Raw genomic sequence first — 57,671 nt, forward strand, 5'->3', positions numbered from 1 at the left:
ACCGACCGCGACAGCAAAGCCATTGCGGAGATGATTATTTCGATGGCCAGACAGCTTGGACTGAAGATCATCGCGGAAGGTGTCGAAACGAGCGAGCAGGCGGCACTGCTGCAGGAGCTTCAATGTTACAACGTGCAGGGATTTTACTACAGCCGGCCGCTGTCTCCCGAACAGGTCGGCCAAACCCGGGTTTCCTGAACGAGCGCCCGGCAGCCGACAAGACTCCCCTTACCCGATCGATTGGGATAAGGGGAGTTTTTTTGACGAAAATAATTAAAAATAAAATAATATAGTGAAAAATTCATAATAGAATATCCGGATAAAAAACGGAAAAATCGTGTAAAATAAAAACGACACAGCCGGCATCGAAGCCGGACCATGGAAACGAAGGAGAGAACAACATGTCCGAATTTCGATTGAAACCGGGAGATACCGTCGCCTTTATCGCATGTTCCGACGGCCTGGCACCGGCAGACTGCAGCCGGATCGGGGAGCTGGCGGCAAGACTGCGCGCATTCGGTCTTGAAGTCGAAGAAGCCCGAACCTTGATGCGCAGCGCCGGGCCTTTCAGCGGAACGCCAAGCGAGCGTGCCGGGGAGCTGAACCGTCTCTTTGCCGATCCGCGGATCGCCGCCATTTTCGATCTCTCGGGCGGCGACTCGGCCAACCAGATTCTGCCGCTGCTCGATTATGAGAGTATTCGACGCTCGAACAAACCACTATTCGGTCTCAGCGATTTGTCGACCGTACTGAATGCGATCGCTTGGAAAAGCGGAATTCGGACGTATCATTACCGGTTGTGGAATTTGATCGGCGCTTACGGAGAGCGGCAGCGCGAAGAGTTTTATCGGACTTTTTTCGAAGGACTGCCGGATCTGTACAATTTCGATTTCGAATTTCTGCACGGGGAAGATCTGAACGGCGATGTGGCGGGAGGCAATCTGCGCTGTCTGCTCAAATTGGCGGGAACGCCGTATTGGCCGGACTTTACGGGTAAAGTGCTGCTGTTGGAATCGCTGGGCGGAGAAGCGAACCGGATCGCTTCACTGCTCGCCCAGCTGTCCCAAACCGGGGCGTTGGAACGCTGCTCGGGTCTGCTGCTCGGAACGTTTACGGAATTGGAAAGCCGGGGCGAATTCGGGATCGTTCGCGATTATGTTGGGGAACTGACCCGGAGCCGGCCGATTCCGATTGTGCAATCAACCCGGATCGGACATGGAGAAGACGCGAAATGCATCGTGATTGGTTAGAAGAAAGGAAGGCGATGAAGCGGTGAACATCCGGGGCAGCTGGCTGGACAACAAAAGAACAAGAAAATCCGCGAAAAAGGATACGGTACGCTCGGTGTCTGCGGTCTCGTCGGAAGCGCCGGCAGAACCCGTATTCGAGCAGGCGACCTTCGCCGGCGGATGCTTCTGGTGTATGGTATCGCCGTTCGACGAACTGCCGGGCATCGTGTCGGTCGTCTCGGGTTATACCGGAGGCCATACCGAGAATCCTACCTACGAGGAAGTGGGACGAGAGACGACAGGCCATACGGAAGCCGTCCAGATTACGTTTGATCCCCGGATCTTCCCGTATTCGAGGCTGCTTGAACTTTTCTGGCAGCAGATCGATCCCACCGACGCGGGCGGACAATTTCAAGATCGCGGTTTTTCGTATCGCGCCGCTATCTTCGCACATAACGAAGAGCAGAAGCGAGAAGCGGAAGCTTCCCGAAAAGCGCTTGCCAAAAGCGGCCGTTTCTCAAGCAAAATCGTGACCGAGATTGCCGAAGCCGGTCCGTTCTATCCGGCCGAGGAGGAGCATCAGGATTATTACAAACACCGCTTCGGCCATTACCGGCTGTATCGCCAGCATTCGGGGCGGGACGAATTCCTGCGCAGTCATTGGCATACGGACCGGGACCGGGAGCGCCTGCGGGGCGAGCTGAACGAAGTGGAATACGAAGTGATCGTACTTGGGGAAATGGAGCCGGCTTATGACAATGCCTATTGGAACGAGAGCCGCCGTGGAATCTACGTCGACCGTTTAAGCGGTGATCCGCTGTTCGAATCGGCGGATAAATACGAGTCCGGCGACGGTTGGCCCGCTTTTTCCAAAACGGGCAGCAGCCATCTGGTACGCCGCGAAGCCGATTTGCGAAACGGCCAGGTTCGGACCGCCCTCGTCAGCCGGCTGACCGGAGCGAGGTTGGGGTATTTGCTGTACGACGGACCCGGAGAAGAACGGATGCATTACCGGATCAATTCCGCCGCGCTGCGCTTTATTCCGCAAGATTGAACAGGGAGCCGGGTGAAATCCGGCTTCAATTCGAGTTTGGGGGTTACGGATTGGGCTGCGGGAGCGTTATAATTATGGAATAATCTGATAATCGCTGGAGGAATTCGATGAAAAAAGGAAGAATGTTCTATAAAACGTTTGTTCCGATTTTCCTGCTTGGCGTCGGCCTGGCCGTCAGCTTCGGGATCTACACGTATTTCCAAACCGTGCGTTCGGTGATCGACAGCGTGGCCGAAGAAAAAAGAACCTCCATCACGCAGACCAAAAATAACCTCGAACAAAAAATACGAACTATTGAATACGCTTTCAATACATACAGCACGACGAGTTCGTTCGGCGAAGTCGTCGACAATCCGATTACCCAGAAAGATTTCGCGGCTTACCGCGAAGTCAATTCCCAGTTGAATTATATCGCTACCATGGGGCTGGAAGGAGCGGAATACACCCTGATCAGCCTCAACCGCAACTGGAAAATTTCGAACGGAACGCTCTCCTATTTGACTACGGAAGAGAAAGACCGGCTGTATGCGCAGTATATCGACAATCGGGAGAAAGGGCTGTTCTGGATCAAGACCGGCTCGGGGATCCGGTTTGTCAATACGCTGCCGGCTTTCTCTACCCGCAAAGAAGCGATTGCCCTGTCGGATATCTCGCTCGGCACGCTGAACCGGACGATGCGCTCCGAAGACGGAGCCCGGATTTTTATATTGAACAAACAGGGCGATTTGATGTACGACACGGAGCAGGACGGTCCGATGCCGGGAGGTCCGCAGAGAGCCAAATTGGCCGAGGCGGCAGGCGCCGGCGAAGGCAGCGGAGGGATGATCGATTGGGAACCGGAAGGGACCGGCAAATCGCAGCTGATCTATTCGCGTTCTTCGTATAACAACTGGACGTATTTTACCGTGCTCGATCAGCGGGAGATTGCCGGGGCGCTCCAGACGACGCGCTACGGCCTAATCGCTATGGAGCTTGCGCTTATTCTGCTGATTGCGGTAGCGGCCTACGTCATCGCGGGCTATTTTACAAAACCGATTCGCCAGATTACGCACAGCCTGCCCCAGCATGCTTCCTTGACACCCAAGAACGAGATCGACTGGATCTTGTCTTCGATCAACCGCCTGCTCAGCGAGAAGCAGAGTCTGGAAAGTCTGATGGAAGCGGAGCAGCCGCAGCTCGAAACGCAGTTCGTATTGAATTTGTTCCGCAGCCGGATTACCGCGGACGAACTGGATCATCAATTGAAGCGCTGGGGCTATGACGGGGGAGAAGCCAGACAGTATGTCACCATGCTCGTCCAGCTCGATAATGTGGGCAAGCGGGAAACGCCCGATCGCGACGTTCTTCTGCTCGCCGTGAACAAAATTGCCGAGGAGATCGTCCCCGCGCACGGTCGGATGCTGCCCGTTCTTCTGAACGACAATACGCAGGCTACCATTCTGATGTTTGACGGTCTGGACGAAGCGGAGATTCGCCGGCATATGCTCGATTATGCCAAACGAATCGTGCGTGCGGTCAAAGATTATCTCAAGTTGTCCGTCAGTGTGGGGATCAGCCGGGCCTATCCGAAACTGCTCAAAAGCCGGGAAGCGTGCGAAATGAGCAAACAGGCGCTGCACCAGCGGCTGAATCTCGGCAAAGAGTCGATCATTTTCTACGCGGATATCGAGAGTGTCGTTCCGGGACCGGTCCTGCTGCATTATCCGTCCGAACTGGAATCGAAGCTGTTCGATGCGATCCGGATCGGGGACGAGCAGCAGGTATCGGCCGCACTCTATCCGCTGTTGGCGGAATTCATGAAGAAAAGCCGTAATTCCATGAATCTGGAAGTCATGCTGATCCGGCTGGTAAACAATTTGATTCAGCTGGAGCAGCTGCTTGGGATCGAAGTGCTGCTGACAGCCGACAATCATGCGCTGTACCATCGTCTGCTTGAAATCCGCAACCCGGAAGAAGTCGAACGCGTCCTTGTCGAGCAGGTCATTTTCCCGATGGTGCGCAGTATGGAGAAAAAGACGGCCGAGCAGTTCCGCTGTCTGTCGGAGAAGATCGCCGCCATCGTGCGCGAGGAGTACGACCGGGAACTTTCGCTGGAACTGATCGGGGAGCGCCTGCATTACAATCCGAATTACCTCAGCAGCATTTTCAAAAAAGAATTCGGCACGACGTTCAGCGATTATCTGATGGGATATCGGCTCGACATGGCCAAGAAGTGGCTGACCGAAACCGATCAAACGGTGAAAGAAATCGCCGAGCGGCTGCAGTATCATAATCCGCAGAACTTTATCCGCTCTTTCCGCAAAAAAGAACAGGTCACTCCCGGCGTGTACCGCAAGCTGAGACAGAATATGTAGCGGTCCGGCTGGGGCTTCAGTTCGGTTGCACTCCCTGGTGAATCAAGAAAGGCCCCGTGCTCCTGTGGGTTCACAGAAGTACGGGGCCTGCTTGCGAAACGGCGGGAATCAGCCTTTGACGGCTCCGAGCAGAGCGCCTTTGGTGAAGTGTTTCTGCACAAACGGATAGGCGATCAGCATCGGCAGCGTCGCGACCACGATTACGGCCATTTTGATCGTCTGAGCCGGAGGAATGACATCGACGGACGTTCCTTCCGCCTGCATGCCGCTCGACACGATCACAATCTGGCGCAGCAGCACCTGAATCGGCCATTTTACGGAATCGGTCAGGTAAAGAATAGCGGTCATGTACGTGTTCCAATACGTGACGGCGTAGAACAGCGAGATGGTTGCGATCGAAGGCAGGGCGAGAGGCAGCATGATTTTGAAAAAGATACCGAAATCGTTGCTGCCGTCGATTTTGGCGGATTCTTCCAGTTCATCGGGCAGCGCCTGGAAAAAATTACGCATGATGATCAGGTTGAACGCGTTGACGGCAACCGGCAGAATCAGGGCCCAATAGGAGTCGATCAGCCCGACACCCTTGACGACAAGAAACGTAGGAATCATGCCGCCGCTGAACAGCATCGAGAAGACGACAACGAAATTGATAAAGTTGCGTCCTTTGAGATAGCGGCGGGACAGTCCGTAAGCCATCAGCGCGGTCAGGGCCATACTGACGATCGTACCGATCACCGTGACGCCGATCGACACGCCCAATCCTTTGAAAATAGTCGGAGTAGAGAGGATATACCGGTAGGCATCAAGCGAAAACGTCGTCGGGAACAAAATGAACCTTTTGGATACGACTTCCTGGGTGGAAGCGAACGAACTGGCGATGACGTTAATGAAAGGAAGCAGACAAATCAGGGCGATCAGGATCAATATCGTATAATTCGCGATATCGAACAGCCGGCTGCCCAGTGTCTGCTTGTGTGTCGAGGATGAATGCTCCATCTTGTGAACCTCCTTGAGTGGACTGGAATACCTATCTCCACGATAACAGCGGCCCTGCGTTCCGTATATAATCCGGGGACGAGGTGATCGGGAGTGCAGAGGCCGGAACCCGGATAATCATTTTCTTGGCAGGGTATCATCAGCTGAGTTCCGGAAGACGGGAATGGCGCAGCGGCGCGATTTTGGAAGCGTTATCATTTGATGATTATATACGGAATACCGGCTGGGGCTTACGCTTGGGTAGCAAACGGAATTCAAAGCGAAAGCGAGGTTGGTGAGCGATGGCCAAGCCGGTGAACGTGTCCGATACGTCACTGCTGAAGCTGGATCGTCAAGCTGTGCGCAAAAGCCGTTTCGGGCTGCGCAAGCATATGCTGCTGTATTTGATGATCCTGCCCGGTTTTTTGTATTTTGTCATCTTCAAGTATTTTCCAATGGGAGGTCTGATCATTGCCTTCCAGGATTACCAGCCGTATCGGGGGATCCTCGGCAGCCCTTGGGTCGGCTTCAAGCATTTCATCCGGCTGTTTACCGAACCTACCTTCTTTATGCTGCTGCGCAATACGCTGGTGCTGTTCGCGATGAATATCGTCTTCTTTTTCCCGCTGCCGATTCTTATCGCACTGATGCTGAACGAAGTGCGGCACAAATTTTTCAAAGGCGCGATCCAGACGATCATCTATATCCCGCACTTTATGTCGTGGGTCATCATCGTCTCGATCAGCTACGTCTTCATGACGGTGGACGGCGGAGTGCTCAACGAACTGCTGGCTGCGGTCGGACTGCCGAAGATCAGTTTCCTGACCTCGCCCGAATGGCTGCGTACCGTATACATCGGACAGATCATCTGGAAAGAACTCGGCTGGTCGACCATCATCTATCTGGCCGCGATCACCGTGGTCGATACCCAGCTGTACGAGGCGGCGGAGATGGACGGAGCCGGACGGCTGCGCAAGACCTGGCATGTCACGCTTCCGGCGATCCGTCCCGTCATCATTACCCTGCTGATTCTCAAGATCGGAAGTACGCTTGATCTCGGCTTCGAGCATATGTATCTGCTGCTGAATTCCCTCAACCGCGAAGTGGCGGAAATTTTCGATACGTACATCTATACCGCGGGACTCAAGAACGGGCAGCTCAGCTACAGTACGACCGTAGGCTTGTTCAAGGGAGTGGTCGGTTTGGTGCTGGTCATGCTGTCCAACCGCCTCGCCAAAAAGATGGGGGAAGACGGCGTGTATTGATCGGACGGCCGAACAGATTCTATTTATTCCAAAGAGAAGGGGTAATCACATGAAAACAGCCGCAAAAAAAGTTCGTCAAACGGGTGCTCTGTTGTTGTGTACCACATTCCTGCTGCTCGCGGCCTGCGGAGGAGGCGGCAGCCAGGCCGCTACGGGAGAACCGTATGACGAGAACTCCAAAGCGACGATCAGCTGGCTCAATATTCTGCATACCGCTTCTCCGCCGACCGACACCATTTTAAACAAAATCGAAGAAAAAACGAATGCGGATATCCAGTTCTCCTGGATTCCGGATGCTTCCAAAGAAGAGCGGATCAATACCTCCCTCGCTTCGGATTCGCTTGCCGATGTCGTGACGCTTACGCTGCTCGACAATTCTTCGGTGCGCAACTCCCTCAAGTCGGGTCTGTTCTGGGAAGTCGAGCCGTATCTGAACGATTATCCGAATCTGGCCAAAATTTCCGAAGACACGCGCCGTTCCGCTTCGATCGGAGGCAAGCTGTACGGGGTCCCGTTCCAGAAAGATCTGGCGCGCAACGGAATCACGATCCGCAAAGACTGGCTGGACAAGCTTGGAATGAAAGTGCCGCATACGACCGATGAACTGATGGAAGTAGCGCGGGCTTTCACGGAAGACGATCCGGACGGCAACGGCAAAGACGATACGACGGGCTTTGTCGATCGCAGCGATCTGGTGTACGGGGCGTTCAAGACGCTGAGTTCGTATTTCGGGACGCCCAATATCTGGCAGGTGAGCGAAGACGGCAAGATGACGCCCGAGTTCATGACCGATTCGTACGTCAAGACGATGGATTACATGAAGACTCTCTATGAAAAAGGGTATATCAATCAGGACTTTGCCGTCACCGCCAAAACCGACCAGCAGCAGAAGTTTGCGCAGGGCCGTGCCGGTATCTATGTAGGGGCGATCTTCGACAGCAAGAATCTGCTCAATATGGCCAAAGGGCTTCAGGACGATATGGATCTCGTGCTGGTCAATGATATGACCTCAACCGGAAACGAAGCGGATCGCGCGATCTGGGCGGCCAATAACGGAATCGGCGGACTGCTGGCCTTCCCAAGGTCCGAAGTCAAAGACGAAGCCGAGCTGAAACGGATCCTGAAGTTCGTGAACGATCTGATGGACGAAGAAAGTTACGCATTGATGACCTACGGAATCGAAGGAACCCACTATACGGTCGACGACCAGGATGCGGTGACGATTACCGATACCGATCTGTGGCAGCAGGAAGTGCAGCCGTTTGCCGCCAGCCGTCCCAAAGAAAGCGGGTATGCGATTCACGATGCGGACCCGCTGAAACAGGAATCGGACAAACTGATTGCCGATAACGCCAAATACGCCGTGCTGAATCCGGCCTACTCGCTGGAATCGGAAACCTATAACACCCAGGGTTCCGAACTGCAAAAAATGATCATGGATGCCACGTACAAGTATATCTTGGGCGAACTGGATCGGGCGGGATTCGATGCGGCGGTGGAGAGCTGGAAGAATGCCGGAGGAGCAACCATCATTTCCGAATATGAAGCCGCTTACAAAGAGTCGCAATCGTAAATTGCATCTTACTGATCGAATCGCACGGAATCGAAGATCCGGACGGGGCGGGCTGCCGCTCCGGTCCGCAAGGAGGATGGCATGAACAATCTCGAGACACAATCGACAAGATGGAGTATCCGAACCGCGGAATCCATCATGGAACGGATGCCGCGGCTGCATGAGTGCAACGGTCTTAACGGCAAATGGTCGTACGATTACGGCGTTGTGCTGAAAGGGTTCGAAGCGCTCTGGCGGCATACCGGCGACAATCGGTATTTCCGTTATATCCAACAGCAGATGGACCATTTTGTGCAGGAAGACGGAAGTATTCGCGGATACACGGAAGACGAGTACAATATCGACCATATCAACAACGGCAAGCTGCTGTTCGCCTTGCACGCGGAGACCGGAGAACGCAAATACCGTCTGGCCGCCGGTCGGCTGCGCGGACAGTTGGAACGCCATCCCCGGACCTCGGAAGGCGCTTTCTGGCATAAAGAGATCTATCCGTATCAAATCTGGCTCGACGGCTTGTATATGGGGGCTCCGTTCTATCTTCAATATCAACTGGAATACGCGAACGGCGAAGGGCTGGACGACATCACCCGGCAGTTTATCCTGTGCGAACGGCATACGCGCGACCCCGAAACGGGTCTGCTGTTCCATGCCTGGGACGAGAAAAAGGTACAACCCTGGTGCGATCCGGATACAGGGCTGTCGCCTCATTTCTGGGGACGCTCGCTCGGCTGGTTCGTGATGGCGCTGGTGGACGTATTGGAACGACTGCCGGGCAGCCATACGGATGCTTCCGAACTGCGCCGGATTCTGGTCGATACGCTGACGGCGCTGCGCCGCTACCAGGAAGCCGATTCGGGTGTCTGGTATCAAATTGTCGACTGCGGTACGCGCAAAGGCAATTATCTCGAAGCGTCGGCTTCCATCATGATCGCTTACGCCGTCGCCAAAGGGATCCGGCTCGGCGTGCTGGATCAGACATGGCAGGAAACGCTGGACCGGGCATTCCGCGGGATATTGGGCGAATTTGTACTGGAGACCAAAGAAGGCTGGATCAATCTGAACAAGAACTGTCAGGTCGCCGGTCTCGGCGGCGCGGACAAGCGGGACGGCACCTTCGCCTACTACATCAGCGAGCCGATCGTGACCAACGATTTGAAAGGTCTAGGCGCTTTCTTGAAGTTCTGCGCGGAATACGAATGGACGCTGCCGGAAGCCAATCGCGCAAAAGGGGTGTCCGCGCGCCGGGAAGGAGCGGATTCCGTTGGGCATGTATAACGTTAACGATTACGGAGCTTTCCCCGGCGGGAAAGAGCGGTCGACCGCCGGCATTCAAGCGGCAATCGATGCCGCGGCGCTTGCCGGAGGAGGTACCGTGTTTATCCCTGCGGGGCAGTATTTCACCGGGTCGATCGCGCTGCGCAGCCGGATCGAACTTCGGTTCAGTCCGGGCGCGGTACTGAGCTTCAGTACCGATCCTGCGGATTATCCGGTGGTGGATTCCCGCTGGGAAGGGGTGCGCCGGCAGGTTTACGCTTCCTGCATCTACGGGTCCGGCCTCGAACAAGTCTCGATCACGGGAGGCGGCACGCTCGAAGGCTGCGGCCAGGTGTGGTGGGAACGGCACCGCGGCGCTGCGGAAGAACTGGCGTATCCGCGTCCGAAACTGATCGGACTCGATTCCTGCAGCCGGGTGACGCTGCGCGACTTGAATCTGCGCAATTCGCCGAGCTGGACGGTCAATCCCGTATTGTGTACGGATGTCACGATCGACAATCTGTCGATTCTTAATCCGGCGGATTCGCCCAACACCGACGGAATCAATCCGGAATCGTGCAGCGGCGTACGAATCGTCAACTGTCATATCGATGTCGGCGACGACTGTATCGCGATCAAGTCGGGCACCGAAGACACCGAAGACCGGGTGCCCTGCGAGAATATTTCCATCTCCAACTGCACGATGCTGCACGGACACGGGGCCGTTGTGCTGGGCAGCGAAATGAGTGGGGATATCCGCAATGTCGTGATCCAGAACTGTATATTCAAGCAGACCGACCGGGGAATCCGTTTCAAATCAAGACGCGGTCGGGGCGGAATCGTCGAAGATATTCGGATCAGCCATATCGTGATGGAAGAAGTGATCTGTCCCTTTATTCTCAACTTGTATTATTTCTGCGGACCGAGAGGCAAAGACCGTTATGCGTGGGATAAGAATCCGTATCCGGTGACCCGGGATACCCCGCAGTTCCGTCGTATCCATTTCGCCCATATCACGGCCCGTCAGGTCCACGCGGCGGCCGGATTCCTGTACGGACTGGCCGAGATGCCGGTGTCGGAAATCACGTTCGAAGACGTCGAGATTTCGATGGCCGAGCATGCCGTACCGGGGCTGCCGGCGATGATGGCCGACCTCGAGCCGATGCGTGCACGGGGCTTCTATCTGGGCAATGCCCAAGATATCGGCTTTTATCGGGTACGTATTTCGGGACACGAGGGTCCGGCTTTCCGGGTCGAAAACGGCGAAAATATCGAGATCGAGGCCTGCCGTTCGCGGGATCGTACAGGGTCCAAAGAACTTGTGATCGAACGGGCCTTTTCCGAAGCCACTTCTTGAGCCTATTCATTTTGCGAAGCGAGGAGGAATGACCGATGCGCGACGATCCGCTGTGGAAGTGCCTGGGCGACCTGCCGGCAAATCAGGACGTTCGGGCCCGCTCGATCCGGCGGGACACACAAGACGGCTACCGCCTGGAATCGTTGATGCTGGAGCTGAACGGCATCGAAGAAGTGCCGGCTTATGTCGCGATGCCGACCGAAGGTTCCGGCCCGTATCCGCTGGTCCTGTTCAACCATTCGCACGGCGGGATGTATGAACAGGGAAAGCGGGAATTGATCCGCAGCAGTTCCTATCTGCAGCAGGAATCGTTCGCCCAAGCGTTGACCGGAATGGGATACGCCGTAGGCTGCATCGATATGTGGTGCTTCGGCGAGCGCAGCGGCAGAAGCGAGAGCGAGACGTTCAAGGAGATGCTCTGGAACGGACAGGTGATGTGGGGCATGATGCTCCACGATAATCTGAAATTTCTGGATTATCTATCCGGAAGAGAAGATATCGACGCTTCGAGGGTTGCGACAGTAGGCATGTCGATGGGCGGACTGATGGCCTGGTGGTCGTCGGCGCTCGACGGACGGATCGGAGTGACGGTCGATATCTGCGGGCAGGTGGAAGCCCGGGCATTGATCGAGCGGCGCGGTCTGGATCACCACGGGTTTTATTCGTATGTGCCCGGGCTGCTGAAACATGTCGAAACGCTGGATATTCAGAAGCGCATCGCGCCAAGGCCCCGGATCAGTCTGACCGGCAGGCACGACAGGTTGTGTCCACCCGAAGGGGTGCGGCGGCTGGATGAAGGACTCCGGTCCGCTTATGCGGAAACCGGACATGCCGAACATTGGCGCTGCGTTTCGGCGAGCGGCGGGCATGCGGAGACGCTCGATATGCGGGAAACCTGGCTGGCTTTTCTGAACAAGCATTTATAAACAAGCGGGCCGGACGGGCGGAACCGTCCGGCTGCCGCCCGTTGACAAGGAGGGAACCATGGTGCTTTGGGTAGGCAGGGAACCTTATTGCGATTACGCGACGCTTCGCGAAGCGGTGGAAGAAGCGGAGCGCCGTGCGCCGGATGTGCCGGAGACGATCTGCCTGCTGCCGGGTATCTACCGCGAGCAGGTGACCATTTATCGCTCCCATTTGTCGATTATCGGAATCGGACAGGTAGAGATTGCCATGGACCGCCATGCCCGGGAGCCGGACGGAAAAGGCGGGGAGATCGGCACTTTCGCCACGCCGACGCTGTTCCTCGGAGGGAGCGATCTTCGGATTGCGAATATCACCGTGTCGAATACGTCGGGACAAGGGGCCGAGATCGGGCAGGCGATCGCACTGACGGCGCACTGCGACCGAACGGTGTTCCGCGGCTGCACCTTCCGGGGGTATCAGGACACCCTGTTCACAGGACCTCTCCCGCCTTCGCCGAAAAAAGGCGGCGGCACTTCGTTCGGAGGCGTCGAAATCCGCCAGACGCATGACCGGTACAGACAGCTGTATATGAACTGCCGGATCGAAGGCACGGTCGACTACATCTTCGGCGGGGCTTCCGCTTGTTTCGAACACTGCGAGCTCCGCAGCCGGCTTCGTGCGGGGGATGAACCGTTCGGTTATGTGACGGCCGCTTCCACGCCGCGGGATCAAGCATGGGGGTACGTGTTTTTTGAATGTCTGTTGACCGCCGAGCCGGCTGTTCCCGCGGGTTCGGTCTATCTGGGCCGGCCTTGGCGCGAATATGCGCGGACGGTATTTGCCGGCTGCCGGATGGGAGACCATATTCATCCCTCCGGCTGGCACGACTGGAATCAACCCGCCAATCGGCAGACGGCCGATTACCGGGAATACGAGGCGGCAGCGGCGGCATTGCCTGCCGCCCGCGCCGATTGGGCGGTCAGCCGCCCAAACGGGGCCGAAGCCTGGAACAAAAAATCGCTGTTTCCGGATGATCCTTTCTGGGCATAATACGGCGAATAAAGAGCCAAATCGGCAGGTGAAAGAAAGGGGAATGTTAGGATGCACACGGGGGAAAAAGAAGCGGCTGCCGCCAGGCAGACGGGAGCGCGGACCGCGATCGAGAATCCGGTATTGAGAGGGTTCAATCCCGACCCGTGTCTGATTCGGGTTGAAGGAACCTATTACGTCGCCGTCTCGTCGTTCGAATGGCTGCCGGGAATCCGGATCTATTCTTCCGACGATCTGGCCTATTGGAGCCACCGGACCGATGTGCTCCGAGAAGCGGCCGACTTGGCCGGAAACCCGCACAACTGCAGTATTTGGGCGCCGCAGCTGAGTTACGCGGACGGCCTTTTTCATCTGATCTATACGGATGTCAAAAGCACACGCCGTCCGTTCAAAGATGTCCGCAATTACCTCATTACGGCCTCTTCGATCGAAGGGCCGTGGTCCGAACCGGTGTATCTGAACGGAATCGGCTTCGATCCTTCGCTGTTCCATGACGATGACGGCCGCAAATGGCTGCTGAACGTGCTCTGGGATCACCGGATTTCGGAAGGCAACAAATCGGTCGGCATTACTATTCAGGAGTATGATCCCTTGCTGCGCCGGATGATCGGCCGTCCCGTCAAGATCTTCGACGGAACGGAGCTTCGCAAAACGGAGGCGCCGCATATGTACCGGCACGGCGGCTGGTATTATCTGATTACGGCCGAGGGAGGAACCGGGGCGGGGCATGCGGTGACCGTGGCCCGGTCGCGCGGACTGCACGGTCCTTATGAAGTCGATCCAGGCAACCCGGTGCTGACTTCGGGCGATCGGCCGGACTGGCCTCTGCAGTGCGCCGGACATGCCAGCCTGGTCGATACGCCGGGCGGGGATTGGGTCATCGCGCATCTGTGTACGCGTCCGATCGAAGGCGAATATGCGATTTTAGGCCGGGAAACGGCGCTGCAGCGGGTCCGCTGGGACGAAGAAGGCTGGCTGAGACTGCTTGAAGGCGGGCATACTCCGCAGCTGACTTTTCTTCTGCCCGAAGAGTATGCGTCATCGGGGTCGGAACTTTCGAGCGGCGAAGGGAGCTTCGAAGACGGATTTGAAGGTGCCGAACTGCAGGCGGGCTGGAACGGTCCGCGCATTCTGCCAAACGCTGACTGGTGCTCGTTGAACGCCAGGCCGGGCTATCTTCGCCTGACGGCCGGAGAATCGCCCCAGAGTCTGTTTCGCCATCATCTGCTGGCGATCCGGCAGACGGACCGTTCTTTCCGGGCCGAGACAACCGTCGATTATCGTCCTCTATCTTTTTTGCAGATGGCCGGTCTGATGCTGTATCTCTGCGAAACCCGGTATCTATACGCTTTTATCAGCCACGACGAACGGCAGGGACGTATTGTGTCGATCATGCGGGGAGAGGAAGACGAATTCGAACTGATGGAACATCCGGTTTCCCTGGCGGAAGAAGGCGAAATCGGACTGGCGGTGGAAGTCGACGGACTTCGGGCGACATTCGGGTATCGCTTAGGCGGCTCCGGCGAATGGAAGAGTCTGGGCGAGCCTTATTCGATCGGTTTTCTGTCGGGAGGGTTCACGGGAAATTTCGTTGGAATCGCCGTGCACGACCTGGAGCAGCTGCACGGCAGCCATGCGGACTTCGGATATTTCCGCTATTCGGGATACAAATAACGAATAAAAAGCGCCATCGGGGTAAGGAAAAAAAAGCTGCGAGCATGCCTCGACAGCTTTTTTTTGCATAGATTTTCGAAAGGTTTCAATTATCTGAAAACAAGGATTCGGCCAAAAACTTAAAGCGTTTTCGATTTTTTTCGGACAACTTTCTCGAAATTCGCCAAAGTCGTCGGATAAGCGAGAATAAACGACTATTTGATATGAATGAATGCGCTGACAACGCCAGCCGCATGCATAGAAGGCCCATTGCCGGAATACGCTTTTTTCCTCGCTTTGCCGGGATAAAGGCAGGGTGATACACTGCATTATGCCAAACATATGTATCTTTATGCGGAATGGGACGAACGGCTCAAATCGGCGTTCCTACAAACGAGGAGGAAAGACATGAACGTTCTCAGGCGACTGCAGGACTATTACTGGGAGAAGAAGACGTATATGTTCGTCTCGATTCTTTTTCTGGCAATCGCTACTGCACTGGGGTTGGTCTACCCCAAACTGCTCCAGATCTTGATCGATGACGTGATTGTGCCCCGAAACTTCGAAGGAGTGCCGCAGCTTGCGCTTGCCGTGGTCGGCGTAGTGACGATCAAAGCGGTCATGCAGTTCCTGCACGGCTTCTTCGGCGCGCGGCTTGGTAACTTTCTGGCTTACCGGCTGCGCAATGCCTGCTACGAAAAACTTCAATTTCTGTCTTTCCGTTACTACGACACGGCCAGAACCGGCGACCTGATGTCCCGGCTGACCGGCGATCTCGAAGCGATCCGGCTGTTTATCGGCTTCGGCTTCGCCCAAATCCTCAACTTGTTCCTGATGGTGGGTTTCGGAGCGGCCATGATGCTCTCGATCAACTGGCAGCTGACGCTGTTTACACTGGTCACGATTCCTCCGCTCGTTTTTGTCGCTCTGCGTTTCGAAGCCCGCATTCATCCGGCTTTTCAGGAAATGCGCCTTGCGCTCAGCTCTTTGACGACAGCGGTGCAGGAGAACGTAACGGGTGTCCGCACCGTCAAGGCATTTGCGCGCGAACCGCACGAAGTGAGCAAATTCTCGGTGCGCAACGACCGCTACAAAGACAATCAGCTGCATGCTTCGGGATTATGGAGCCGTTATTTCCCGGTCATGGAACTGCTTGCGTCGGGCTGTGCGGTGCTGCTGGTCGGCGTCGGCGGTACGATGGTCATCCGGGGCAGTCTGACGATCGGGGAGCTGGTCGCCTTTTTCAGTCTGATCTGGTACATTATCGGACCGATGTGGGGGCTCGGCTTCCATATCAACAACTATACGCAGTCCGAAGCTTCGGGTGAGCGCGTACTGGAAATCCTGAACCAGCCGATCGAAGTGCGCGACAAAGAAAACGCCATTTCGCTGGAAGGACGGGAAACGAGCGGACATGTCAAGTTCGACCGTGTCGGATTCGCCTACGGCAACAAACTGCACGCCGTACACGATATCAGCTTCGATGCTCCGGCCGGCAAGGTCATCGGTCTGCTGGGCGGCACAGGTGCCGGCAAATCGACCATTATCCAACTGCTCATGCGCGCCTACGATGTCACGGAAGGCACGATCACGCTCGACGGAACGGATATCCGGGATATCCGGGTCGAAGATCTGCGCGGACAAATCTCCACCGTCTTCCAGGAAACCTTCCTGTTCTCCTCGACGATCAAAGGCAATATCGGTTACGGAATCGGTGACGTTCCGATGGAAGAAATCGTTCGTGCGGCGAAGCTTGCCAAAGCGCACGACTTTATTATGGAAATGAAGGAAGGCTACGATACGGTCGTCGGCGAACGCGGCATGGGCTTGTCCGGCGGACAGAAACAGCGGATCGCCATTGCGCGCGCCCTGCTCAAGAATCCGAAAATCCTGATTCTGGACGATGCGACCAGCGCCGTGGATATGGAGACCGAACACGAGATTCAGGCCGGATTCCAGGAAGTCATGAAAGGGCGAACAACCTTCATCATTGCCCACCGGATTTCTTCGCTGCGCCATGCCGACGAAATTCTTGTACTAAACGAAGGACGGGTTGTCCAGAGGGGCCGGCACGAAGAATTGATTGCCCAACCGGGTCCTTATCAGGAAGTCTATGCGATTCAATATGCCGACCATATCGCCCAAACGGAGCAGGCCAATGAAGGGGGGGCGAACCTGTGAGCACGCACAGCGGGAAATTCAATCCCAAACTTGGGAAAAAGCCGCAAAACGATCCCGACCAGAGCCGCTTCGTATACAAGGACGACGACGAAATCGACAAAGCGTTTAACTGGAAACAGTTCGGCCGGCTCTTCTCGTACATGCGCCCTTACGCCAGGCAGATGCTGCCGCTGATTATCCTGATGACGATTCTCGGGACAGTCACCAAACTGGCGGTGCCTTACCTGACCGGCGTGCTTGCGATCGACAAAGCGATCAAGAACAGCGACCTGACGCTTCTGTATATCGTAACGGGGACGGTGCTTGGTTTGTACGTCGTCCAATGGGCGGCCAACGTTTTCCGGATCCGATACACGAATATCATCGGGCAGCGGGTCATTTACGATATCCGCTCCTCCTTGTTCACCCATATCCAGAAGCTGTCGTTCAACTTTTTCGACAAGCGTCCGGCCGGTTCCGTTCTCGTGCGGGTGACGAACGATGTCAACTCGCTGCAGGATCTGTTTACGAACGGGGCCGTCAACGCGATGATCGACTGCGTACAGTTGGCGGGGATTATCGTCATCTTGCTGCTGATCAACTGGAAGCTGGGGCTTGCGGTGATGATTACGGTTCCGATCATGTTCTTTATCTCGACCAAGCTGCGCCAGAAGATCCGGATGGCCTGGCAGGATGTGCGCCTCAAGAATTCGAGGATCAACTCGCACTTGAACGAAGCGATCCAGGGAATCCGGGTCACCCAGGCTTATACGCAGGAAAAAGAAAACATGAAATTCTTCAACGGCATGAATGCGGAAAGCCGACAGTCGTGGAACCGCGCTTCGACGATGAACCAGGCCTTCGGGCCGATGATCGAAATTACGGGCGGCGTCGGCTCGATGATCCTGTTCTGGTACGGAACGTATTTGATCCAGCAGGGAGAAGTGACGGTCGGCCTGCTCGTGACGTTTGCGAACTATGTCGGCAACTTCTGGGACCCGATCAACCGGTTGGGGCAGATGTACAACCAGCTGCTTGTGGCGATGGCTTCGTCGGAGCGGATCTTCGAGTTCCTGGACGAAAAGCCGAGCGTCGGCGACAAACCGGGAGCTGCGGCGCTGCCGAAAATCGAAGGCCATGTCAAACTTGAAAAAGTGGTGTTCGAATACGAACCCGGACGGCAGGCGCTCAAAGGAATCGATATCGAAGCGAAAGCGGGACAGTCGATTGCGCTCGTCGGCCATACCGGTTCCGGCAAATCGACGATCATCAATCTGCTCAGCCGTTTCTACGATGTGACGGAAGGGTCCGTCAAGATCGACGGCGTCGACGTACGGGATGTCAAATTGGAAAGTCTGCGTGCCCAGATCGGGATCGTGCTTCAGGACACCTTTATTTTCTCGGGCACGATTCGCGAAAATATCCGGTTCGGCCGCCTCGATGCAACCGACGGGGAGATCGAAGCCGTAACCAAGGCCGTCAAAGCGCACGAGTTCATCATGTCGCTGCCCGGAGGTTACGATACGGAAGTCGAAGAACGCGGCAGCGCCCTTTCGATGGGACAGCGCCAGCTGCTCTCGTTCGCCCGGGCCCTGCTTGCCGATCCGCGCATCTTGATCCTGGACGAAGCGACGGCCAGTATCGATACCGAGACCGAGCTGAAGATCCAGGAAGCGCTCAAAGTGCTGCTTCAGGGACGGACGTCCTTTATTGTGGCCCACCGTCTCTCGACGATCCGCCATGCCGACAAGATTATCGTGCTCGATCACGGCGAGATCAAGGAACAAGGCACGCATGCGGAGCTTATCCGGCATGGAGGCATCTACAACGGTCTGGTCGAAGCCCAATTCCGTTTTTTGTAAAAAAGATTGAGCATTGAAAATTTCTGGCGAATTAAATATGTAAACCGAAAACCTGCGACAATTTTCGCGGGTTTTCGCTATTTTTTCATAAAAATTTGATCGATCAGGGTTGCAATTCAGTCGGCCAGCACACAAAATAGAAAGGAACAACACAAAAGGCGTAGGAGTTGGTCAAACGATGTGGGGTGCTCCATTATCCGCGGACGCGAAGAAAATATTGCTTCTCGGCAGCGGTGAACTGGGCAAGGAAGTCGTGATCGAGGCCCAGCGTCTCGGCGTAGAATGTATTGCGGTAGACCGTTACCCGGATGCTCCGGCCATGCAGGTCGCGCATCGCGGCCACGTGATCGATATGTTGGACGCGGACGCGCTGAGAGAATTGATCTTGAAGGAACGTCCAGATCTGATCATACCGGAGATCGAAGCGATCGCCACAACGATGCTGCAGCAGTTGGAAAGCGAAGGATTTCGCGTCATTCCGACAGCAACGGCGGCAAGATTGACGATGGACCGCGAAGGAATTCGCCGGCTGGCCTCGGAAACGCTTGGGCTGCCGACGGCCGCGTACCGTTTTGCGGATACGCTGGAAGAACTGAAGAGTGCCGTAGCGGAACTCGGTTCGCCGTGTGTCATCAAACCGCTGATGAGTTCGTCGGGCAAAGGGCAGAGCGTGCTCCGAACGCCCGAAGATGCGGAGAAGTGCTGGCAGTTCGCGCTGGAAGGCGCGCGCGCCAAGAACAGTACCCGTGTCATCGTGGAAGCGTTCGTTCCGTTCGAGAGCGAAATTACGCTGCTTACGGTTCGAAGCGTATCGGGGACGACTTTTTGCCCGCCGATCGGACATATCCAGAAAGACGGCGACTATGTGGAATCCTGGCAGCCGCATCCGATGGACGAGGCCAAGCTGGAAGAAGCCAAGCGCATCGCCAAAGTCATTACGGACGAGCTGGGCGGATACGGACTGTTCGGCGTCGAATTGTTCCTGACGAAGGATGGCGTCGTCTTCAGCGAAGTGTCGCCGCGCCCGCACGATACCGGTATGGTGACGATGGCTACGCAGGATTTGTCGGAGTTCGCTCTGCATGTCCGGGCGATTCTCGGTCTGCCGGTCACGGAAGTGCACCTGCTTACTCCCGGCGCTTCCGCCACTTTAAAAGCAAGTCGGGCAAGTAAACGTTTCAAGGTCGGAGGTCTGACGGAAGCATTGAGCGTTCCGCGTACCCAGATTCGGGTATTCGGCAAGCCGGATTCAAAGCCGGGACGCAGAATGGCCGTCGCGCTCAGCGCGGCGGAAGATGTGGAGACTGCGCGGAACCGGGCTCGCGAAGCGGCCGGTCTGCTAAAAGAGGAGTATTCGGATGACAACTAACGTACTGGAAAAAACAGCGGATCTTCGCACGGCTTCTTGCAGCGATGCGGGGGTCCTGACAGAGCTGATGCGCAAACTGTCGTATCCCACGACACCAAGCGTGATGCGCGAACAGTTGGAAAGCCGCGAAAACAATCCGAATTACCTGACTTATTTGGCGGAGCGCCACGGAGAAACGGTCGGCATGATCGCCCTGCGTCGAATTCCCGCACGGGGCAAAGAACCGCAGATGACGCAGATTGCGGGTCTTGTGGTCAACGAAGACTGCCGCGGCTGCGGCATTGGCCGTCTGCTCGTGGAACAGGCGGAGGCCTGGGCGCGCGAATCGGGCAGCCGACTGCTGTTCCTGACGGGCATCAACCGGGAAGACCGGCTGGGCGCGCACGATTTTTACCGGAATGCGGGCTTTGAGAAATACGGCTGCAAATTTATAAAATCTCTTTAGGCCCCAACCGGCTTTTTAGAAACACAAACGAAATCTATCCCCTTCGGTTCCGGCTCCTGCGAGCGGAGCCTTTTTGTTTCAGGGAAACCGGGGAACGCCGGGCAGACGGCCCGGCTGTTTGCATGATTCCGAACAAGGAGGAGACAGCCTTATGATAAAGGGAACGACAAGAGCCGAATGTTCAATTGAGGGCGGCGCGCGAAGTCGGGAATCCGGATGCTTTCGAGCGGAGCGCTGGAGCAGGATGGCTTTGGGGTTCCTGCTGGCCTGCGGTCTCTGCACCGCTCTGCCGGCTGGCGAAGCCCGTGCCCAAACGGCTTACGAAGCGGCCTATGCCAAAGAGACGGCGGATAAGTCGAAATTCACGGCCAAAGTGGTTTACCTGGTTAATCTGGAGCGCCGCAAAGCGGGGCTCAAGCCGCTCACTCTCGATCACAAGGTGGCCAAAGCTTCGCGGCTTAAAGCGATCGACATGTCGAAAAAGCGGTATTTCGATCATCACTCGCCGACGTACGGCTCGCCGTTCAATTTGTTGAAGCTGCAAAAGGTCGTTTATCGGACGGCGGGGGAGAATATCGCAATGGGTCAGCGTTCGCCGGAAGAAGTCATGCGCAGCTGGATGAAGAGTTCCGGACACCGCACGAATATCCTGGATCCGAACTTTACGTCAATAGGTGTCGGCTTCTATAACGGGTATTGGGTTCAGCTGTTTATCGGTTGAGCCCGTCTGCGCCGACCGCATAACAAAAGAAACCCAACCTCCCGGGAGGTTGGGTTTCTTCATTATATAAAGGAATGGGACATGTAGGACTTGAACCTACAACCTGTCGATTAAGAGTCGAATGCTCTACCAATTGAGCTAATGTCCCATATTTCTTGTAACGGCCGCCCGATCAAATTTGTATGCTTGTTCCTGGCGACAAGAAATATCTTACCACAGATTAAAATAGTTTGGCAAGCACTTTATCAAAAAAAGTTTGTAAGAGGTTTTGATTCGTTTGCAAACCGCTTCACAAATCCTTATGGTAAAATTAAAACAGATAGGCCCGTAAGTACAGGGCACGCGGGGGGAGGAAGAACAGCATGAATTCATGGAAATGGATCTGGCGAACGACCGCCGTATCTTCGGCCGCGGCTACGCTTTTGTTGGCTGTCGGTTTCGGTTACGGAGCAAAAGAGCTGGTCTTCCCAAGCGCGAATCGGATCGATACGGAAACTTCCGCCAAAGCACCGCTCGCGGAGCGGACTCCTTCGGTGGAAGAAGGGAATTACCGGATCGTCTCGATCGGCGATTCGCTTGCGAAGGGCACGGGCGATACGACCGGACAAGGATTTGCCAGGCGGACAGCCGCACTGCTGGACAAAAAAAGCGAACGCGAAGTTCGTTTTCTGAATAATCTGGGCATCAACGGAATGACGACCGACGAACTGCTCCAAGAGCTGGAAGAGCCCGGCATCCAATACGTATTGAAGCAAGCGAACGTGATTTTGCTCTCGGTCGGAGCGAACGACTTGTTCCGGGGCGGCGCCGCCCTGCAGGCGGGTACGAATAATCCTAGCGCCGCCGCGCTCGCCGAAGCGCTGCCTGCCGCTTCGAACCGTCTCGGAGAAGCGCTTGACCGACTGCGCGAGATCAATGCGTCGGCACAAATCGTATATCTCGGTTTGTACAATCCGTTCGGCGACATCGAATCGCTGCGCCAGGCGGGAGACGAAGGGATCGCCGAGTGGAATGCCAAAGCGGCGGAGCGGATCGCCAAAGGACAAAACATGATGCTGACGCCGACTTTCGACTTGTTCCAGAGAAACACGGCGGCTTATTTGTCGTTTGATCACTTCCATCCCAATTCGGCGGGTTACCAGCGCATTGCCGAGCGGGTCGTACAGGGACTGGAATAAATCTGCGCCGGGCGGAGCTTCTCATCATGTGCGAATTTCGGCCGATATGGTTAGGGAAAGGGCGATGAAGCATGCAACAGTCAAATGGAGATTTCGTGCTGCGCGTCCGCGATCTGAACAAGCGGATCGGACGCAAACCGATTATCCGCACCATCAGCTTCGATGTACGGGAAGGCGAAATCTTCGGATTCTTGGGTCCGAACGGCGCCGGTAAAACGACCACGATCCGCATGCTTGTCGGGTTAATCAAACCTACGTCCGGCAGCGTGGAAATTTGCGGATACGACGTGCAGAAACAGCCGGAAGAAGCGTTAAAATACGTAGGGTCCATCGTCGAGAATCCCGAAATGTATCCTTTTCTGACGGGATGGGAGAATTTGATGCACTTTGCCCGCATGCATGACGGGATCGGGGAAGACCGGATCCGGGAAGTGACGGAGCTTGTCCATCTGGGCGGACGGATTCATGAAAAGGTGCGTACGTATTCGCTTGGCATGCGGCAGCGGCTCGGGATTGCGCAGGCGCTGCTTGCCCGTCCCAAACTGCTGATTCTGGATGAGCCCACCAACGGACTCGATCCCAAAGGCATCAAAGAGATGCGGAGCTTTATTCGGGAGCTTGCCGCCGGAGGACTGGCCGTGTTCGTATCCAGTCACCTGCTGAGCGAAATTCAGCTGCTGTGCGACCGCGTTGCGATTATCGGCGGAGGCCGGGAACTCGCCGTCGGATCGGTCGAGGAATTGATGGGAGCCGGCCGGGGAATGGTCATCTGGGACACGGAGCCCCGCGACCGGGCGGAGCGGCTGCTGCGCGAATATGCCGATATCGCCGTTCTGGACCCGGCCGGCGCCGCCGGGCTGGACGATACGGCTGCGGCGCTGCTCAATGCGCGCAGCATCGTCACCGAAACGCCGGAAGAACGCGTGGCCGAAGTGCTGGAGCGGATGGTCCGCGAAGGCATCGCGATCCGGGGCATGCACCGCGTCGCTCCGACGCTGGAGCGGTTTTTCCTGCAAATGACAGAGGGGGAAGGCATCGAGTGAAACGATTTTGGGCCATGGTACAAAATGAAGTCGTCAAGATCGTCAAAAAGAAGCGTTTCTATATCGTTCTGCTCATTCTGGCCGTTATGGTGCCGGTCTTCAGTTACGCGCAGATGAAGCAGTCGCTTGAACGCCGGGAAAGTTACGGCAGCGACTGGCGGCTTGAGGTGCAGCAGGCCATTATCGACAACCAGAATTCCTTGAGCAGCGACCGCGTGCCGCAGGAATGGAAAGTCTACCGGCAGATTTATATTCAACAGATGCAGTATTACCTCGATAACGACGTCAATCCGAACGAACCGGGCGGAGTGACTTTTACGCGGGAATTTATCGATAACGCTTCGACCCTGTTTATTCCGCTTATGATCATGACGATCGCCTCCGATCTCGTTTCTTCCGAACGGACCGGGGGAACGATCAAGATGCTGCTGACGCGTCCGAACCGAAGATGGAAAGTGCTGCTCAGCAAATTGACGGCGCTGCTCATGTTCGTCTCGCTGATCGTCGCCAGCGCCTATCTGATCTGCTACGCGATCGCGGGACTGTTTTTCGGATACACCGGCTGGAGCATTCCGATCTTTACCGGGTTCGTGCTGAACGGCTCCGATGTCGATCTCGGCTATGTCCAAGCGACGCCGCAGTGGCAGTACCTGCTGATGCAGGCCGGTCTGGTCTGGTTCGTGGGTGTGGTCGTGGCGCTGCTGGCTTTCATGGTTACGGTTCTGGTGCGGAGCACGGCGGCGAGTATCGTCGTGATGATGGCCGCATTAATCTCCGGTTCGATTCTGGCGAATATGGCTTCGGCCTGGACAAGCGCCAAGTATTTGTTTATGGTCAATCTCGGGCTTACGCAGTATCTGGCGGGAAGTCCGGCGCCGATCGAAGGCATGACACTGGGCTTTTCGCTGGCCGTTTTGGCGGTCTGGGGCGCGGTTTCCGTTATTATTTCTTTTATCGTCTTTACGAAGAGGGACGTTTTGACTTAGAATAAAAAGAGCGAAAATGAAAACACTTGTTTGCATTTTGGGAGTTTGAAGTTTCGAAAGCAAAGAGCGAGCAAGAGAGAAAGAAGGGGAAATCATGGCCGAACAGATCGATACGGCGGAACAGACGGCGGCGAAAATCGTCGAAGGATACGGTGCGGACGATATTCAGGTGCTGGAAGGACTGGTAGCGGTCCGCAAACGGCCCGGTATGTATATCGGGAGTACGAGCGCATCGGGCCTGCATCATCTCGTATGGGAAATCATCGATAATGCCGTGGACGAACATTTGGCCAAACACTGCGACCGGATCGAAGTGGCGCTGAACAAAGACGGATCCGTTACGGTCCGCGACAACGGGCGCGGCATTCCGACCGGCATGCACAAGAGCGGCGTACCGACACCGCAGGTCGTTTACACGGTTCTGCACGCCGGGGGCAAATTCGGCGGCGGGGGATATAAGAAGTCCGGCGGTCTGCACGGCGTCGGAGCGTCTGTAACCAACGCGCTTTCGGAATGGCTTGAAGTTGAAATTTACCGCGACGGCAAAATTCACCGCCAGCGGTTCGAATATCGCGTGGACAAGAAAGGCGCGGAACACGTCGGCGATCCGGTAACCGGACTCGAAGTGCTCGGCAATACGAGACAGACCGGCACGAAGGTTACGTTCAAGCCGGATATTCGCGTGTTCAAGAGCGGGATTTCGCTCAGCTACGATACGCTGGCCGAGCGTCTGCAGGAGATTGCTTTCCTGAACTCGGGTCTGCGCATCGTACTGACGGATCAGCGCAGCGACAAAGCCGACGAGTTTTATTACGAAGGCGGCGCGAAGCAGTTTGTCGAGTTCTTGAACGAAGGCAAGGAAGTGCTGCACGAAGTCGTGCGGTTCTATGCCGAGAAAGAAGATATCGAAGTCGAGGTGGCTTTCCAATACAATGCCGGCTACACCGAGACGATCGCTTCTTTCGTCAACTCCATACCGACGCGCGGCGGGGGTACCCACGAGACCGGATTCAAGACGGCGTATACGCGGGCGCTGAATGAATACGCACGCAAAACGGGCGTTCTAAAAGAAAAAGACAAAAACCTCGAAGGCGGCGACCTGCGCGAAGGCATGATGGCCGTTATCAGCGTCAAGATGGGCGAAGTGGAATTCGTCGGCCAGACCAAAGATCAGCTGGGCAGCGCTTCGGCGCGAAGCGCGGTCGATTCGATCGTCTCCGACAAAACCGCGCAGTTCCTGGAAGAAAATCCTCAGGTCGCGCAGATTCTGATCCGCAAATCGGTTCAGGCGGCGCGGGCCAGGGAAGCGGCGCGCAAAGCGCGCGACGAGATGCGCACAGGCAAGAAGCGCAGCGAAAGTTCCAACCTGAACGGCAAACTGACCCCGGCACAATCCAAAGACTTTACCAAGACGGAACTGTTTATCGTCGAAGGCGATTCAGCCGGCGGTTCGGCCAAACAGGGTCGGGATTCGAAGATCCAGGCGATTCTGCCGCTCAAAGGTAAGCCGCTCAATCCGGAAAAAGCCAAATTGGCGGAGATTCTCAAGAACGAAGAATACAGGGCTATCGTTTCGGCGATCGGCGCGGGCATCGGTCCGGAGTTCGCCGTGGAAGACAGCAATTTCTCCAAGATCGTCATCATGACCGACGCGGATACGGACGGCGCGCATATCCAGGTGCTGCTGCTGACCTTCTTCTACCGGTACATGAAGCCGATGATCGATCAGGGTAAGGTCTATATCGCCCAGCCGCCGCTGTTCAAAATCACGCGCAAAGGCTCCCGCAAGAACGACGTGTCCTATGCCTGGAGCGACGAAGAGCTGGAGAAACTGACGAAGAATGCCAAGAACTTCGAACTTCAACGTTACAAAGGCCTCGGCGAGATGAACCCGGACCAGCTCTGGGAAACGACGATGGACCCGACGACACGCACGCTGCTTCAGGTGCAGATCGAAGACGCCGCCAAAGCCGAACGCCGCGTATCGACGCTGATGGGCGACAAAGTCGACCCGCGCAAGCGTTGGATCGTGGAGCATGTGGACTTTACCGAAGTCGACGAATAAGCAGCAGAAGGAGATTTTTAACCAATGAGCGTACCGGAAGAACAATTCAAGCCGGCTTTTCTCGAAGAAGTGGTCGGAGACCGCTTTGGCCGGTATTCCAAATATATTATCCAGGACCGGGCTATTCCCGACGTTCGCGACGGACTGAAGCCGGTTCAGCGCCGAATCTTGTACGCCATGTACGAATCGGGCAACACGCCGGAAAAAGGCTACCGCAAATCGGCCAAAACGGTCGGCGACGTCATGGGCAACTATCATCCGCACGGAGACTCTTCGATCTACGAAGGCATGGTGCGGATGGCACAGCCCTGGAAAATGGCGCATACGCTTGTGGACGGACACGGCAACTGGGGTTCCATCGACGACGACCCGGCAGCGGCGATGCGTTATACGGAAGCCCGCCTGTCGACCATCGCCATGGAAATGCTGCGCGATATCGACAAGCGTACCGTGCAGTTCAAAGATAACTTCGATAATACGGCGAAAGAACCTGTCGTGCTGCCGGCCCGTTATCCGAATCTGCTCGTAAACGGCGTCAGCGGCATTTCGGCGGGATTCGCCACGGAAATTCCTCCGCACAATCTGCAGGAAGTCATCGACGCCTGTATCGCGGTGATGGAAAATCCGGCGATCGATCTGGACGGGATCATGCAGCATATCAAAGGTCCCGACTTCCCGACCGGAGGGATTGTGATGGGCGAAGCGGGGATCCGCGAAGCCTACTCGACGGGACGCGGCAAGATCCAGGTTCGTTCGAGAACGGAGATCGAGAATCTGCGCGGAGGCAAGCAGCAGCTTGTCATTACGCAGATCCCGTATCAGGTTGTCAAATCTCGTTTGGTGACGGCCATGGAAAATATCCGGCTGGAGAAAAAAGTCGAAGGCATTGCCGAAGTGCGGGACGAGAGCGGACGCGAAGGCATGCGCATCGTGGTCGAATTGAAAAAAGAAGCGGACGCAAACGGAATTTTGGCTTATCTGCTCAAAAAAACCGATCTGCAGGTCAGCTATAACTTCAATATGGTCGCGATTGTCAACAAAGCGCCGCAGCAGCTTGGCGTCAAGCCGATTCTTGAAGCGTATATCGGGCATCAGCGCGAAGTCATTACCAAACGGACCTCGCATGAGCTGGAAAAAGCCAAAGACCGTTCCCACGTCCTCGAAGGCCTGGTCAAAGCGCTGAATATTCTGGACGACGTCGTTGCGGCTATCCGGGCTTCGAAGAACCGTCAGGATGCCCAGAACAATCTGCAGTGGATGTTCGGATTTACCGAACGCCAGGCCGATTCGATCTTGACCCTCCAACTGTACCGGCTTACCAATCTCGAGATCACGCAGCTGGAGAAAGAACATTCGGAACTCGAAAAAAGAATTGCGGTGCTGGAAGGCATCTTGTCGAGCGATCGGAAGCTGAATGCGGTAATCCGCAAAGAACTGACGGAGATTCGGGACAAGTTCGGGATTCTCCGCCGTTCGGAACTGCAAAGCGAAGTCGAGGAGATCAAGCTGAATCTGGAAGTAATGATTCCGCAGGAAGAAGTCATCGTCTCGCTGTCGCAGGAAGGCTACATCAAACGGACCGGCATGCCTTCGTTTACACGTTCGGGCAGCGACCGGAGCGCCTCCGGTGCACGGGAAGGCGATTATATCCGTCAGCTGCTGGATGTCAGCACGCTGGACCGTCTGCTCGTGTTTACCCAGAAAGGACAATTCTATCTGCTGCCGGTTCACCAGATTCCGGAATTCAAGTGGAAAGATAACGGAACGGCGATCGTCAATGTGATTCCTCTGGACAAAGAGGAGCGGATCGTCTCGATTATTCCGGTCAAAGAACTGGAAGAGTCGGAGCAGTCGCTTGTGTTTACGACCCGCAAAGGCCAAGTGAAACGCACGCTGCTGCGCGATTACGCGACCAAGCGAAGCGGAGGCATGGCGGCCTGCAAGCTGGGTGACGGAGACGAAGTTCTGCACGTCAATCTGAGCGACGGAAACAAGGATATTCTGCTCATTACGGCGGAAGGCATGAGTATTCGCTTCGGCGAACAGGAGATTTCCACGATGGGCCGCGTCTCGACCGGTGTCCGCGGAATCCAGCTCAAGGAAGGCGATGAAGTGGTCTCGGCGCTGTTTGTCACAGGAGATGACGGCGAAGTGCTGGTCGTCAGCGATTTGGCGTATGCCAAGCGTTCGATGCTGCTCGAGTATCCGTCGCAGAGCCGCGGCGGCAAAGGAATTGCGACATTCGAATTCAAGGAAGGCAAACGGGTGAAGCCAAACGGAACCCGTCTCGTCGGCGCTTACAATACCCGGAGCACGCTGCCTGCGGTTGCGGTACTGTCCAGCGGAGAAAGACTTGAGTTCCCGGCCGGCAAAGCTTCGCTGACCGAACGCAAGCATATCGGCAGAGCGCTGCTTGCGATCGAAAAACCGGTAACGGTCGTCGATCTGCTTCCTTCGTTCGAGCGCGAACCTGTCCTTTAATCACAATTGCAAAAAAGACGTTCGGTCAGCTGCATAAGCGGCTATCCGAACGTCTTTTTGGTATGTTTTTCAAACGAAAAGATTCTGAAGCAGAGGCTGCTATTCGCCGTGCTCCAGTTCTTCGCGCAGCATCTTGTAGACGCTGCCTGACCACTGGGTCCATGGTGCAGCGGCCGGCGGCATCGAGATCAGCAGCGTCGATTCTTTCGTAATCGGATGCGGGAAGCGGAGGCGTACCGACCACAAAGCAATTTGTTCGCCGGGCTTGGTCTGCGACGCGCCGTACTTCTGATCGCCGTACAGCGGGCAGCCGAGGCTGCTCATCTGAACACGGATCTGGTGGGAGCGGCCCGTATGCAGCTCGACGCGCACCAGAGCCCGTCTGCCGTCATCGGCGAGTACCGAATAGTCCAGAATAGCTTCTTTGGCGCCGGGCGTTCCTTTGGTGACCGCCGTTACGGTGTTGCTGCGTTCGTCTTTGAGCAGATAATGGACCAGACGACCTTCGCGTTCGCGGGGCACGCCGTTGGTGACGGCCGCGTAGGTCTTGCGGATCGAATGCGTACGCACCGCATCCGAGAGACGCGAAGCGCCTTTCGACGTTTTGGCGAAGACCATCGCGCCGCCTACGGGACGATCCAGCCGATGGACCAGCCCGAGAAAGACATTGCCGGGTTTGTCATGCCGGATTTTGAGATCCCGCTTCAGCAGGGTCAGCATGTCGAGGTCGCCGCTAGCGTCTTCCTGCACCGGGATATTGACCGGCTTTACGACACCGAGCACATGGTTGTCTTCCAGCAGCACGGGAATAGGAGAGACCGCCCGGGCGTCGTCTCGGAATTCTGCCGGCGAATGCGCCGGACGGTCGTCCTGCTGCCGATCCCGCCGGATATCGCCTTTCATCAGTTCGACTCCCAGCGACCGAGGATGCCGCACGGCAGCGTCAGGCCGGAACGGCTGATCGGCAGGCCGATTTCGCCAGCGCTGATCTGTCCGCCGTAGCGCGGCTTCATCGTCATTTCCAGCATGTTCGACAGCACGGTCGGCGAGATGCCGGTTGTGTACGAATTGATCAGCATGAACAGCGGATTGTCGGACAGAATCTGCATGCACGATTCCAGGAACGGATATAGGCTCGATTCCAGTTTCCACGTCTCGCCGTTAGGCCCGCGTCCGTAGGAGGGAGGATCCATGATAATGGCGTCGTATTTATTGCCGCGGCGCTGTTCACGCTGTACAAACTTGAATACGTCGTCTGTGATAAAGCGTACCGGACGGTCGTTGAGACCGGAAAGCTGAATATTTTCCTTGGCCCATTGAACCATGCCTTTTGCCGCATCGACATGGACAACGCTCGCGCCGGCATAGGCCGAAGCGACGGTTGCACCGCCCGTATAGGCAAACAGGTTAAGGACTTGGATCGGGCGCCCGGCATGCTGGATCTTGTCCATCATCCAGCTCCAGTTGGCCGCCTGTTCCGGGAACAACCCCGTATGCTTGAAGCTGGTCGGCTTGATATAGAATTTCAGCTTGTCTTCGTAGGAGATGGTCCAGCGCTCCGGCAGCGTAGTCTTCCAGGTCCAGCTGCCTCCGCCTGCCGAGCTGCGGTGATAATGTCCCGCCGTTTCGCGCCAAGGCCCGCTTTCGTCCGCGATTGGCCAGATGATCTGCGGGTCCGGACGCCGCAGAACAACGTCGCCCCAGCGTTCCAGTTTGTCGCCTGCGCCGGTATCGATCAGTTCGTAATCTTTCCAATTTTGAGCCATATACATAGAAATTAAACCACCCTTGTTTTGTCGTTGTTGCGCCCGAATTTTACGAAGTTTATACGCTGTCGTTCGCTGTGTTTCCCAGAATATTATTGTACCCGAGGAGGGGGTAAAAAGCCAGAAATTCAAAAACGTTTGACATTGATAATCATTATCATTTATGATGTGGCATATCGGAATTCGCCGATGGGGCCAATTCCTGTTTTCACCACAAATTTTGGAGGTCTGATCATGAGCAAACTCATTCTCATATATGCCAGCATGACCGGCAATACGGAAGAAATGTCGGAATTGATTACAAAAGGCATCGAAGAATCCGGCGGAGAAGTTACGGTCAAATTGGCCGAAGACTGCAACGCCGATCTTCTGCTGCAGTACGACGGAATGATTCTGGGGGCATATACCTGGGGAGACGGCGAGCTGCCGGACGAGTTCCTCGATTTCTATGACGAATTGGACGAACTGGACCTATCGGGCAAAAAGGCGGCTGTGTTCGGCAGCGGCGATACCGTCTATGAGCAGTTTGCCAAAGCGGTCGACCTGCTGCAGGAAAAATTGGCGGAACGGGGCGCCGAGATGGTACTCGAACCGCTCAAATTGGAACTTAATCCGTCAGGCGACGAACGCGGGGCCTGCCTGGCCTTTGGCAGAAACTTTGCCGGCAGCGCGGTTAGCGTATGAGGGAAGAGCAGGGCCAACTACCGCTTGACGAACAGCCCGGGCTGCTGGAAGATCACCGGTTGGAACGCTGGCTGGCCTCGGTTCGAAATCCGGATCCATCGCGCGCTGCACAGGGGAAGCGTCCGCACCGGGAGAGTCGGCACGAGGAGGCGGGACCTGCGTCTGCCGACGCCGCTTACTCTTGGGCGCAGCGGGTCCAGTACGCCGTAGGCCATGCGGTCAACCGTTACTATGCGGCGGAACCGGAATTCCGGCAGCATGCCGATTCCGGCGAATTGGTCGATTACCGATGGCCGCGCAGGATCTCTTATTTCGATTCCGAGAAAAGTTACTGGGAGCTCAAAGACCAGGTGATCCGCAGTCTGGCTTCTTTTTTCGCGGCGAACGGCTATGAAGGAAAGCGTCCGGTTCTGCTCTACGAACAGTTCGAGACCTACGTCCCCGAGCTGGAGCTGAACCTGTCGATGATCTTCCAGGTCGCTTGGCAGCGCGGGAACCGGGAAGGCCTTCATCTTCAGAAATTCGTCGTCGAATACGATCCGCAGGTGCTCGACGGTTACCGGCATGCGGCCCGCGTTTTTTGCCGGCATGCGTTCGGAACGGATCCTTCCGTAATCGAAGTCTACACGGTGCTGGGCGGAGAACGGATCGAGCTGACGCTTGAAGATGTGCCGTACGAGAAGTCGCTCGATTATCTCAAACTGGCTTACAGCGGAATGGAAGAAGAACAGAAGAGCGGATGCGGCTGCGGATGCGGCCGACAGGAATCGGAACCGATCACGGGATCGGCTCCGTGCTGAAGTCCGCCGGTTGTCCGGCGGAGCCGTTTCGACTCGAACGTCTACTCGTTTCCGGCGGTCTTGGCAGGCTTCAAAGACCAAAATCGTAGTAATCCTGGATCGCGTAGGAACGGAACCCGCAGCTCTCGTAGAGATGCAGGGCATTTTCGTTCTGCGTTTCCACTCCGATATAAGGGCGTCTGCCCGACTCGTTCTCGCGGCGAATAATCTGGGCGAGAATACTGCGTCCGAGTCCTTGTCCGCGGGAGCTGCGCTCGATAACGAAGCCGAACACCCAAGCCTGCGCAGGCGTATCGTAGTCCATCACAAAAGTACCGACCGAGCGCCCTTTATGGACGACCATGCTGCGGACACGGTTGACGCTGCGGCTTTCTTCATCAAGCATGGCCTGCGCATCTTCTTCGCTCGTACCGAATCCGTCGGAGCAGAGCTCCAGGATCGTAACGCGGTCTCCGGGTTCGTAAGGACGGTAAGAGACGGATACGCTTTGGCCTGCAGCTCGCGGCATCTCGTCTGCCGCATCCGCATGCCAAGCCATTTCGTGTTCGGAAAAATCGTAGCGGCAGCGAATCGTTTTTAGCCAGGCCCGGGCAGACGCCGAAGCTTGGGGCGCATTCAACAAAATCGTTGTCGTAGGCGCCGGATCGATCGAAGCCAGCGCTTCTTCCCACAGCCGGGTGAAAATTCCCCGTCTGCGGAATTCCGGATGGACCATGCCGCACACTTCGTATTGACTGCCGAAACCGTACAGGGCTGCAAAGCCGACCAGCTGTCCGTTTTCGTAATAAAAATGATCCATATCAGGCGGACGCGTATCCATTTTCAGCATATCGCCGTTTAGTTTGAGCGAAAGATGATCCGTTTTCTCGCATAGATGCTGCAGCTCTTCGATTTCTTGAAGTTGTCGTTCGTTCAGCAAAGGAACCTCCTGTCGCGGCGTGTTTGTCAACCGCTTCTCAAATACGGTTAGTATACCATGGAAACAGCCGTATACCGCAAAAAACCCGGCTGCAGATTGAACCTGCAGCCGGGTTTTGCATGAACCGTTTACGCGCGAAGGTCGATCGAGCCGCCAAGATGAGGAGAAGCGCTCGTTTCCAGCATTTTTGCCATCTGCTCGCCCTGCTGTTTCGCTTGATCCATCGAAATGCTCAAGACTTGTTTCGAAGCCTGTTGTCTAACTGCGACCTGGCTCATTGCCATGGAGAGTGCCGCGATATCCATATCGGTTCCTCCTTTCCGGCTGGCGGAGTCGGTTTTTGCCCAGACGCAAGCCTACCTGTGTTATCGGTTTCGATAAAGCGGGAAAGAATAGGGCTTTTGCAGGAGTTGACTTTTTCGCAAGAATAAGATAAAATAATATACATTGTGGACACTTGAATAACGAAAATGCACTTATAGCATGCTTTGAAGATCCGAATCGCACTGGCGCGGTCATCGGAGCCGCAAGGATGGAAGAGAGGTAGGGCTTTCGTTGTTTTAGATTTCAGAGAACGAAGCCTTTCACCGTATAGTGACAGCTCATGAATTTTAACGAAACGATTTCGTTATGGACATGCAATCTGGCGGTTGTGTGCAAGAACGTATATAACGGGCAAGACAACGGGCGATTCGATCCATGAGAATCGGTCCGGCGAACGTAATCGTTCGGTTTGGCAAGAGTGCCGGCGTATGGCAAGACCGGCGAACGGTAAGAGGTTTCTCCGATTATTCAAGTGAAAAGCGGCGGCGGCACACAGCATGTGTCCGATAAGCCCGCTTGCGAACGGCTATCCTGCGGGATAGCCGTTTTTGTGTTTGCTTTTCATCTGCGCAGCCTTGATTCCTTCGCGAAATAGATTTATACTTATTCTAAGTTGAAATTATATAAAAAAATTGACCATAAATGGGGAATAAGAAGATGAAATCGATCAATTTGACGACCCAACGGCAGGCCGTATACGATGTGGTCCGCGAATCCGAAGACCATCCCACGGCGGCTGACGTGATGAACCGTCTAGTGGAGCGGGGGCACAGTTTCGCTTACGGGACCGTCTACAATTCGCTGCGTTACCTGACCGACAAAGATTTGCTCCGCGAACTCAAATTGGGCGAAACGGCAAGCCGGTACGATGCGAGAACGGACGATCACCAGCATATCGTATGCGAAATTTGCGGGAAAGTGGACGAAGTCACGGTACCGGTGCCGGAAGACTGGTTGACCCGGGTAGCGGAAGAAACGGGATACGAGGTGCAGGGCGCCCATATCGTGGTGGAAGGAGTGTGCGGGGCATGCAGAAGCAAGCGCAGGAAGTGATTTTTACGGATATGGCGTCTTTGGAGCCGGAAGTCTGCGAGATGACCAGACGCATCATCGTGGTCAGTCCTTTTCCGGGACGGATGCACGAGCTGATGCGGACGCTGATGGAAGCGTGTTTCGACGTGCTTGTTTTTCATCGTTGGGAGCATACGGAAGCGGGAGCGCTTCAGCCCGATCTGTTGATCTTCGATGTGAGCGGTTCGCAGGATGAAGATCCGGTCGGCGCTTTTCGGGAAAATATGCACCCGGTTCATGCCGCGGTACCGACGCTTTTCCTTGTAGACGAACGCATGCTGGAAGAAGACAGTGCGGTCGGCGGGCACGAAGAACTGCTGGTTTGGCCGGCGCGTCCGCAGGAAGGGCTGCATCATGTTCGCCGTATTTTGCGCAGCGCGGCTTCGCGCACGCTTGAAACTTCTTTTGCGCCCGACCCGGAATCCGTACGCGATCAATGGATCTTCAAAGACCTGCGTATCGACCGCCGCCGGATGACCGTATACCGAGGGGGAGCCCGAATCGACCTGACCAAGACGGAGTACGAGCTGATGCTGCTGCTGATCGAAGGACAAGGAAGCGTACGTACGCGCGAAGAGATGCTGAACCGCATATGGGGAACGCAGTATTTCGGGGGCAGCAACGTCGTTGACGTACATGTGAAAAGTTTGCGCAAAAAGTTGGGCGACAGTGCCGGAAAACCGCTGTATGTAGCGACGGTTCGCGGAGTCGGGTATCGTTTGGCGGATTGAAGGGCAAAGGCGGCGCGCTCTCGCGCCTCTTCACGGGATCTTCACGTAAAGCTCAAGTTTCCCTCATGATCGCCCGACGGGAGGATGGTAGAATTCAATTATTGATTTAGAAAAAGTCTAATATCAATTCTAAATCCATTGAATGAGTTCTGTACTCTATCCTCAATCCGGAAAGGAAGATTCTGAGATGACCGATTCCAAATTGACGACCAACCAGGGGGCTCCTGTCGGAGACAACCAAAATTCCAGAACGGCGGGACGCCGGGGGCCGGCGCTGCTGGAAGATTACCATCTGCTCGAGAAGCTGGCTCATTTCGACCGCGAGCGTATTCCCGAGCGTGTCGTGCATGCGCGCGGAGCGGGCGCTCACGGCGTATTCCGAACCGAACGCGGGATGGCTGCCTATACACGCGCGGCATTTCTGCAGGAAGCTGGACTCGAAACCCCCGTATTTGTCCGGTTCTCGACCGTTATTCACGGCACCGGTTCGCCGGAAACGGCCCGAGATCCGCGCGGATTTGCAGTCAAGTTTTATACCGGGGAAGGCAACTATGATCTTGTCGGCAACCATCTGCCGGTGTTTTTTATCCGTGATGCGATCAAATTCCCGGACATGGTGCATTCGCTCAAGCCGGATCCGCAGTCCAATCGGCAGGAGCCGGCCCGTTACTGGGACTTTATGACACGGATGCCGGAATCGACCCATATGATGACCTGGCTGTTCTCGGATCACGGCACGCCGGCCAATTATCGCGAAATGGACGGCTTCGGCGTTCATGCGTTCAAATGGGTGAATGCCTCCGGAGAAGTCGTCTACGTCAAATATAAATGGGAATCGAAGCAGGGCGTCCGTACGCTGGACACTTCGGAAGTACGCGAGATTCAGGGCCGTGATTTCAACCATGCGACGCGCGATTTGTTCGATCGGATCGAAGCAGGCGATTTCCCGGAATGGACACTTCGCGTGCAGATGATCCGGGCGGAGCACATCGACGATTACGAATTCGATCCGCTCGATCCGACAAAAGTCTGGCCGGAAGAACAGTTTCCGCTGCAAACGGTGGGTACGATGACACTGAACCGCAATCCGCAGGATTTCTTCGCCGAAGTCGAGCAGTCCGCGTTTTCGCCAAGCGCTCTGGTGCCGGGAATCGAACCTTCGGAAGACAAACTGCTGCAGGGCCGTCTGTTCTCCTATCCGGACACGCAGCGCTACCGTCTGGGCGCCAACTACCTCCAACTGCCGGTCAACTGTCCGTATGCGCCCGTGCGCAATTATCAGCAGGGCGGGGCCATGAATATGCGGGGCCGTATGGAAAAAGAAAATTATGAACCCAACCGGTACGAAGAAAGCCCGGTCGAAGATCCTGCATTCCGCGAATCCGAGCCTGAATTGGAAGGGCGTGCAGGCCGTCAGCAGATCGCGAAGACCGACGATTTCACCCAGGCCGGCATGCAGTACCGTTCTTATACGGCCGAAGAACAGGATCATCTGATCGCCAATATCGTAAACGATCTGAGCGGGGTCGGTCAGGAGATCCAACTGCGGGCGATCTGCAACTTTGTACGCGCCGACCGCGAATACGGCATGCGCCTTGCCCGTGAACTCGGCGTGGACGTTTCCTCTTTTATGGGAGGACGCTGAACCGAAAAAATAGAGAAAAAAAGGCCGGGGTTCGCATCCAATGATGCGAACCCCGGCTTTGCTGCAGTCGGGCCGCCGTACGATTGAAGAATCGGCTTAATACTTGAACAGCATCGCGACCAGTTGGAAGCCCGAACCGATCGACCAGAACAATACATAATCGCCGCGCTTTACGCGTCCGGTCTCGACCGCTTCGTGCAGGGCGATAAACGGGCTGCTTGTCCCGGTATAACCGAATCGGTCTCCGACATAAAGCATTTGTTCGTCGCCGAGTCCGAACTGCCGCTGGATTTTCAGTACATTTGCGAGCGAAAACTGGGACAGGCAGTAGCTGCCGACCTCCCGCGGCGTTACGCCGTTGCGGCCGAGCAGCTTCTCGAGCATTTCGTAGGTCGGCGGCATGGCGGCATGCGCTTCGAACGGAAGCCAGAGAATGCTCTGCTTGGCGGAGCCGTATTTGACGGTCTTCGCCAGTCCTTCCGCCGGATAACGGATAAAGTCGCGGTTGACCGGATCGGTATGATAGATGGAATCGATAAACCCGCTTTCTTCTTCCGTACGCTCCAGGACGACGGCTGCGGCTGCATCGCCGTAATTGGCATAGGTAATGGCGCTGTCCGGATCGCTGATCAGGGTATTGTAGTCCGAACCGATAATCAAAGCGCGCCGGATATGCGGACTTGTGAGCATATAGCGGCTGGCATGATCCACGGCGACGACCATACCCGCGCAGTTGGCGTTGGAATCCATGACCATGGCCTGGGAGCCGGCTCCGATCGCGGCATGCACATACAGGGCGTTGACCGGGAAAGTCGTCTCGGGCAGCTGGGTCGAAAACACGATCATATCGATGTCGGATCCCTGCAGACCGGCTTTGGCGAGTACCTTTTTGGCCGCTTCGATCCCCATGGTCAAGCCGTTTTCCTCGCTGCTGTCGATGACATAACGCGATTTGCGGCCCATATGTTCCATGAAGCGCCGAATATCTTGGTCCTTACGGTCAAAATGTTCGAAATAAAATTCGTTGTCGATCGCGTTTTCGGGATGGTAAATATCTACGGCTTCAATACGAATACGGCTCATGCGAAGGTCTCCTTTTCCTATGTAACATCGACGCGCAAAACAAGACTCCGCAGTTGAAGGGCGGAGTCCCGAAAGGTTGAACCGGGGTTCGGATTTATTTCGTTACGATTTCGATCGTGTTCAGGCCGGCTTCGCGGGCAACCCGCGCCAACTGCATCTTGATAATCATCTGGGCGGCGCTGATAATGAAAACGACTTTTTGGAAGCCGGTTTCTTTGTAGCCCGCAAACGAACCTTTCAGCTTATCGATTTCTTCCGTACCAAGCAGATCCATATCCCGGCAGTCTACTTCGAGCGTAAAAGTTTTCGCATCGATCGAAGACGCCATTTTTGCGTAATCGCGTACGAAATTTTGGTAGTCTTGGGGAGTAAAGGTACCGCTAACTTTCATGTCCACTTTCTTTGCCGCCTGGTTGGTCTGAATACTGTATGGAGCTTGTGCCATGATAAGTTTTTCCTGCCTCTCAATATTTTCTATACCTCTTTCTTTATATCGGCGCGGAGCCCGGAGAATGAAGAGACCTACAATTATTCTACATTTTTTTTTGCAGGCCATGATACCAAAAAGGAAGAAACGGCGGAAGATATTTCGGATCTGATGCCCAAAGCAAAACGCCGCCGTCCGTACGAGCGAAGGAAAGTGGACGTAAATTGGCGCAGCGGCGCAGCGTAAGATAAAATAAGAGAATAATCACAACCGGAATAGGAGAGCCTGACGCCATGAGATATCGCAATATGCAGGAATGTATCGCCGATCTGGAACAAGCCGGACATTTGATCCGGGTAACGGAAGAAGTCGATCCGAATCTGGAGATGGCCGCTATCCATTTGAGAACGTTCGAGGCGGGCGGACCCGCTTTGTTTTTTGAAAAGGTAAAAGGATCGAAATACGGCGCGGTGTCGAATCTGTTCGGCACCATCGAGCGCAGCAAATACATCTTCCGCGATACGTGGGAATCGACGCAGGAAGTCATCGCTCTTCGCAATGATCCGATGAGAGCGCTGAAACAGCCGCATCGGTATGCGGGTACGGGTCTTGCGGCCCGCAAAGCGCTGCCGATCAAGAAATCCGGCCTTCCCGCCGGTTTCGAAGAGATCCGGATCTCCGACCTGCCGATGATCAAGAGCTGGCCGAACGACGGAGGGGCATTCGTGACGCTGCCGCAGGTGTACAGCGAAGATCCGGACAAGCCGGGCGTCATGAACGCCAATCTCGGCATGTACCGGATCCAGCTCAGCGGCAACGAATACGAACAGGACCGGGAAATCGGCGTGCATTACCAGATTCATCGCGGCATCGGGGTGCATCAATCCAAAGCCGCCAAGCGCGGACAACCGCTTAAGGTGAGCTGCTTTATCGGCGGACCGCCGGCGCACACGCTGTCTGCGGTTATGCCGCTGCCGGAAGGACTCAGCGAGCTGACGTTTGCGGGACTGCTGTCGGGACGCCATTTCCGCTACAGCTACGAAGACGGGTTCTGCGTCAGCCACGATGCCGATTTCGTCATCACCGGCGAGATCTATCCCGACGAGACGAAACCGGAAGGACCGTTCGGCGACCATCTCGGCTATTACAGCCTTGTGCACGAATTCCCGGTGATGCGGGTGCATAAAGTGTACGCCAAGAAAAATGCCGTGTATCCGTTCACCGTCGTCGGCCGTCCGCCCCAGGAGGATACGGCGTTCGGCGCCCTGATCCACGAATTGACCGGAGGCGCGGTGCAGCAGGAAATTCCGGGCGTCAAAGAAGTGCATGCGGTCGACGCCGCGGGTGTCCATCCGCTGCTGCTGGCCGTGGGCAGCGAACGCTATACGCCTTACCAGGCGGTCAAGCGTCCGGCCGAGATCCTGACGATCGCCAACCGGATTTTCGGTACGGGCCAGCTCAGTCTTGCCAAATATTTGTTTATTACGGCGGAAGACGACGTGCCGGTCAACGCACACGATATTCCGAAACTGTTCGCGCATGTGCTGGAGCGGATCAATCTGCGGCGCGATCTGCATTTCCAGACAAATACGACGATGGACACGCTCGATTATTCGGGCACCGGCCTCAACAGCGGCAGCAAAGTGACCTTCGCCGCCGTGGGCAGCCCGGTACGCAAACTGTCGACAGGCGTTCCGGCCGCATTGGCGGACCTGCCGGGCGGCTTTGGACAGGCAGGGATGGCGATGCCCGGCATCGCGCTGCTGCAGGGACCGGCATTTGTCGATTACGAGTCGGCGGAAGCGGAAATCGGCGAACTGGCGCAGGCGATCGCGGCGCGCGGTCCGCTCGACGGCTGCCCGATGATTGTCCTGTGCGACGATTCGGCATTTATGGAAACGGCATTCGATAATTTCCTGTGGGCCGGCTTTACCCGCAGCAATCCGTCGCACGATATCTATGGCGTCAACGCTGCGTACGAGCACAAGCACTGGGGCTGCGATAATGTCATTATCGATGCCCGTATCAAGCCGCACCAGGCGCCGCCGCTGATTCCGGATGCCGGCGTGGCCGAGCGTGTAGACCGTTTGTTCGAGCCAAGCGGAAGCTTGGGCATTCTGCGCGCCCTGCGGCGCTGATTCCGCCGTTTTCTGTTCAACCCGGTTTTCTTTCTTCGTATCCAGCGGAGGAAAAGAACCGGGTTTTTTGTTGTCTTTTTCAAAGAGGCCGAGATCCATCGTTTTCTTCTATATGTGTATAGAAAATGTCTATTGGCGAAACGATTGACCCTGGGACGCGGCGAGTGGTAAGCTTCTTCTCAACCCGAAAGCATACAAAAACCATCGGAATTATTAATTTAATTTTACGGCTGAGTGATTTCGAGAAAAAGAGAGGCGGAGAGAGCGCATGACGAACAAACGGAGCTTGAAATTCGGTGCCATTATTCACGGGGTAGGCGGAAGCGTAACGGGATGGAGACATCCGGAGGTGCTCGGCGACGCCAGTGTCAATTTCGATTTCTATAAACGCCAGGCGCAGACCGCGGAAGAAGGCAAGTTCGATCTGGTGTTTATCGCAGATGGCCTGTATATCAACGAAAAGTCGATTCCCCATTTTCTGAACCGGTTCGAGCCGCTTACGATTCTGTCGGCGCTTGCCGCTGTTACAAGCCGTATCGGCCTGGTCGGCACGCTCTCCACTTCGTACAGCGAGCCGTTCACCGTCGCCCGCCAGTTCGCTTCGCTCGACAAGATCAGCGGAGGGCGCGCCGGCTGGAATGTGGTGACTTCGCCGCTTGAAGGCACGGCGCGCAACCATACGATCCGCTCGCATCCGGCACATGCGGACCGCTACAAGATTGCCGAAGAGCATCTGGATGTCGTTCGCGGACTGTGGGATTCATGGGAAGACGATGCTTTTGTGCGGGACAAAGAGTCGGGCGTGTTTTTCGATCCCGGGAAGCTGCACCGCCTGAACCATCAGGGCGAATATTTCTCCGTCGAAGGACCGCTGAATATCGACCGTTCGAAACAGGGTCAGCCGGTCGTGTTCCAGGCGGGATCGTCCGAAGACGGAAAAAATCTGGCGGCACGTTCGGCGGATGCGGTGTTTACGGGACATGAACGTCTCGAAGATGCCCAGGCCTTTTACCGGGATGTGAAGCAGCGGGCTGTCGCCAACGGCCGGGAGCCGCAGGATATTGCGATTCTGCCGGGTATCAACCCGATCGTCGGCCGTACGCTCGAAGAAGCGGAAGCGAAGTACGAACAGATCGCTTCGCTTGTGACGATCGACAAGGCACTGGAGTATCTCGGCCGTTTCTTCGACCATCACGATTTCTCGCAGTATCCGCTTGACGAAGCTTTCCCGGATCTTGGCGATCTCGGCAGCAACGCATTCAAGAGCGGAACGGACAAGATCAAGCGCGATGCCAAAGAACAGCGTCTGACACTGCGCCAGGTCGCTCTGCGTTCGGCGACGCCGAAGACTTCCTTTATCGGAACGCCGGAAGACGTAGCCGATCGGATTCAGGAATGGTTCGAAGCGGAAGCCGCGGACGGATTTATTGTCCATACGGATATTCCGAGCGGCCTGCGGACTTTCGTCGATACGGTCGTTCCGATTCTCCAAGCGCGCGGATTATACCGCCTCGATTATGAATCCGATACGCTGCGGGGCAATCTGGGAGTGCCGATCCCGGAGAACCGTTATACGGCCGAGCGCAGCCGGGCGGCTGCCGGGAAAGCGGCGGCGGGAAGCCTTTCGTCCAACTGATCCCGCCGGAAAGGTATTCGATCGATCGCGGCAGCGCCGGAAGCCATGTATTCCGTTCCTGCCGCTCTTACATAAACAGAAGGAGGCTTACCCATGACGAACGGGATCATCCACAAGCTCGCGGCAGGCCGCGTCTATCCAAAAAGAAGGTTTAAGCTCGGCTGCGTGCTCGGAGCCCTTGCTCTTGCGCTCACTACGGCGCTTGCCGGATGCGGACCGGCACCGGGCGGAAGCACGGCGAAAGCCGCTTCGGGAACGGCCGGTTCGGCCGCTTCGACTCCTGTTCAAGGCGGCGAACTCACCTACGCTCTGGCCACTTCGCCCGATACGCTCGATCCGCGCCGGAGCGGACTCGCCGTTTCCGTCCGGGTATTCGGCGCCCTGTACGATACGCTGCTAATCCGCAATGCGGACGGTTCGCTCGGTCCGTCGCTGGCCACGGAATGGAAAGCGTCGGAAGGCGGTCTGAGCTATACGCTCAAACTCAGGGACGATGTGAAGTTCCAGGACGGTACGCCGTTCAATGCGGAAGCGGTCAAATACAACTTCGACAGCATTATCGACCCCGAGACCAAAGCGGCCAACGCTCTCGCGCTGCTGCACCCGTACAAATCGTCGGAAGTCATCGACGAGCATACGATCAAGCTGAACCTTGAGACCCCGTCCCAGGCGTTTCTCGGCAATCTGAGCCAGGGCATGTTGAGCCTCGTCTCGCCGACGGCCGCCCAAAAAGACGGTGAAAATTACGGGAAAAACCCGGTGGGTACAGGACCGTTCAAGTTCGTAAGCTGGTCGGAAAACGCGGAGATCAAGCTGGCGAAGAATCCCGATTATGCCTGGGGAAGCGCGGAGTCCCCAAATACCGGGGCGGCTTACCTCGATGCGCTGACCTTCAAAATCGTACCGGAAGAAGCGACGCGGATCGGCGGCGTGCAAAGCGGGCAGGTGCTGGCCGCCGAAACCGTTCCGCCGCAGAACGTGGTCGCGCTGCAAAACGATCCGAATGCGCAGCTGCTTCAGACCAATACGATCGGTTTCCCCTACACGCTGTTTTTCAATCTGGAGCATGAGCCCTGGAACGAACTCAAAGCGCGCCAGGCGGTGCAGTACGCCGTCGATCTCGACTCGATCGTCAAGACGCTGTACCTGGGCACTTATGAACGGGCCTGGTCTTCGGTCACGCCCGGCATTCTCGGATACGACGAATCGCTGGAAGGTCAAATCAAACCGGATACGGCCAAAGCGAACGCGCTGCTCGATGAATTGGGCTGGGTCAAGGGGGCGGACGGAATCCGCGTGAAAGACGGCAAAAAGCTGACGCTGCATTATGTGGACGGTTCGCCGAACCGTGAGAAGCGCAACGATATCGCTGCCATGATCCGCGAGCAGCTCAAAGCGATCGGAATCGAAACGGAGGTCGAGATTACCCAGGATATTGCCACGGTCGTGTACCAGAATTGGGACTACGATCTGTACGGCAACAGCCAGGTGAACTCGGATCCGCACGGTCTGGCTTCTTTTTACCATTCGACCGAAGAAGAAGGCCGGCGCACGCTGTCCGGATTGTCCGATCCGCAGGTCGACGAATGGCTCGATCAGGGAGCAATCGAACCCGACGAAGCCAAGCGGGCCGAGCTGTACAAAAAAGTGCAGCAGTATATCAGCGATCAGGCGCTGATCCTGCCGGTGTACGTATTCCCGTACACGGTAGCTGCAGGCCGATCGGTTCAGGGGCTCGCCTTCGACCCGTTCGGTTATCCGATCTTCAATGACGTCTATCTGCAAAAATAAACCGGCCGCGCGTTCCCGACAGCAGCGCAAACGGCCGGCAAGGAGGAATTTCGATGCTGCAGGCTATCGCTTCGCGCCTCGCCAGTTCGCTGCTTGTGATCGTCGGTTCGTTGGCCCTCGTCTTTTGTATCTTTTATCTGCTGCCGGGAGACCCGGTACTGTCGATGGTCGATCCGACTTCGGTCAGTCCGGAAGTTATCGAGAATCTTCGGGAGCAGCTCGGGCTGAACCGGCCTTTTCATGAAAGGCTGCTGACTTATTTCGGCGATATGCTGACCGGCGATTTCGGACGCTCGCTCGTCGGGTCGGAGCCGGTACTGCCCAAGATTCTGCATCAGGTTCCCGCGACCCTGCTGCTGACGGCGGCCAGTTCGCTGATTGCCATTGTGGTCGGCGTCGCGCTTGGCGTGCCATCGGCGGTTCGCAAAGGCGGCCTTATCGACTTCGCCGCACGTATTGTCGGACTGTTCGGCATCTCGATGCCGACATTCTGGTCGGGGATTCTGCTGATCCTGATCTTCTCCGTGCAGCTGAAGTGGCTGCCGGCCATGGGGTCGGACGGTTGGGCGACCCTTGTGATGCCGGCGCTTGCGCTTGGTTTTGTCGGAGCCGGTTCGATCGTACGCATGGTTCGCGGCAGTATGCTTGAGGTGCTGGGCGAACCGTTCGTCACGACGCTTCGGGCGAAAGGACTGCGTGAGCGGCTCGTTCAATACAAACATGTGCTGCGCAACGCGCTTATTCCGGCGGTGACGCTGATCGGGATGCAGATCGGCGACATGCTGGCGGGAACGGTCATTATCGAAACGGTCTTTTCCCGCCAGGGAGTCGGACGGATTCTCGCCGATGCGATTATGGCCAAAGATCTGCCGGTCGTGCAGGGCGTCGTCTTTTTCACGGCTATCGTCTACGTAGGCATCAATTTGCTGGTCGATCTGTCGTATGCGGCGATCGATCCCAGAATAAGACGGAGAGGGGCAGGGCAATGAAACATTCGGCGGCTGCGGCCAAAACGTCCGGACGCCTGCGGCGGATCCGGCAGGCAGGACTCGACAAGGCGCCATGCGGCGCCCAACATCGGACAAGCGGAACAAAACTGCGCTTCGGCTCTGCCGACGTGCTTACGGGACTGGCCGGGATCGCCGTAAGTTTTCTGGTCTTGTGTGCGCTTGTTCCCGGCTGGATCGCTCCGTATTCGCCGACGGAGATGAACACGGCAGCGATTTTGCAGGCGCCTTCGGTCCTGCATCCGCTCGGCACCGATTATTTCGGACGCGATGTCTTCAGCCTGATCGTATACGGGACCCGGGATTCGCTGCTGATCGGGATCTGTTCGGTATTGGTGGGCGTGCTGATCGGCGGGACGCTCGGTACGTTGGCCGGATACGCCGGAGGCAAGCTGGATACGGTACTCATGCGGCTGATGGATGTGCTGCTGACCGTTCCGGGGATCCTGCTCGCGCTGACGATCGCGGCCGCACTTGGACCGGGTCTGCGCAATATCGTGCTTGCGATCGCGATCTCCTCGGTACCGGGTTACGCCCGGGTGATGCGGGGACAGATTCTGGCGATTCGCCGCCGGGGTTACGTGTTCGCTTCGCGGGCAATCGGCGCAAGACCGTCTTCGATCCTGATCAGGCATGTGCTTCCGAATTCCGCTGCGCCGCTGCTGGTGATGGCGACACTCGGATTGGGCTCTTCCATTTTGGCGGGGGCGGGCCTCAGCTTTCTGGGTCTCGGCGTGCTGAAGGAAATTCCGGACTGGGGGGCCCTGCTGTCGCAGGGCCGCGGTTATCTGACGGTAGCGTGGTGGATCTGTACGTTCCCGGGCCTTGCGATCACGCTGTTTGTTCTGTCGATCAATCTGATCGGCGACCGCTGGCGCGACGCCGTCGATCCCAAGCGAAAAGGAAAAGTCTAAGTCTGACCGGCGGATTGGAATCAAAAAAGTCCGCAGCCTTACCCACCCTATACCGGAAAGGAGAATCGCGGCATGAAAACAGGGCTTGAAGTCAAAGAACTGACGATCGATGTGCATACGCCCCGCGGGACACTGACGGCGGTTTCGGAGATTTCGTTCGATATCGCCCCGGGAGAAACGGTCTGCCTGGTCGGCGAGTCCGGCAGCGGCAAGACGATCGCTTCCAAAGCGATCATGCGGCTGACCGATTACGAAAACGGCCGCATCGCCGGAGGCCATATCCGCCTGGGCGGCCAGTCTATCGAATCGCTGCCCGACCATCTTGTCCGGGGTCTGCGGGGCCGGCGTATCGCGATGATCTTCCAGGAACCGATGGCGGCTTTTGATCCGGTCTTTACGATCGGCAGCCAGATTGTGGAGACCATGCGCGCCCATCGCCGGGAGAAAAAATCGGTGCTGCAGCAGGAAGGAGTCGAACTGCTGCGCCGGGTGGGCATTCCCGAGCCGGAACTTCGCATGAAGCAGTACCCGGGCGAACTGTCCGGCGGCATGCTCCAGCGGGCTATGATTGCCATGGCGCTGTCGGGCGGACCGGAACTCTTGATCGCGGACGAGCCGACAACGGCGCTCGACGTTACGGTCCAGGCGCAAATTCTGGAGCTGCTGGACGAGCTGAAAGAGAGCCTGGGCATGTCGATCCTGCTGATTACGCACGATCTGGGCGTAGCGGCCCAAATGGCCGATCGGATCGTTGTGCTCTACGCAGGCCGGGTCGCCGAACAGGGTCCGGCAGCCGAAGTGCTAACGGCTCCGCGGCATCCGTATACCAGCGGGCTGCTGAATTCCGCGTTAACGCAGGACATCCGCCGCGGAGAGCGGCTTCGCGCGATCGAAGGTTCGCCGCCGGGTCTGGCGGATATGCCGGGCGGATGCCGCTTTCATCCGCGCTGCGCTTATGCTTCGGATCGGTGCCGCGAGAGCGTTCCTCCGCTCAGCGATCAGGGTTCCGGCCGTCTGGCCGCCTGCTGGCATGCGGACGAAGCGGCGGCCGGAGCCGCCGCCGCTTCGTTCGCTGCCGCCGTACAGCCGGAAGTGTCGCGGCCGCTGCTGCAGGCCGCGCTGCCGGTCGCCGCGATAAACGGGAAGGCTTCGCCTATTCTGCTTGAAGCGCAGAATCTCAAGAAACATTATCCGATCGGCGGCGGTTGGGGACGCCGGAAGCGCGTGATTCACGCCGTCGACGGCGTGTCGCTGTCGATTGCCGAAGGCGAAACGTTCGGGCTTGTCGGCGAATCGGGCAGCGGAAAGTCTACGCTCGGACGCCTGCTGCTGCAGCTGGAATCGCAGACGGAAGGCCGGGTTCTGTACGGGGGCGAAGAGTTGTCGCCGCAGGGCAGCAGGCGCTGGCGGGAGACCCGCCGCGATCTTCAGATCATTCATCAGGACCCTTACGGTACGGTCGACCCGCGCTGGAATATCGGCGAGATCATCGCCGAGCCGCTTGGCGTGCACACGAAGCTCACGGCAGCCGAGCGGCGCGGCCGGGTCGGCGAGCTGCTGGAACAGGTAGGACTGCAATCGTCCTGGCAGGACCGTTATCCGCACGAATTCTCGGGCGGACAGCGGCAGCGGATCGGGATCGCCCGGGCGATTGCGGTCAATCCCCGCTTTATCCTGGCCGACGAAGCGGTCTCCGCGCTTGACGTATCGGTACAGGCACAGATCGTAAATCTGCTGCAGGACCTGCAGCGGCAGCTCGGTCTGACCTCGCTTTTTATCGCACACGGCCTGCAGGTCGTGCGTCATATTTCGAACCGGATCGGGGTGATGTATCTGGGCAAGCTGGTCGAGGTTGCGCCGAGCGAAGAGCTGTTCCGCCGCCCCGCCCATCCGTATACCCGGGCGCTGCTTTCGTCCATTCCCGGATCGCCGCAGGCGGGGAACGAAACGTTCACGGCAAAAGGCGAGATTCCTTCGCCGATGAATCCGCCTGCGGGCTGCCGCTTCCATACGCGCTGCCCGATCGCGACCGACTTGTGCCGCCGGGCGGAACCCGCTTTTGTCTCTGTAGGCAGCGGACATACGGCTGCCTGCCATTATCCGCTTTGAAAAAGGAGGAAATCGATATGACCGCCAAAATCCTGGTTGTCTCGGGAAGTCCGAATTTGAATTCGAGGCTGTACGGGCCTATTCAATATCTGCAAGGCCGCCTGGACGAAGAAGGACTGGCCCACGAACTGCTGCATGTGGCGAATCTTCCGCCGGCAGATCTGATCGGCGCCAACTTTGCAAGTCCCGAGATCCGCGAAGCGCTGCAGCGGGTAGAAGCGGCCGAAGCGATTATCTTCGCAAGCCCGGTCTACAAAGCAGCCTACTCCGGGGTGCTCAAAACGTTCCTAGATCTGATCCCGCAGGAAGGGCTGCGCGACAAACCGGTGCTTCCCTTGTTTGTCGGCGGCACCCTTGCGCATCTGCTCGTTATCGATTATGCGTTCAAGCCTGTGCTGAACGCTCTGGCGGCGCGGAATATTCTGGGCGGCGTGTACAGCCTGGATCAGGATATCACGCGAAGACCCGAAGGCGGATACACGCTGTCCGAAGAAACCGTTTCGCGGCTCGAACGCTCGCTTTCGGAACTGCAAGTGGAACTCGAACGGCGCCGAAGCGTGCCGGCTTCACTGCCGGGTGTGCATATTTAGAAGAATCGGAAGGACAGAAAGAGGGGAATCGGATGAGTATTCGGTTGGGCATTTTGGATCAAACGCTGTTGTTCGAAGGAGATACGCCGGAGCGGGCGCTGCGTCATACGGTCGAATTGGCCCGATTGGCGGACCGGCTCGGTTACTATCGTTTCTGGGTGTCCGAACACCACGATTCGCGGGCGGCAGCCGGTTCTTCGCCCGAAGTGCTGGCCGCTTATCTGCTCGCGTCAACGGAGCGGATCCGGGTCGGATCGGGCGGAGTGATGCTCCAGCATTACAGTTCTTACAAAGTGGCGGAGAATTTCAACGTGTTGGCCGGATTGGAACCGGGGCGCCTGGATCTGGGCATCGGCCGTGCACCCGGCGGCCTGCCGCGTTCGACGCTTGCGCTGCGCCGGAATGCTCCGGAAGAAGACGCTTCGCTTGAAGGAAAACTCGAAGAGCTGCGCGGGTATATCGGCGGGATCGATCCGGGAGCGGACAGTCCGCTGGCCGGCCTTCGCGCCGAACCGGTGCCCGAAGAACCGGCCCGGCTGTATGTGTTGGGCGCAAGCTCGGACAGCGCGGATCTGGCCGCGCGGTTGGGACTGCCTTACGTGTTCTCGCTGTTTATCAACGGCGATCTCGATCAGGCTTCGGCGGCGCTGCAGCGGTATCGCGACCGGTTCGTGCCGGCGGGCGGATCGGAGCCGGAATCGATACTGGCCGTATCGGCCGCTTTGGCGGACAGCGATCGGGAAGCGCAGGATATCGCGGCCGAAAGCGATCTGTTCCGGGTCTTTCTGGCCAGCGGCCGCAAGATTACGATCGGCGATCGGGAGCGCGCCGAAGAGTTCGGCGTTCAATCGGGCGAAGCCTACCGGATCGAACAGGTGCCGTCTCCGCTGATCAAAGGTTCGGCGGAAACGGTCGGGCGTCGTCTGCTGGAAGCCGCAAGACTTGGAGGAGTGAATGAACTGATCGTGACGAGTCCGATCCGCGACTTTGCCAAACGTCTTCATTCCTATGAGCTGCTTCAGCGTTACTTTGCGGGCCATTCGGTTTCCGGAGCGGAAAGTCGCTCAGACTTTCAAGCCGCCGCGCATCCGTTTATCGGCAGGTAAAAAAACCTTCGACTCCACGCGGCCTGCGGAGTTGAAGGTTTTTTGTTGGGAATTCGCTTCTGTGCAAAGGCCATCGAAATACCGTTAAGCACTAAACGGCATCTTCTTAGAATCTTCGCGAAGTATACATCATTTTGGTCGTGGTCTTGATGATAACCTGGCGAGCCGGCAGTTTGTCGTCGGCTTTGGCTGCACCCGCTTCGCGGAACACTCCGTTGCAGGAAGAGCAGAGGCGTCCGCTGCGCGTATCGCAGCCGCAGGATTCGCAGGGATAAGTGAGATGCGTATAAGAAGAAGCCAGGCGGCCGGATTTGATAAAGACATGGAGTTCGGCCAAGGATACGCCTGTGGCTTCGGATAATTCTTTGGTCGTGCTTTTCGGTCGTCTCCACAGATAGTCCAAACAAAGATTGAGGTGTCCGTCCATTTGGCTGCTGCAGGAACCGCACATGTTTCGGAAGTTTTTCTGGAAAATCGTCCCGCATTTCGGGCAATAATCGACTAGCAGGGTCATTTGGATCACCTCTTCAAAGTTGTGTTAGAAATTCAGAACCTCTTTGTAGTCCTATAATACTATCTGATCTTGGGGTTCGCAAGTCCTAATTCACTCCTTTTTTCACAAAATCGACATTATATTTTCAGGATTTTGTCGAATATAATCATTCAATCATAGTCCTGGGTCCTAATTTTCGAAAAAAAACGTCAGTCTGTCTTTTGTACAAAAGACAGGCTGACGCCAAGGAGCGGGCAGACGGGATACTTATGAAGTTACCTTGGGAGTTCCAGAGAAAAAGTCGTACCCGACGGCCCGCTGTTTCGCAGTTTCAATTCTCCGCCCTGGGCTCTTGCGAGCAGACGGCTGTAAGTCAGACCCAGACCCAAACCGCGCGTAATGCGCTTTTTTTCTTCGCTGCGGAAAAAGCGGTCGAACACGTAATCGCGGTCCTGCTCCTGGATCCCCGCGCCGTTGTCGGTCACTTCCACGCCGATCCGCCCTTCCGACTCACGGATGGCGATGTGCAGACGAAGCGGGCGGGCCGGATGCGCGGCCTGCATGGCATTGTTGAGCAGGTTGACGACAATCTGCTGGATCCGCAGCGCGTCGCCCGTCGTATAGACCATTTCGTCGGGGAATTCGTAATCGAGTTCGATCGAATCGGATTCATGGGGAAGCCTCCATTGATAGACGATTTCCGATACCAGCAGTTTCAGATCGATCCGGTCCCGTCGTACCGAAACATGGCCGGAAGAAAACGCATTGTAGTCCAACAGATCCGCGACCATCCGCTCCATCCGTCCGGATTCCTGCAGAGCGATATCGAGAAACTCTTTGGCTTCCTCGCCGGTTACGACATCGTCGCGCACGGCCATCACCAGGCCTTTGATCGAAGTAACCGGCGTTTTCAATTCATGGGTTACGCCGGCCAGAGACAATTCGCGCCATTCTTCCAGCTGATGCAGGCGTCCGGCCATGCCGCGGAAAGAATCGACCAGCTCGCCGAGTTCGCGTTCGCCCGTTTCGATCTCCAAATCGACGTCGTAGCGCCCGTTGCGAATCTGGCGTGCACTTTCCGCGACCTGCCGGATCGGACGGGACAATTTGCGGGACAGCAGATAGATAGTGAACCAGCCCGAGAGGGCGAGGGCGCCGAACACGACCGCGAACATGATCAGCTCGTTGGATGTATAAGCGGGTGTTTTGCGGAATTGGCTGATATAGACGCCGCCGACTTCCTGCCCGTTTTCCATAATCGGCGTACGGATCAGCTGATATTCCGGCTCGCCGGATCGCGGCCGGGGATCCAGTTTCTGCTGAACCTGCGCATCCGTCATTTCGGGCCGCGTGAACAGGGCGTTTCCCTGCGGGTCGGCTACCAGCAGGCAGACATCCAGATTCATGTTGAACAGGCGCATGCGATCATCGAGAATCGTGTTCAGATTATCCGGAATGGTCAGGGTGCCGTCGCGATTGTTGACCCGGTCGGCGACTTCCTGCCCAAGCATGGCTGCGGTGCGCGAACGGTTGTCCATCGCGGTTTCCCGTATGCCGTACAGAGCGACTCCGATTACGATCGCCAGTGCCGCAAACAGAATCAGAAAATAGCGCAGCGTCCAATAGGTCAGCATGGAGGTTCCCCTGCGCCTGCGGGTTCCCCGGTCCTTGCTCCGTTTCGGCGTCTTGAGTTCTTGATTTATTCGGCTATGCAAAATTGATACCCCGTTCCCCGTAAAGTGCGAATCTCGCCGTGTTCCGTCGGCCAATGCGACAGCGCCTGACGCAGCCGCTTGATGGACAGGTCGACCGCACGGTCGCTGCCTTCGTAATCGGTTCCCCATACCTGTTCGATCAACTGCTCCCGCGTAAACATCCGGTTCGGCGAGGCCGACAGAAACATCAGCAGCGACAGATCCCGCGGGGTCAGCGGAACTTCGGCTCCGTTGAGCGAGACCCGCTGCGCATTTCGGTCGATCACAAGCGTACCGAAGCTTCGGCTGGCCTCTGCATGGTTGTAAACGGGTCTTCGGCGCAGCACGGCATTGACCCGCGCCACGACTTCTTCCGGAATGAAAGGTTTGGTCATATAATCATCGGCTCCGCCGTTCAATCCGTTCAGCCGGTAATCGATATCGCCCAGCGCCGTCAGCATGATCACCGGGCAGGACCCTCGTCTGCGGATTTCCGTCAGCAGTTCCCAACCGTCGACGCCCGGCAGCATAATGTCGAGCAGCACGAGGGAGGGCTGCGTATCGTCGAACCGGTTCATCGCCTGGCTGCCGTCGGATACGCGCTGTACATCGAACCCGGCTTTTTTGAGATAGGCGGCGAGCACCCGTGCGATCGCTTCCTGGTCTTCGATAATCAAAATGGTCGTCAAGCCGTTTCCCTCCTTAGGTTCCGCTTCTTTGCTATGGATTCTATTCTACAAACAAAACCGGCGGGAACAAGGGGTTTTCCTTTTTTTAATACGGAAACGACAACATTTTTGCCCGGAAGCCGTTTTGACATTTGCCCGACACATTAAACGGATATGATACTAAAAAACAGATGCGCAGGAGGAGAAAATCATGAATAAAAAAGCGAGAAATTGGATCATTGCGGCAGCAGCGGTTGTCGTAATCGGCGGAGCAGGCGGTTATGCATTAGTGAATAATTATTTGGGCAACAATGTCGAAATCGAAAGTGTACTGCCGACCCAGGCCGCGGCAAACGCCAAGACGGCCGCAGGCGGAACCGCGGAAGCAGCCGCGGCGGGAGCGGCGGTCGCCGCAGACCAGTTGAACGGAACATGGAAGATCGCGGACGCATCCAAAGTGTATTTCTCGGTGACGACCTCCCAGGAAGAAGTCAACTTCGTCGACGATCAGGTCAGCGGAACCTGGGAGGTGAATGTGGGCGATGCGGCGCAGACGAGCGGCAGCGGCGCGATCGAAGTCGATGCGATCGACTCCGGCAACGCCCAGCGCGACGAACATATCAAAAGCGACGATTACTTCCAGATGAGCAAATATCCGCAGGCGACCTTTGCCGCAAAATCGTTCGACGGACTGCCGCAGGAGTGGACGGAAGGACAAGTTTACGACTTCAAAATGGACGGGACGCTGACGGTCAAAGGCATCGAAAAGCCGGTAACCTTCGAAGCCAAAGCTTCTTACCAGGGCGGAAAGCTTCTGCTGTCGGGTACGACTGTCGTGACTTTCGAAGACTTTGGTCTTGCGAACCCGCATTCCGTTGTGCTCAGCACGGAGAACGAGATCAACGTACAGCTGGAACTGACACTCGAAAAATAATCCGGCCGCTGCCCAATCGCAGTTCTGCACGGAAGCATGGCGGCAAATACGCCGGAAGCCCTTGGGCTTTCCGGCGTATTTGCCATGCCAACTCCACGACGCAGACCGCGACGAAGTGATTAAACAAGGCCGCTTTGCGGTATGAGGTTATGATGCCTTCTACTTTTATACGAAATGCGGAAAGGAAGCTGCCTTATGATCGTTCGATTCGGATACGTGGCCATGTCGCTCGAAATCCAGGATTCTTCGCCTTCCAAAACCATGACGATGGCGCGCTTCTCCAAACTGCCGGACCGGGAAGCCGGCCTGCGCGAACTGGAACGCATCGCGGCGGTCAATCTGCACAATACGCTGCGCCTGCTGCGCCATAACGTAGCGGAAGGAATCCATATGTACCGCTTTTCCTCCAAGTTGATTCCGCTGGCGACGCACGCCGAGCTGCAGGATTGGAATCCTTTTGCGGCACTGGCGGAGCCTTTTGCGGAAATCGGAGACTATGTGCGCAGGCACGGGCTTCGCGTTTCTTTTCACCCCGACCATTATACCGTGCTCAGTACCCCGCGCCCCGAGGTGCTGATTTCGTCGGTACGCGATCTGCGCTATCATGTGCAGATGCTGAAGGCGATGGGATTGGACGCCCGCTCCAAGAACAATATTCATATCGGCGGCGCCTACGGCGACAAACCTGCGGCGGCCGACCGGTTCGTGGAGCATTTTAAAGAACTCGATCCCGACATTCAATGCCGTCTCACCCTGGAAAACGACGACAAGACTTTTACGGCCGGCGAGACGCTTGCGGCCGCGCAGCGGACCGGCCTGCCGATGGTGCTCGATATCCATCATCATTGGGTTAACAGCGCGGGAGAGCCGGCATCCGATTGGTGGCCCGAAGTGGCCCGGACCTGGGAATCTCCGCTGGCGCGGATCGATGTGCCGGAAGGCGAGCATCTGCCGCCGAAGATTCATGCTTCAAGTCCCCGAAGCGCGACCGACCGCCGCAGCCATGCGGACGGTGTCGAAGCGGGTCCGCTGCTCGAATTCCTGTGGGAAGCGGCGAAGACTTCTTCGCATCTGGATGTCATGCTCGAAGCCAAACACAAAGACCGCGCGCTGTTTGGGCTGATGCGCGACCTGGAAGCTTACGAGGGAGAAGGGGTGAAGCGGTTGAGCGGAGGCAGCGTGGAGATCCTGCCCTGAATTCCGCCGGAAAACGAAGGTAAGGAATACAAAGTGGTAAGGCCTGGCGAATCCAGGATTCGTCTGGAGTCTGTACCTGGAAATAAACAAGAAAGGGCGGAAATCTATGAGAACGAATGCCGGGTCGTCGATCGTAATCGGTACGGCGATCATTACTGGATTGTGGGAGAAATCGTGCAGGTCTATCAGGATGGAGCTTTGTTTGATGCGGACGGTCTGCCCGATCCGGCGCAATTATCGATTCCTCTCTATATGGGACGCTCCGCTTACCGTATTCTGGACGACACGGCGGACAAGAAGATTCACCGCTTATAGAGAACATCGATAAGGCGAGGGACCGAACGAAAGCCTTGATAGCGGCGATTTCACCAAAAGGCCGTTCCCTGCAGACAGAGGAACGGCTTTTTGTTATCGATTTTTTCTATGGGTGTTGTCGATTGACAGCTTCGCCTGCGGACACTATGATACATTAAACCGACTTAATCAATCGGATAAATCGTAATGAAAGCGGGGCGGCCGAGTGAATATTGAGAATATCGAGTCTTTCGTCTATATCAACCACTATGGGAGCTTCAACAAAACGGCCGAAGCGCTGTTTTTGTCGCAGCCTTCGGTCACGGCGAGAATCCAGACGCTGGAGCGTGAACTCGGCTGCCGGCTGTTCGACCGGATCGGCAAGCAGATCGTACTGACGGAAGAAGGACGCAAATTTTTGCCGTATGCCCAGGAAATGCTGAAGACGCTGCAAAAAGGCCGCCAGCATATCCGCCGTTCGGAGAAGCTGCCGCAGGAACTGCGGATCGGCAGTACGATTTCCGTATCGAATTATCTGATTCCCGAGCTGCTGCCCCGCCTGCACGAACGCTGCCCCGGCGTTCATGTCAAATTGAGCACGGGAGGAACCGAAGAGCTGGTCAAGCGGCTGCTGGCGGGAGAGATCGATGTGGCGTTTATCCGCAAAGTGATGCACCCGTCTCTTCGCACCGCCGCCTTTTACGAAGATCCCATTCATCTGTATGTGCCTTCGAACCATCCGTTTGCCCGCGAAGAATCCGTATCGGTAGAAGCTTTGCAGGAGCACAAACTGGTCTTCTTCGAATGCGGGACCCTGGACTGGCTGCGGATCCACCGGGCATTCGAGGCGCTGGATTCGCCGCCGGATATCGCTTTTCACGTCGACAATTCCGAAACGGCCAAAAAGCTTATTTTGCGCGGAACGGGAATCGGCTTCCTGCCGGCGGTCTGCGCACGGGAAGAAGTCCGGGACGGCCGCTTGACGCCTGTCCGGGTCAGGGAGCTGTCCGAATTCGCTCTGCAAACGAGCCTGGTCGCACTGCGTCAGGACGATTCCGCGATTGCCCGGGAACTGGCCGCAATCTTCGGCGATCTGGTGCGCGAGGGCGGATTGGCGTCTTCTCCGCTCAAAGGCCGCAGCGGGCCCGAACCGCTTCGTGCGGCGGAAGACCGGCCCGAAGCCGTATCGGCTCCTTCAAGATAGCTCGTACGACTTGTTCGCCCGCTTTGTACATAAGGCTTTCGCTTGCGGGCGAAAGCCTTTTTGGACATCGAATCGGGATGCGGATCGGGATGCGGACCAAAACTTTCATTCCCCGGCAGCATCCGGTAAACTGGAGATGAAAGCGATATCATACAGAGGCGGAAGCCGGAAGGGTGGAACAAGGACTTGAACGACTTCATCAATGTGGGCATGATCGGCTACAAATTCATGGGTAAAGCGCACAGCAATGCGTACCGGGCGCTGCCGATGTTTCTGCCGGACGTGCCAAAGCCGAGAATGAAAGCGATCTGCGGCCGGGACGAGCAGGCGGTACGCGCGGCGGGCGAGCAGTTCGGCTGGGACAGCGTAGAGACCGACTGGCGCAGTCTGGTTGCGCGGGCGGATATCGATCTGGTCGATATCAACGCCCCAAGCGACGCGCACAAGGAAATCGCGTTGGCCGCTGCGGCGGCCGGCAAGCATATTTTCTGCGAAAAGCCGCTGGCGCTCAGTCTTGCCGATTCGAAAGAGATGCTGGAAGCCGCCGAGCAGGCAGGTGTCAAACATATGGTCGGCTTCAATTACCGTTTCGCGCCGGCCGTGCGTCTGGCCAAGAAACTGATCGAAGAAGGACGTCTGGGTACCCTTTACCATTTTCGCGGATTGTTCCTGCAGGATTGGATCATGGATCCTGACTTTCCTCTGGTGTGGAGACTGCGCAAGGAGGTAGCCGGCTCGGGTTCGCTCGGCGACCTGGGCGCGCATACGGTCGATATGGCACGCTATCTGGTAGGAGAGTTCGACGAAGTGGTCGGTATGACGGAGACGTTCATCAAAGAGCGGCCGATGCCGACGGAGATGACCGGACTTACGGCAAAAGGCAGTGCGGACGGTCCGCGCGGCGAAGTGACGGTGGACGATGCGGCGATGTTCATGGCCCGGTTCGCCGGCGGGGCGCTCGGCACGTTCGAAGCGACCCGCTTCGCGAACGGTCATCGAAGCACCAATTCATTCGAGATCAACGGCAGCCTTGGCAGCGTGCGGTTCGATTTTGAACGGATGAACGAGCTTGAAGTCTATTTCTCGAACGATGCCGAAGACGTGCAGGGCTTCCGGCGCGTGCTGGCGACCGATGCGGCGCATGAGTATATGCATGCCTGGTGGCCGGCCGGACATACGATCGGTTACGAACATACCGTGACGCATGAAGTGCACGAGCTGATGAAAGCGATCGCGGAAGACCGTCAACCGGTCCCGAACTTCGTGGACGGTGTGAAATGCCAGGCCGTTCTTGAAGCCGTGGAACGGTCGGCGGCCGAGAAACGCTGGGTCAGCCTGCGGGAATTCGACAACTGACGAAGCCGCACCAACAGAAGCCGCGCCAACAGCGGAGCCGTCAAAAAACCTTCTCCGGACCGGAGAAGGTTTTTTGGCTTGTTTGGCCTCAGCCGTTTTCTTTTTTGATA

The 57,671-nt window shown here is 56.6% G+C and carries 50 protein-coding genes and 1 tRNA gene (2 of these 51 cut by a window edge); 39 read left to right on the forward strand and 12 right to left on the reverse strand.

The genetic code is table 11. The features are described from left to right. The 4 genes from HOP44_RS03370 to HOP44_RS03385 all read left to right on the forward strand — a co-directional run. Positions 1-198, forward strand: partial view of a putative bifunctional diguanylate cyclase/phosphodiesterase gene (locus tag HOP44_RS03370; RefSeq protein WP_172250534.1) — the 3' end only. Its footprint begins 2,220 nt before the window's first position; only the last 198 of its 2,418 coding nucleotides appear in the window; its start codon lies off the left edge, out of view; its stop codon occupies positions 196-198. A gap of 203 nt (positions 199-401) precedes the next feature. Beyond that, complete coding sequence (locus HOP44_RS03375; protein ID WP_172250536.1) at positions 402-1,250, forward strand: S66 peptidase family protein; 849 nt, start codon at positions 402-404, stop codon at positions 1,248-1,250. Positions 1,251-1,422: 172 nt separating this feature from the next. Continuing rightward, entirely contained in the window at positions 1,423-2,283 is an 861-nt protein-coding gene (gene msrA / locus HOP44_RS03380; protein ID WP_172251548.1) for a peptide-methionine (S)-S-oxide reductase MsrA, read from the forward strand. 107 nt (positions 2,284-2,390) lie between these two features. Next, the gene (locus HOP44_RS03385) at positions 2,391-4,637 is read left to right on the forward strand and encodes a helix-turn-helix domain-containing protein (protein WP_172250538.1); all 2,247 of its coding nucleotides are present in this window, start codon (positions 2,391-2,393) and stop codon (positions 4,635-4,637) included. 108 nt (positions 4,638-4,745) lie between these two features. Here HOP44_RS03385 and HOP44_RS03390 read toward each other — a convergent pair whose 3' ends face one another. Then, on the reverse strand, positions 4,746-5,633 hold the full coding sequence (locus HOP44_RS03390; protein ID WP_246369554.1) for a carbohydrate ABC transporter permease: 888 nt from the start codon (positions 5,631-5,633) through the stop codon (positions 4,746-4,748). A gap of 371 nt (positions 5,634-6,004) precedes the next feature. Here HOP44_RS03390 and HOP44_RS03395 point away from each other — a divergent pair, with 371 nt between their 5' ends. The 12 genes from HOP44_RS03395 to HOP44_RS03450 all read left to right on the forward strand — a co-directional run bounded on the left by HOP44_RS03395 (position 6,005) and on the right by HOP44_RS03450 (position 21,227). After that, positions 6,005-6,877 carry an ABC transporter permease gene (locus HOP44_RS03395; RefSeq protein ID WP_246369626.1) on the forward strand — a complete coding sequence of 291 codons (873 nt, stop codon included), beginning with the start codon at positions 6,005-6,007 and terminating at the stop codon, positions 6,875-6,877. A 49-nt stretch (positions 6,878-6,926) separates the two neighbouring features. Further along, positions 6,927-8,450, forward strand: a complete 1,524-nt coding sequence (locus HOP44_RS03400) for an extracellular solute-binding protein (protein WP_172250542.1) — start codon at positions 6,927-6,929, stop codon at positions 8,448-8,450. An 81-nt stretch (positions 8,451-8,531) separates the two neighbouring features. Further along, a complete protein-coding gene (locus HOP44_RS03405; RefSeq protein WP_172250544.1) occupies positions 8,532-9,725 on the forward strand; it encodes a glycoside hydrolase family 88/105 protein in 1,194 nt (397 codons plus the stop codon). Next, the gene (locus HOP44_RS03410) at positions 9,712-11,061 is read left to right on the forward strand and encodes a glycoside hydrolase family 28 protein (protein ID WP_172250546.1); all 1,350 of its coding nucleotides are present in this window, start codon (positions 9,712-9,714) and stop codon (positions 11,059-11,061) included. The genes HOP44_RS03405 and HOP44_RS03410 overlap by 14 nt, the downstream gene beginning before the upstream one ends. Positions 11,062-11,096: 35 nt before the next feature. Then, a complete protein-coding gene (locus tag HOP44_RS03415; protein ID WP_172250548.1) occupies positions 11,097-11,987 on the forward strand; it encodes a dienelactone hydrolase family protein in 891 nt (296 codons plus the stop codon). A gap of 58 nt (positions 11,988-12,045) precedes the next feature. After that, entirely contained in the window at positions 12,046-13,017 is a 972-nt protein-coding gene (locus tag HOP44_RS03420) for a pectinesterase family protein (protein WP_172250550.1), read from the forward strand. Positions 13,018-13,068: 51 nt separating this feature from the next. Next, a complete protein-coding gene (locus HOP44_RS03425; RefSeq protein WP_172250552.1) occupies positions 13,069-14,691 on the forward strand; it encodes a glycoside hydrolase family 43 protein in 1,623 nt (540 codons plus the stop codon). A gap of 387 nt (positions 14,692-15,078) precedes the next feature. Continuing rightward, a complete protein-coding gene (locus tag HOP44_RS03430; protein WP_172250554.1) occupies positions 15,079-16,851 on the forward strand; it encodes an ABC transporter ATP-binding protein in 1,773 nt (590 codons plus the stop codon). Beyond that, positions 16,848-18,692: an ABC transporter transmembrane domain-containing protein gene (locus HOP44_RS03435; RefSeq protein ID WP_172250556.1), complete on the forward strand. Its 1,845-nt coding sequence runs from the start codon at positions 16,848-16,850 to the stop codon at positions 18,690-18,692. Before HOP44_RS03430 ends, HOP44_RS03435 begins: the two co-directional genes overlap by 4 nt. Positions 18,693-18,870: 178 nt before the next feature. Beyond that, on the forward strand, positions 18,871-20,061 hold the full coding sequence (gene purT / locus HOP44_RS03440; protein WP_172250558.1) for a formate-dependent phosphoribosylglycinamide formyltransferase: 1,191 nt from the start codon (positions 18,871-18,873) through the stop codon (positions 20,059-20,061). Next, on the forward strand, positions 20,051-20,506 hold the full coding sequence (locus HOP44_RS03445; RefSeq protein WP_172250560.1) for a GNAT family N-acetyltransferase: 456 nt from the start codon (positions 20,051-20,053) through the stop codon (positions 20,504-20,506). The genes purT and HOP44_RS03445 overlap by 11 nt, the downstream gene beginning before the upstream one ends. Before the next feature lie 244 nt (positions 20,507-20,750). Then, complete coding sequence (locus tag HOP44_RS03450; protein WP_343059732.1) at positions 20,751-21,227, forward strand: CAP domain-containing protein; 477 nt, start codon at positions 20,751-20,753, stop codon at positions 21,225-21,227. Between the two features lie 75 nt (positions 21,228-21,302). Here HOP44_RS03450 and HOP44_RS03455 read toward each other — a convergent pair. After that, positions 21,303-21,375: transfer RNA gene (locus tag HOP44_RS03455), tRNA-Lys, on the reverse strand. A gap of 214 nt (positions 21,376-21,589) precedes the next feature. Here HOP44_RS03455 and HOP44_RS03460 point away from each other — a divergent pair. From HOP44_RS03460 to gyrA, 5 genes are all read left to right on the forward strand, one after another. Continuing rightward, positions 21,590-22,405, forward strand: a complete 816-nt coding sequence (locus tag HOP44_RS03460) for a GDSL-type esterase/lipase family protein (protein WP_172250564.1) — start codon at positions 21,590-21,592, stop codon at positions 22,403-22,405. 71 nt (positions 22,406-22,476) lie between these two features. Next, positions 22,477-23,448, forward strand: a complete 972-nt coding sequence (locus HOP44_RS03465) for an ABC transporter ATP-binding protein (RefSeq protein ID WP_172250566.1) — start codon at positions 22,477-22,479, stop codon at positions 23,446-23,448. Beyond that, positions 23,445-24,434, forward strand: a complete 990-nt coding sequence (locus HOP44_RS03470) for an ABC transporter permease subunit (RefSeq protein WP_425501796.1) — start codon at positions 23,445-23,447, stop codon at positions 24,432-24,434. The genes HOP44_RS03465 and HOP44_RS03470 overlap by 4 nt, the downstream gene beginning before the upstream one ends. A 94-nt stretch (positions 24,435-24,528) precedes the next feature. Continuing rightward, the gene (gene parE / locus HOP44_RS03475) at positions 24,529-26,499 is read left to right on the forward strand and encodes a DNA topoisomerase IV subunit B (protein ID WP_172250568.1); all 1,971 of its coding nucleotides are present in this window, start codon (positions 24,529-24,531) and stop codon (positions 26,497-26,499) included. A gap of 24 nt (positions 26,500-26,523) precedes the next feature. Then, the gene (gene gyrA / locus HOP44_RS03480) at positions 26,524-28,980 is read left to right on the forward strand and encodes a DNA gyrase subunit A (RefSeq protein ID WP_172250570.1); all 2,457 of its coding nucleotides are present in this window, start codon (positions 26,524-26,526) and stop codon (positions 28,978-28,980) included. A gap of 99 nt (positions 28,981-29,079) precedes the next feature. Here gyrA and HOP44_RS03485 read toward each other — a convergent pair whose 3' ends face one another. Next, positions 29,080-29,883 (reverse strand): RluA family pseudouridine synthase, encoded by an 804-nt coding sequence (locus HOP44_RS03485; RefSeq protein WP_172250572.1) that lies wholly within the window; start codon positions 29,881-29,883, stop codon positions 29,080-29,082. Then, positions 29,883-30,752, reverse strand: a complete 870-nt coding sequence (locus HOP44_RS03490; RefSeq protein WP_172250574.1) for a class I SAM-dependent methyltransferase — start codon at positions 30,750-30,752, stop codon at positions 29,883-29,885. The genes HOP44_RS03485 and HOP44_RS03490 overlap by 1 nt, the downstream gene beginning before the upstream one ends. A 228-nt stretch (positions 30,753-30,980) precedes the next feature. Between HOP44_RS03490 and HOP44_RS03495 the strand changes: the two genes are divergently transcribed. Beyond that, positions 30,981-31,430, forward strand: coding sequence for a flavodoxin (locus tag HOP44_RS03495; RefSeq protein WP_172250576.1), 450 nt, complete (start codon positions 30,981-30,983; stop codon positions 31,428-31,430). Then, positions 31,427-32,230 carry a hypothetical protein gene (locus HOP44_RS03500; protein ID WP_172250578.1) on the forward strand — a complete coding sequence of 268 codons (804 nt, stop codon included), beginning with the start codon at positions 31,427-31,429 and terminating at the stop codon, positions 32,228-32,230. The genes HOP44_RS03495 and HOP44_RS03500 overlap by 4 nt, the downstream gene beginning before the upstream one ends. 70 nt (positions 32,231-32,300) lie before the next feature. Here HOP44_RS03500 and HOP44_RS03505 read toward each other — a convergent pair whose 3' ends face one another. Continuing rightward, positions 32,301-33,149, reverse strand: a complete 849-nt coding sequence (locus HOP44_RS03505) for a GNAT family N-acetyltransferase (protein ID WP_172250580.1) — start codon at positions 33,147-33,149, stop codon at positions 32,301-32,303. 128 nt (positions 33,150-33,277) lie between these two features. Further along, positions 33,278-33,454: a YjfB family protein gene (locus HOP44_RS03510; RefSeq protein ID WP_172250582.1), complete on the reverse strand. Its 177-nt coding sequence runs from the start codon at positions 33,452-33,454 to the stop codon at positions 33,278-33,280. A gap of 676 nt (positions 33,455-34,130) precedes the next feature. On the opposite strand from HOP44_RS03510, the gene HOP44_RS03515 reads away from it, so the two are divergent. The 3 genes from HOP44_RS03515 (at position 34,131) to HOP44_RS03525 (ending at position 36,920) form a co-directional block, all read left to right on the forward strand. After that, the gene (locus tag HOP44_RS03515; protein WP_172250584.1) at positions 34,131-34,526 is read left to right on the forward strand and encodes a Fur family transcriptional regulator; all 396 of its coding nucleotides are present in this window, start codon (positions 34,131-34,133) and stop codon (positions 34,524-34,526) included. Continuing rightward, complete coding sequence (locus HOP44_RS03520) at positions 34,502-35,275, forward strand: response regulator transcription factor (protein ID WP_172250586.1); 774 nt, start codon at positions 34,502-34,504, stop codon at positions 35,273-35,275. Before HOP44_RS03515 ends, HOP44_RS03520 begins: the two co-directional genes overlap by 25 nt. Positions 35,276-35,462: 187 nt before the next feature. After that, entirely contained in the window at positions 35,463-36,920 is a 1,458-nt protein-coding gene (locus HOP44_RS03525) for a catalase (RefSeq protein WP_172250588.1), read from the forward strand. Positions 36,921-37,016: 96 nt separating this feature from the next. Here HOP44_RS03525 and HOP44_RS03530 read toward each other — a convergent pair whose 3' ends face one another. Further along, a complete protein-coding gene (locus HOP44_RS03530) occupies positions 37,017-38,003 on the reverse strand; it encodes a ketoacyl-ACP synthase III (RefSeq protein WP_172250590.1) in 987 nt (328 codons plus the stop codon). Positions 38,004-38,097: 94 nt separating this feature from the next. Beyond that, entirely contained in the window at positions 38,098-38,448 is a 351-nt protein-coding gene (locus HOP44_RS03535) for a hypothetical protein (RefSeq protein ID WP_172250592.1), read from the reverse strand. 275 nt (positions 38,449-38,723) lie between these two features. On the opposite strand from HOP44_RS03535, the gene HOP44_RS03540 reads away from it, so the two are divergent. From HOP44_RS03540 to HOP44_RS03575, 8 genes are all read left to right on the forward strand, one after another. Then, positions 38,724-40,568 (forward strand): UbiD family decarboxylase, encoded by a 1,845-nt coding sequence (locus tag HOP44_RS03540; protein WP_172250594.1) that lies wholly within the window; start codon positions 38,724-38,726, stop codon positions 40,566-40,568. A 268-nt stretch (positions 40,569-40,836) separates the two neighbouring features. Beyond that, on the forward strand, positions 40,837-42,204 hold the full coding sequence (locus tag HOP44_RS03545) for an LLM class flavin-dependent oxidoreductase (protein WP_172250596.1): 1,368 nt from the start codon (positions 40,837-40,839) through the stop codon (positions 42,202-42,204). A gap of 93 nt (positions 42,205-42,297) precedes the next feature. Beyond that, complete coding sequence (locus tag HOP44_RS03550; protein ID WP_172250598.1) at positions 42,298-43,995, forward strand: ABC transporter substrate-binding protein; 1,698 nt, start codon at positions 42,298-42,300, stop codon at positions 43,993-43,995. A gap of 53 nt (positions 43,996-44,048) precedes the next feature. Further along, positions 44,049-44,984 carry an ABC transporter permease gene (locus HOP44_RS03555; RefSeq protein WP_172250600.1) on the forward strand — a complete coding sequence of 312 codons (936 nt, stop codon included), beginning with the start codon at positions 44,049-44,051 and terminating at the stop codon, positions 44,982-44,984. Further along, entirely contained in the window at positions 44,981-45,916 is a 936-nt protein-coding gene (locus HOP44_RS03560) for an ABC transporter permease (RefSeq protein ID WP_172250602.1), read from the forward strand. The genes HOP44_RS03555 and HOP44_RS03560 overlap by 4 nt, the downstream gene beginning before the upstream one ends. Before the next feature lie 72 nt (positions 45,917-45,988). Further along, on the forward strand, positions 45,989-48,025 hold the full coding sequence (locus HOP44_RS03565) for an ABC transporter ATP-binding protein (RefSeq protein ID WP_172250604.1): 2,037 nt from the start codon (positions 45,989-45,991) through the stop codon (positions 48,023-48,025). 17 nt (positions 48,026-48,042) lie between these two features. Then, complete coding sequence (gene ssuE, locus HOP44_RS03570) at positions 48,043-48,615, forward strand: NADPH-dependent FMN reductase (RefSeq protein ID WP_172250606.1); 573 nt, start codon at positions 48,043-48,045, stop codon at positions 48,613-48,615. 32 nt (positions 48,616-48,647) lie between these two features. Beyond that, positions 48,648-49,721, forward strand: a complete 1,074-nt coding sequence (locus tag HOP44_RS03575; RefSeq protein WP_172250608.1) for an LLM class flavin-dependent oxidoreductase — start codon at positions 48,648-48,650, stop codon at positions 49,719-49,721. A gap of 106 nt (positions 49,722-49,827) precedes the next feature. Here HOP44_RS03575 and HOP44_RS03580 read toward each other — a convergent pair whose 3' ends face one another. The 3 genes from HOP44_RS03580 to HOP44_RS03590 form a co-directional block, all read right to left on the reverse strand. Further along, positions 49,828-50,235, reverse strand: coding sequence for a hypothetical protein (locus tag HOP44_RS03580; RefSeq protein ID WP_172250610.1), 408 nt, complete (start codon positions 50,233-50,235; stop codon positions 49,828-49,830). Positions 50,236-50,489: 254 nt separating this feature from the next. After that, complete coding sequence (locus HOP44_RS03585) at positions 50,490-51,848, reverse strand: HAMP domain-containing sensor histidine kinase (RefSeq protein ID WP_172250612.1); 1,359 nt, start codon at positions 51,846-51,848, stop codon at positions 50,490-50,492. 65 nt (positions 51,849-51,913) lie between these two features. After that, complete coding sequence (locus HOP44_RS03590) at positions 51,914-52,597, reverse strand: response regulator transcription factor (protein ID WP_172250614.1); 684 nt, start codon at positions 52,595-52,597, stop codon at positions 51,914-51,916. Positions 52,598-52,787: 190 nt separating this feature from the next. Here HOP44_RS03590 and HOP44_RS03595 point away from each other — a divergent pair, with 190 nt between their 5' ends. The 5 genes from HOP44_RS03595 (at position 52,788) to HOP44_RS03615 (ending at position 57,561) form a co-directional block, all read left to right on the forward strand. After that, a complete protein-coding gene (locus tag HOP44_RS03595) occupies positions 52,788-53,510 on the forward strand; it encodes a YceI family protein (RefSeq protein ID WP_172250616.1) in 723 nt (240 codons plus the stop codon). A 195-nt stretch (positions 53,511-53,705) separates the two neighbouring features. Continuing rightward, complete coding sequence (gene uvsE / locus HOP44_RS03600) at positions 53,706-54,707, forward strand: UV DNA damage repair endonuclease UvsE (protein WP_172250618.1); 1,002 nt, start codon at positions 53,706-53,708, stop codon at positions 54,705-54,707. A 33-nt stretch (positions 54,708-54,740) separates the two neighbouring features. Then, complete coding sequence (locus HOP44_RS03605) at positions 54,741-55,022, forward strand: hypothetical protein (protein ID WP_172250620.1); 282 nt, start codon at positions 54,741-54,743, stop codon at positions 55,020-55,022. A gap of 205 nt (positions 55,023-55,227) precedes the next feature. Further along, positions 55,228-56,205: a LysR substrate-binding domain-containing protein gene (locus tag HOP44_RS03610; protein ID WP_172250622.1), complete on the forward strand. Its 978-nt coding sequence runs from the start codon at positions 55,228-55,230 to the stop codon at positions 56,203-56,205. Between the two features lie 210 nt (positions 56,206-56,415). Beyond that, positions 56,416-57,561 (forward strand): Gfo/Idh/MocA family protein, encoded by a 1,146-nt coding sequence (locus tag HOP44_RS03615; RefSeq protein WP_172251551.1) that lies wholly within the window; start codon positions 56,416-56,418, stop codon positions 57,559-57,561. A gap of 88 nt (positions 57,562-57,649) precedes the next feature. Here HOP44_RS03615 and HOP44_RS03620 read toward each other — a convergent pair whose 3' ends face one another. Next, a protein-coding gene (locus HOP44_RS03620) for a PH domain-containing protein (RefSeq protein ID WP_172250624.1) crosses the window boundary here: on the reverse strand, positions 57,650-57,671 show its 3' end. It continues 413 nt past the right edge of the window; only the last 22 of its 435 coding nucleotides appear in the window; its start codon lies off the right edge, out of view — the gene reads right to left on this strand; it ends in the stop codon at positions 57,650-57,652.

Origin of the sequence: Saccharibacillus deserti, assembly GCF_013618475.1 — a bacterium.
GTDB classification, from domain to species: Bacteria; Bacillota; Bacilli; order Paenibacillales; family Paenibacillaceae; genus Saccharibacillus; species Saccharibacillus deserti.

Coding starts and splice junctions, on each gene's coding strand:
- HOP44_RS03375 (WP_172250536.1), top strand. CDS start 402: ATGTCCGAATTTCGATTGAAACCGGGAGATACCGTCGCCTTTATCGCA.
- msrA (WP_172251548.1), top strand. CDS start 1,423: ATGGTATCGCCGTTCGACGAACTGCCGGGCATCGTGTCGGTCGTCTCG.
- HOP44_RS03385 (WP_172250538.1), top strand. CDS start 2,391: ATGAAAAAAGGAAGAATGTTCTATAAAACGTTTGTTCCGATTTTCCTG.
- HOP44_RS03390 (WP_246369554.1), bottom strand. CDS start 5,633: ATGGAGCATTCATCCTCGACACACAAGCAGACACTGGGCAGCCGGCTG.
- HOP44_RS03395 (WP_246369626.1), top strand. CDS start 6,005: ATGCTGCTGTATTTGATGATCCTGCCCGGTTTTTTGTATTTTGTCATC.
- HOP44_RS03400 (WP_172250542.1), top strand. CDS start 6,927: ATGAAAACAGCCGCAAAAAAAGTTCGTCAAACGGGTGCTCTGTTGTTG.
- HOP44_RS03405 (WP_172250544.1), top strand. CDS start 8,532: ATGAACAATCTCGAGACACAATCGACAAGATGGAGTATCCGAACCGCG.
- HOP44_RS03415 (WP_172250548.1), top strand. CDS start 11,097: ATGCGCGACGATCCGCTGTGGAAGTGCCTGGGCGACCTGCCGGCAAAT.
- HOP44_RS03420 (WP_172250550.1), top strand. CDS start 12,046: ATGGTGCTTTGGGTAGGCAGGGAACCTTATTGCGATTACGCGACGCTT.
- HOP44_RS03425 (WP_172250552.1), top strand. CDS start 13,069: ATGCACACGGGGGAAAAAGAAGCGGCTGCCGCCAGGCAGACGGGAGCG.
- HOP44_RS03430 (WP_172250554.1), top strand. CDS start 15,079: ATGAACGTTCTCAGGCGACTGCAGGACTATTACTGGGAGAAGAAGACG.
- purT (WP_172250558.1), top strand. CDS start 18,871: ATGTGGGGTGCTCCATTATCCGCGGACGCGAAGAAAATATTGCTTCTC.
- HOP44_RS03445 (WP_172250560.1), top strand. CDS start 20,051: ATGACAACTAACGTACTGGAAAAAACAGCGGATCTTCGCACGGCTTCT.
- HOP44_RS03450 (WP_343059732.1), top strand. CDS start 20,751: ATGGCTTTGGGGTTCCTGCTGGCCTGCGGTCTCTGCACCGCTCTGCCG.
- HOP44_RS03460 (WP_172250564.1), top strand. CDS start 21,590: ATGAATTCATGGAAATGGATCTGGCGAACGACCGCCGTATCTTCGGCC.
- HOP44_RS03465 (WP_172250566.1), top strand. CDS start 22,477: ATGCAACAGTCAAATGGAGATTTCGTGCTGCGCGTCCGCGATCTGAAC.
- parE (WP_172250568.1), top strand. CDS start 24,529: ATGGCCGAACAGATCGATACGGCGGAACAGACGGCGGCGAAAATCGTC.
- gyrA (WP_172250570.1), top strand. CDS start 26,524: ATGAGCGTACCGGAAGAACAATTCAAGCCGGCTTTTCTCGAAGAAGTG.
- HOP44_RS03485 (WP_172250572.1), bottom strand. CDS start 29,883: ATGAAAGGCGATATCCGGCGGGATCGGCAGCAGGACGACCGTCCGGCG.
- HOP44_RS03490 (WP_172250574.1), bottom strand. CDS start 30,752: ATGTATATGGCTCAAAATTGGAAAGATTACGAACTGATCGATACCGGC.
- HOP44_RS03495 (WP_172250576.1), top strand. CDS start 30,981: ATGAGCAAACTCATTCTCATATATGCCAGCATGACCGGCAATACGGAA.
- HOP44_RS03500 (WP_172250578.1), top strand. CDS start 31,427: ATGAGGGAAGAGCAGGGCCAACTACCGCTTGACGAACAGCCCGGGCTG.
- HOP44_RS03510 (WP_172250582.1), bottom strand. CDS start 33,454: ATGGATATCGCGGCACTCTCCATGGCAATGAGCCAGGTCGCAGTTAGA.
- HOP44_RS03515 (WP_172250584.1), top strand. CDS start 34,131: ATGAAATCGATCAATTTGACGACCCAACGGCAGGCCGTATACGATGTG.
- HOP44_RS03520 (WP_172250586.1), top strand. CDS start 34,502: ATGCAGAAGCAAGCGCAGGAAGTGATTTTTACGGATATGGCGTCTTTG.
- HOP44_RS03525 (WP_172250588.1), top strand. CDS start 35,463: ATGACCGATTCCAAATTGACGACCAACCAGGGGGCTCCTGTCGGAGAC.
- HOP44_RS03530 (WP_172250590.1), bottom strand. CDS start 38,003: ATGAGCCGTATTCGTATTGAAGCCGTAGATATTTACCATCCCGAAAAC.
- HOP44_RS03535 (WP_172250592.1), bottom strand. CDS start 38,448: ATGGCACAAGCTCCATACAGTATTCAGACCAACCAGGCGGCAAAGAAA.
- HOP44_RS03540 (WP_172250594.1), top strand. CDS start 38,724: ATGAGATATCGCAATATGCAGGAATGTATCGCCGATCTGGAACAAGCC.
- HOP44_RS03545 (WP_172250596.1), top strand. CDS start 40,837: ATGACGAACAAACGGAGCTTGAAATTCGGTGCCATTATTCACGGGGTA.
- HOP44_RS03550 (WP_172250598.1), top strand. CDS start 42,298: ATGACGAACGGGATCATCCACAAGCTCGCGGCAGGCCGCGTCTATCCA.
- HOP44_RS03555 (WP_172250600.1), top strand. CDS start 44,049: ATGCTGCAGGCTATCGCTTCGCGCCTCGCCAGTTCGCTGCTTGTGATC.
- HOP44_RS03560 (WP_172250602.1), top strand. CDS start 44,981: ATGAAACATTCGGCGGCTGCGGCCAAAACGTCCGGACGCCTGCGGCGG.
- HOP44_RS03565 (WP_172250604.1), top strand. CDS start 45,989: ATGAAAACAGGGCTTGAAGTCAAAGAACTGACGATCGATGTGCATACG.
- ssuE (WP_172250606.1), top strand. CDS start 48,043: ATGACCGCCAAAATCCTGGTTGTCTCGGGAAGTCCGAATTTGAATTCG.
- HOP44_RS03575 (WP_172250608.1), top strand. CDS start 48,648: ATGAGTATTCGGTTGGGCATTTTGGATCAAACGCTGTTGTTCGAAGGA.
- HOP44_RS03580 (WP_172250610.1), bottom strand. CDS start 50,235: ATGACCCTGCTAGTCGATTATTGCCCGAAATGCGGGACGATTTTCCAG.
- HOP44_RS03585 (WP_172250612.1), bottom strand. CDS start 51,848: ATGCTGACCTATTGGACGCTGCGCTATTTTCTGATTCTGTTTGCGGCA.
- HOP44_RS03595 (WP_172250616.1), top strand. CDS start 52,788: ATGAATAAAAAAGCGAGAAATTGGATCATTGCGGCAGCAGCGGTTGTC.
- uvsE (WP_172250618.1), top strand. CDS start 53,706: ATGATCGTTCGATTCGGATACGTGGCCATGTCGCTCGAAATCCAGGAT.
- HOP44_RS03615 (WP_172251551.1), top strand. CDS start 56,416: ATGATCGGCTACAAATTCATGGGTAAAGCGCACAGCAATGCGTACCGG.